52 protein-coding genes and 1 riboswitch (1 of these 53 running past the window's edge) are annotated in these 57,410 nt (G+C 60.4%); of the genes, 29 read left to right on the top strand and 23 right to left on the bottom strand.

Going from position 1 to position 57,410, the window contains the following annotated elements:
- From HX868_RS29125 to HX868_RS29085, 9 genes are all read left to right on the top strand, one after another.
- Window positions 1–366: the 3' end of an efflux RND transporter permease subunit gene (locus HX868_RS29125; RefSeq protein ID WP_177005238.1), read on the top strand. 2,733 nt of this gene lie to the left of the window's left edge; 366 of the gene's 3,099 nt are visible here — the last part of the coding sequence; its start codon lies off the left edge, out of view; the stop codon is at window positions 364–366.
- A gap of 138 nt (window positions 367–504) precedes the next feature.
- Window positions 505–1,146, top strand: coding sequence for a DUF1345 domain-containing protein (locus HX868_RS29120; RefSeq protein ID WP_177005237.1), 642 nt, complete (start codon window positions 505–507; stop codon window positions 1,144–1,146).
- 73 nt (window positions 1,147–1,219) lie between these two features.
- On the top strand, window positions 1,220–2,059 hold the full coding sequence (locus HX868_RS29115; RefSeq protein WP_177005236.1) for an AraC family transcriptional regulator: 840 nt from the start codon (window positions 1,220–1,222) through the stop codon (window positions 2,057–2,059).
- A 54-nt stretch (window positions 2,060–2,113) separates the two neighbouring features.
- Window positions 2,114–2,701: a LysE family translocator gene (locus HX868_RS29110; protein WP_177005235.1), complete on the top strand. Its 588-nt coding sequence runs from the start codon at window positions 2,114–2,116 to the stop codon at window positions 2,699–2,701.
- A 102-nt stretch (window positions 2,702–2,803) separates the two neighbouring features.
- Window positions 2,804–3,856 carry a LacI family DNA-binding transcriptional regulator gene (locus HX868_RS29105; RefSeq protein WP_177005234.1) on the top strand — a complete coding sequence of 351 codons (1,053 nt, stop codon included), beginning with the start codon at window positions 2,804–2,806 and terminating at the stop codon, window positions 3,854–3,856.
- Between the two features lie 112 nt (window positions 3,857–3,968).
- The gene (locus HX868_RS29100; RefSeq protein WP_177005233.1) at window positions 3,969–4,751 is read left to right on the top strand and encodes a sugar phosphate isomerase/epimerase family protein; all 783 of its coding nucleotides are present in this window, start codon (window positions 3,969–3,971) and stop codon (window positions 4,749–4,751) included.
- Window positions 4,744–5,685, top strand: coding sequence for a sugar kinase (locus HX868_RS29095; protein ID WP_177005232.1), 942 nt, complete (start codon window positions 4,744–4,746; stop codon window positions 5,683–5,685). The genes HX868_RS29100 and HX868_RS29095 overlap by 8 nt, the downstream gene beginning before the upstream one ends.
- 45 nt (window positions 5,686–5,730) lie before the next feature.
- A complete protein-coding gene (locus HX868_RS29090) occupies window positions 5,731–7,023 on the top strand; it encodes an MFS transporter (RefSeq protein WP_177005231.1) in 1,293 nt (430 codons plus the stop codon).
- On the top strand, window positions 7,020–7,997 hold the full coding sequence (locus HX868_RS29085) for a 2-hydroxyacid dehydrogenase (protein ID WP_177005230.1): 978 nt from the start codon (window positions 7,020–7,022) through the stop codon (window positions 7,995–7,997). Before HX868_RS29090 ends, HX868_RS29085 begins: the two co-directional genes overlap by 4 nt.
- A 102-nt stretch (window positions 7,998–8,099) precedes the next feature.
- On the opposite strand, the gene HX868_RS29080 is transcribed toward HX868_RS29085, so the two are convergent.
- A complete protein-coding gene (locus tag HX868_RS29080) occupies window positions 8,100–9,725 on the bottom strand; it encodes a methyl-accepting chemotaxis protein (protein ID WP_177005229.1) in 1,626 nt (541 codons plus the stop codon).
- Between the two features lie 237 nt (window positions 9,726–9,962).
- On the opposite strand from HX868_RS29080, the gene HX868_RS29075 reads away from it, so the two are divergent.
- The 3 genes from HX868_RS29075 to HX868_RS29065 are packed head-to-tail and all read left to right on the top strand — an operon-like array spanning window position 9,963 to window position 12,415.
- On the top strand, window positions 9,963–11,390 hold the full coding sequence (locus HX868_RS29075; RefSeq protein ID WP_028615910.1) for a nucleobase:cation symporter-2 family protein: 1,428 nt from the start codon (window positions 9,963–9,965) through the stop codon (window positions 11,388–11,390).
- 12 nt (window positions 11,391–11,402) lie between these two features.
- The gene (locus HX868_RS29070) at window positions 11,403–11,864 is read left to right on the top strand and encodes an LEA/WHy family protein (RefSeq protein ID WP_016979398.1); all 462 of its coding nucleotides are present in this window, start codon (window positions 11,403–11,405) and stop codon (window positions 11,862–11,864) included.
- A gap of 5 nt (window positions 11,865–11,869) precedes the next feature.
- Complete coding sequence (locus HX868_RS29065; protein WP_177005228.1) at window positions 11,870–12,415, top strand: GNAT family N-acetyltransferase; 546 nt, start codon at window positions 11,870–11,872, stop codon at window positions 12,413–12,415.
- Window positions 12,416–12,514: 99 nt separating this feature from the next.
- On the opposite strand, the gene HX868_RS29060 is transcribed toward HX868_RS29065, so the two are convergent.
- Window positions 12,515–13,441: a carbon-nitrogen hydrolase family protein gene (locus tag HX868_RS29060; RefSeq protein WP_177005227.1), complete on the bottom strand. Its 927-nt coding sequence runs from the start codon at window positions 13,439–13,441 to the stop codon at window positions 12,515–12,517.
- Between the two features lie 81 nt (window positions 13,442–13,522).
- On the opposite strand from HX868_RS29060, the gene HX868_RS29055 reads away from it, so the two are divergent.
- A complete protein-coding gene (locus tag HX868_RS29055) occupies window positions 13,523–14,416 on the top strand; it encodes a LysR family transcriptional regulator (RefSeq protein WP_177005226.1) in 894 nt (297 codons plus the stop codon).
- Here HX868_RS29055 and HX868_RS29050 read toward each other — a convergent pair.
- Entirely contained in the window at window positions 14,409–14,663 is a 255-nt protein-coding gene (locus HX868_RS29050) for a hypothetical protein (protein WP_003190904.1), read from the bottom strand. The genes HX868_RS29055 and HX868_RS29050 overlap by 8 nt on opposite strands.
- Window positions 14,664–14,826: 163 nt before the next feature.
- On the opposite strand from HX868_RS29050, the gene HX868_RS29045 reads away from it, so the two are divergent.
- Window positions 14,827–15,147, top strand: coding sequence for an ElaB/YgaM/YqjD family protein (locus tag HX868_RS29045; RefSeq protein WP_095015928.1), 321 nt, complete (start codon window positions 14,827–14,829; stop codon window positions 15,145–15,147).
- A gap of 34 nt (window positions 15,148–15,181) precedes the next feature.
- Here HX868_RS29045 and HX868_RS29040 read toward each other — a convergent pair whose 3' ends face one another.
- The gene (locus tag HX868_RS29040; RefSeq protein ID WP_177005225.1) at window positions 15,182–16,219 is read right to left on the bottom strand and encodes an Ldh family oxidoreductase; all 1,038 of its coding nucleotides are present in this window, start codon (window positions 16,217–16,219) and stop codon (window positions 15,182–15,184) included.
- 210 nt (window positions 16,220–16,429) lie between these two features.
- On the opposite strand from HX868_RS29040, the gene HX868_RS29035 reads away from it, so the two are divergent.
- Window positions 16,430–21,535 carry a dermonecrotic toxin domain-containing protein gene (locus tag HX868_RS29035; RefSeq protein WP_177005224.1) on the top strand — a complete coding sequence of 1,702 codons (5,106 nt, stop codon included), beginning with the start codon at window positions 16,430–16,432 and terminating at the stop codon, window positions 21,533–21,535.
- A gap of 51 nt (window positions 21,536–21,586) precedes the next feature.
- Here HX868_RS29035 and HX868_RS29030 read toward each other — a convergent pair whose 3' ends face one another.
- Window positions 21,587–21,856 (bottom strand): PepSY domain-containing protein, encoded by a 270-nt coding sequence (locus HX868_RS29030; RefSeq protein WP_177005223.1) that lies wholly within the window; start codon window positions 21,854–21,856, stop codon window positions 21,587–21,589.
- Window positions 21,857–21,998: 142 nt separating this feature from the next.
- Between HX868_RS29030 and HX868_RS29025 the strand changes: the two genes are divergently transcribed.
- The 7 genes from HX868_RS29025 to HX868_RS28995 all read left to right on the top strand — a co-directional run bounded on the left by HX868_RS29025 (window position 21,999) and on the right by HX868_RS28995 (window position 28,015).
- Entirely contained in the window at window positions 21,999–22,994 is a 996-nt protein-coding gene (locus tag HX868_RS29025) for a FecR family protein (RefSeq protein WP_177005222.1), read from the top strand.
- Window positions 22,995–23,323: 329 nt separating this feature from the next.
- On the top strand, window positions 23,324–23,779 hold the full coding sequence (locus HX868_RS29020) for a hypothetical protein (protein ID WP_177005221.1): 456 nt from the start codon (window positions 23,324–23,326) through the stop codon (window positions 23,777–23,779).
- Window positions 23,779–24,330: an adhesin gene (locus HX868_RS29015; RefSeq protein WP_177005220.1), complete on the top strand. Its 552-nt coding sequence runs from the start codon at window positions 23,779–23,781 to the stop codon at window positions 24,328–24,330. Before HX868_RS29020 ends, HX868_RS29015 begins: the two co-directional genes overlap by 1 nt.
- Before the next feature lie 67 nt (window positions 24,331–24,397).
- Window positions 24,398–25,138 (top strand): hypothetical protein, encoded by a 741-nt coding sequence (locus tag HX868_RS29010; protein WP_177005219.1) that lies wholly within the window; start codon window positions 24,398–24,400, stop codon window positions 25,136–25,138.
- 60 nt (window positions 25,139–25,198) lie between these two features.
- Complete coding sequence (locus HX868_RS29005) at window positions 25,199–25,879, top strand: C39 family peptidase (protein WP_177005218.1); 681 nt, start codon at window positions 25,199–25,201, stop codon at window positions 25,877–25,879.
- Window positions 25,880–25,917: 38 nt separating this feature from the next.
- Window positions 25,918–26,661, top strand: a complete 744-nt coding sequence (locus HX868_RS29000; RefSeq protein ID WP_016979410.1) for a hypothetical protein — start codon at window positions 25,918–25,920, stop codon at window positions 26,659–26,661.
- A gap of 49 nt (window positions 26,662–26,710) precedes the next feature.
- Complete coding sequence (locus tag HX868_RS28995) at window positions 26,711–28,015, top strand: hypothetical protein (RefSeq protein WP_016979411.1); 1,305 nt, start codon at window positions 26,711–26,713, stop codon at window positions 28,013–28,015.
- A 177-nt stretch (window positions 28,016–28,192) separates the two neighbouring features.
- Here HX868_RS28995 and HX868_RS28990 read toward each other — a convergent pair whose 3' ends face one another.
- A complete protein-coding gene (locus HX868_RS28990; RefSeq protein ID WP_016979412.1) occupies window positions 28,193–29,518 on the bottom strand; it encodes a sigma-54 dependent transcriptional regulator in 1,326 nt (441 codons plus the stop codon).
- Between the two features lie 343 nt (window positions 29,519–29,861).
- Between HX868_RS28990 and HX868_RS28985 the strand changes: the two genes are divergently transcribed.
- Complete coding sequence (locus tag HX868_RS28985; RefSeq protein WP_033897462.1) at window positions 29,862–30,122, top strand: hypothetical protein; 261 nt, start codon at window positions 29,862–29,864, stop codon at window positions 30,120–30,122.
- Window positions 30,123–30,188: 66 nt separating this feature from the next.
- Here the strand turns inward: HX868_RS28985 and HX868_RS28980 are convergent, their stop codons facing one another.
- Genes HX868_RS28980 through gnd form a run of 3 tightly spaced genes read right to left on the bottom strand, consistent with a single transcriptional unit; the run spans window position 30,189 to window position 33,513 of the window.
- Window positions 30,189–31,013 carry a Cof-type HAD-IIB family hydrolase gene (locus HX868_RS28980; protein ID WP_016979414.1) on the bottom strand — a complete coding sequence of 275 codons (825 nt, stop codon included), beginning with the start codon at window positions 31,011–31,013 and terminating at the stop codon, window positions 30,189–30,191.
- Window positions 31,010–32,533 carry a glucose-6-phosphate dehydrogenase gene (gene zwf, locus HX868_RS28975; protein ID WP_177005217.1) on the bottom strand — a complete coding sequence of 508 codons (1,524 nt, stop codon included), beginning with the start codon at window positions 32,531–32,533 and terminating at the stop codon, window positions 31,010–31,012. Before zwf ends, HX868_RS28980 begins: the two co-directional genes overlap by 4 nt.
- On the bottom strand, window positions 32,530–33,513 hold the full coding sequence (gnd, locus tag HX868_RS28970; RefSeq protein ID WP_177005216.1) for a phosphogluconate dehydrogenase (NAD(+)-dependent, decarboxylating): 984 nt from the start codon (window positions 33,511–33,513) through the stop codon (window positions 32,530–32,532). Before gnd ends, zwf begins: the two co-directional genes overlap by 4 nt.
- Window positions 33,514–33,782: 269 nt before the next feature.
- Between gnd and HX868_RS28965 the strand changes: the two genes are divergently transcribed.
- The 4 genes from HX868_RS28965 (at window position 33,783) to HX868_RS28950 (ending at window position 38,586) form a co-directional block, all read left to right on the top strand.
- The gene (locus HX868_RS28965) at window positions 33,783–33,962 is read left to right on the top strand and encodes a DUF6026 family protein (protein WP_157742049.1); all 180 of its coding nucleotides are present in this window, start codon (window positions 33,783–33,785) and stop codon (window positions 33,960–33,962) included.
- 160 nt (window positions 33,963–34,122) lie between these two features.
- A complete protein-coding gene (locus HX868_RS28960; protein WP_095015917.1) occupies window positions 34,123–35,880 on the top strand; it encodes a phosphoethanolamine transferase CptA in 1,758 nt (585 codons plus the stop codon).
- A 114-nt stretch (window positions 35,881–35,994) separates the two neighbouring features.
- Window positions 35,995–38,220 carry a TonB-dependent siderophore receptor gene (locus HX868_RS28955; RefSeq protein WP_177005214.1) on the top strand — a complete coding sequence of 742 codons (2,226 nt, stop codon included), beginning with the start codon at window positions 35,995–35,997 and terminating at the stop codon, window positions 38,218–38,220.
- A gap of 144 nt (window positions 38,221–38,364) precedes the next feature.
- The gene (locus HX868_RS28950; RefSeq protein WP_095015915.1) at window positions 38,365–38,586 is read left to right on the top strand and encodes a hypothetical protein; all 222 of its coding nucleotides are present in this window, start codon (window positions 38,365–38,367) and stop codon (window positions 38,584–38,586) included.
- Window positions 38,587–38,688: 102 nt separating this feature from the next.
- Here HX868_RS28950 and HX868_RS28945 read toward each other — a convergent pair whose 3' ends face one another.
- The 4 genes from HX868_RS28945 to HX868_RS28930 all read right to left on the bottom strand — a co-directional run bounded on the left by HX868_RS28945 (window position 38,689) and on the right by HX868_RS28930 (window position 41,578).
- Window positions 38,689–39,180 (bottom strand): GNAT family N-acetyltransferase, encoded by a 492-nt coding sequence (locus HX868_RS28945; RefSeq protein WP_016979421.1) that lies wholly within the window; start codon window positions 39,178–39,180, stop codon window positions 38,689–38,691.
- Window positions 39,181–39,354: 174 nt separating this feature from the next.
- Window positions 39,355–40,458 (bottom strand): cell division protein ZapE, encoded by a 1,104-nt coding sequence (gene zapE / locus HX868_RS28940; RefSeq protein ID WP_177005213.1) that lies wholly within the window; start codon window positions 40,456–40,458, stop codon window positions 39,355–39,357.
- Between the two features lie 15 nt (window positions 40,459–40,473).
- Entirely contained in the window at window positions 40,474–40,809 is a 336-nt protein-coding gene (locus HX868_RS28935) for a nuclear transport factor 2 family protein (protein ID WP_177005212.1), read from the bottom strand.
- 52 nt (window positions 40,810–40,861) lie between these two features.
- Window positions 40,862–41,578, bottom strand: coding sequence for an HTH domain-containing protein (locus HX868_RS28930; RefSeq protein ID WP_177005211.1), 717 nt, complete (start codon window positions 41,576–41,578; stop codon window positions 40,862–40,864).
- Window positions 41,579–41,738: 160 nt separating this feature from the next.
- Between HX868_RS28930 and HX868_RS28925 the strand changes: the two genes are divergently transcribed.
- Complete coding sequence (locus tag HX868_RS28925) at window positions 41,739–42,785, top strand: aldo/keto reductase (protein WP_177005210.1); 1,047 nt, start codon at window positions 41,739–41,741, stop codon at window positions 42,783–42,785.
- A gap of 51 nt (window positions 42,786–42,836) precedes the next feature.
- Here HX868_RS28925 and pepN read toward each other — a convergent pair whose 3' ends face one another.
- The 6 genes from pepN to HX868_RS28895 are packed head-to-tail and all read right to left on the bottom strand — an operon-like array spanning window position 42,837 to window position 49,337.
- Window positions 42,837–45,494 (bottom strand): aminopeptidase N, encoded by a 2,658-nt coding sequence (pepN, locus tag HX868_RS28920; RefSeq protein WP_177005209.1) that lies wholly within the window; start codon window positions 45,492–45,494, stop codon window positions 42,837–42,839.
- A 13-nt stretch (window positions 45,495–45,507) separates the two neighbouring features.
- Entirely contained in the window at window positions 45,508–46,338 is an 831-nt protein-coding gene (locus tag HX868_RS28915) for a DUF2797 domain-containing protein (RefSeq protein ID WP_177005208.1), read from the bottom strand.
- Window positions 46,335–46,595, bottom strand: a complete 261-nt coding sequence (locus tag HX868_RS28910) for a YeaC family protein (protein ID WP_177005207.1) — start codon at window positions 46,593–46,595, stop codon at window positions 46,335–46,337. Before HX868_RS28910 ends, HX868_RS28915 begins: the two co-directional genes overlap by 4 nt.
- 14 nt (window positions 46,596–46,609) lie before the next feature.
- Window positions 46,610–47,479 carry a rhomboid family intramembrane serine protease gene (locus HX868_RS28905; RefSeq protein ID WP_016979428.1) on the bottom strand — a complete coding sequence of 290 codons (870 nt, stop codon included), beginning with the start codon at window positions 47,477–47,479 and terminating at the stop codon, window positions 46,610–46,612.
- Window positions 47,476–48,450: a metallophosphoesterase gene (locus HX868_RS28900; protein WP_425504257.1), complete on the bottom strand. Its 975-nt coding sequence runs from the start codon at window positions 48,448–48,450 to the stop codon at window positions 47,476–47,478. The genes HX868_RS28905 and HX868_RS28900 overlap by 4 nt, the downstream gene beginning before the upstream one ends.
- Window positions 48,447–49,337 carry an NAD(+) kinase gene (locus HX868_RS28895; protein ID WP_038845279.1) on the bottom strand — a complete coding sequence of 297 codons (891 nt, stop codon included), beginning with the start codon at window positions 49,335–49,337 and terminating at the stop codon, window positions 48,447–48,449. The genes HX868_RS28900 and HX868_RS28895 overlap by 4 nt, the downstream gene beginning before the upstream one ends.
- A gap of 144 nt (window positions 49,338–49,481) precedes the next feature.
- Here HX868_RS28895 and HX868_RS28890 point away from each other — a divergent pair, with 144 nt between their 5' ends.
- A complete protein-coding gene (locus HX868_RS28890; protein ID WP_177005205.1) occupies window positions 49,482–50,429 on the top strand; it encodes a DUF1853 family protein in 948 nt (315 codons plus the stop codon).
- On the opposite strand, the gene HX868_RS28885 is transcribed toward HX868_RS28890, so the two are convergent.
- The 4 genes from HX868_RS28885 to cobW are packed head-to-tail and all read right to left on the bottom strand — an operon-like array spanning window position 50,426 to window position 56,903.
- Window positions 50,426–51,025 (bottom strand): vWA domain-containing protein, encoded by a 600-nt coding sequence (locus HX868_RS28885; RefSeq protein WP_177005285.1) that lies wholly within the window; start codon window positions 51,023–51,025, stop codon window positions 50,426–50,428. The two genes, HX868_RS28890 and HX868_RS28885, sit on opposite strands and share 4 nt — an antisense overlap.
- 53 nt (window positions 51,026–51,078) lie before the next feature.
- Entirely contained in the window at window positions 51,079–52,077 is a 999-nt protein-coding gene (locus HX868_RS28880) for a magnesium chelatase ATPase subunit I (protein WP_177005204.1), read from the bottom strand.
- Entirely contained in the window at window positions 52,077–55,838 is a 3,762-nt protein-coding gene (gene cobN / locus HX868_RS28875) for a cobaltochelatase subunit CobN (protein ID WP_177005203.1), read from the bottom strand. Before cobN ends, HX868_RS28880 begins: the two co-directional genes overlap by 1 nt.
- A 3-nt stretch (window positions 55,839–55,841) precedes the next feature.
- The gene (gene cobW, locus HX868_RS28870) at window positions 55,842–56,903 is read right to left on the bottom strand and encodes a cobalamin biosynthesis protein CobW (RefSeq protein ID WP_177005202.1); all 1,062 of its coding nucleotides are present in this window, start codon (window positions 56,901–56,903) and stop codon (window positions 55,842–55,844) included.
- A gap of 92 nt (window positions 56,904–56,995) precedes the next feature.
- A riboswitch (cobalamin riboswitch) is annotated at window positions 56,996–57,195 on the bottom strand.
- Between the last annotated feature and the right edge of the window lie 215 nt (window positions 57,196–57,410).

Here is a 57,410-nt window from a genome sequence, read left to right as displayed (position 1 = left end):
TTACGCGGCATGCCCAACGATGTGTTCTTCAAGGTCGGCCTGATCACCATCATCGGCCTGTCGGCGAAGAACGCGATCCTGATTATCGAGTTCGCCAAGGACCTGTATGACCAAGGTGAAGACCTGGTCACCGCCACCTTGAAAGCCGCGCGCTTGCGCCTGCGGCCGATCATCATGACGTCCCTGGCGTTCATCCTCGGCGTGGTGCCGCTGGCGATTGCCACCGGTGCCAGTTCGGCCAGCCAGCAGGCGATTGGTACGGGGGTGATCGGCGGCATGATCACGGCAACGCTGGCGGTGGTGTTTGTGCCGGTATTCTTCGTAGTGGTCATGAAGCTGGTGCGCAAGCGCCACAAAACAGACTGATCAACGCCCCCCTGTAGGAGCTGGCTTGCCAGCGATGCAGACACCTCGGTCTTTCAGACACACCGAGTCGATGCGATCGCTGGCAAGCCAGCTCCTACAAGGGTTATGGTGCTCACATACAACTGCCTGTGAGCCTCCATGCCCTTCCTCGCCCGCACCCACCCTCGCCTCTCCGCCGCCGCCGTGTTCGGGATTGCCGTGGGCATCCTGGTGCCGGCCGACACCTTCGTCAGCAAAATCCTCATCGGTTGGAACGCCGGCGTCTGGACCTATCTGGTGCTGATGCTGTGGCTGACCCGCCGCGCCAAGGCCGAGGACGTCAAACGCATCGCCGAGATCGAAGACGAAAACGCCGGCCTGGTGCTGTTCACGGTGTGCATCGCGGCCATTGCCAGTTTGGCGACCATCACCTTCGAACTGGTGGGCAGCAAAGACCTGGCCACCTCGGAACGCCTGCTGCACTACGGTTTCACCGGGCTGACAGTGATCGGATCGTGGTTGCTGATCGGAGTGATCTTCAGCGTGCATTACGCGCGCCTGTATTACACCTGGGACGGCAAGGAGCCGGCGTTGCGCTTTGCCGAGGGCCTGACCACCCCCAATTACTGGGACTTCCTGTACTTTTCCTTCACCATTGGCGTGGCGGTGCAGACCTCCGACGTGGGCGTGGCCACCCGTGGTATGCGCAAGGTGGTGCTGGGGCAATCGTTGATCGGGTTTCTGTTCAACACCGCGATTCTGGGGTTCTCGATCAATATCGCCGCCGGGCTGTTCGGCTGACGCTGCACAAACCTTCTAGACGCCCAACACACGCTGGGCGCTAATAGCCTCACTTATTCCGACTCGGTGTTTTATGGCCGCGCACAATTGGATCGACCTGTCCCAGGACGCCGATACCGGCATCGAGACCCTGCGCGCGCATTTTGAAGGCCACGCCTACGACCCTCACTGGCACGACAGCTACCTGATCGGCGTCACCGAACAAGGCGTGCAGCAATTCAACTGTCGCCGCACGCGCCACAACAGCGTGCCGGGCCAGGTGTTTCTGGTGGAGCCCGGCGAGCTGCACGACGGCGACGCGCCCACGGCAGACGGTTTTACCTACCACATGCTCTACCTCGACCCGCACTGGTTGGCGCGGGAAGTCAGCGCCGTGTTCGAAGAAGCGCCGCTGGACAGCCAGTTGAGTTTCGCCACCACCTTGACCAGCGATCCACGCCTGGCCCTGGCCACCAGCCAGGCCTTTCAGACCTTGCACAGCGGCGAATTGCGCATCGTGCGCCAACGCGCCATGGACCAATTGCTGGAGCGCCTCACCGGCCAACTCTATTGGCGCACTCGCTACCGCGACGACCCGCGATTGCCCTTGGTGGCGCACAAGGCACGGGAATACCTGCACGCTCATTTGCAGGTTGATGTGGGCATGGGCGAACTCGCGCAGGCCTGCGGCGTCGACCGCTTCCGACTGACCCGCGCGTTCAAGAGCGCGTTTGGCCTGCCCCCTCACGCCTATCTGGTACAACTGCGTCTGGCCCGCGCCCGGCACTTGCTGGCCAGGGGCGAACAACCAGCGGAGGTCGCGATTGCCCTGGGCTTCTGCGACCAGAGCCACTTGGGGCGTTGGTTCGTGCGCGCCTACGGCCTCACGCCCGCCGCGTACCGCAAGCGCTGCTCAAATCTTCCAGACAGGTAGCAAGCGGGCTTGTGAAGATCGACTCCATCGATTGGTTTATTGGAGTCTGCCGTCATGTTGCCGTTTATGTTGTTCGCCTTTGTGGCGTCGATCACCCCCGGCCCCACCAACATCCTGGTGCTGAGTAACAGCGCACGCCACGGCTTCAAGGCAGCCTTGCCGATCATTCTCGGTGCCTGCGCAGGTGCTGCGGGCCTGGTGTTGGTGGTGGGCAGCGGGTTTGGCCAGTCGTTGGTGCATGTGCCCAAGGTGCAAATGGCCATGCAATGGATCGGCATCGCCTGGTTGAGTTACCTGGCCTGGCAGATCTTCAGCGCACCCGCCCAAGCCATCGAAGTGCAGGCCAGTGAAAAACCTCTTGGCCTGATCGGCGCCGCCAGCTTGCAGCTGATCAACCCGAAAACCTGGATGATGGCCCTGGCGGTGGTCAGCGTATTTGCCGGCAACGGCGCTGAGCGCCAGAGCCACGTGGTACAACTGTCCCTGGTATTTTTCCTGATATCACTGCCCTGCCTGGGCACGTGGGCGCTGCTGGGCGCAGGGTCGGCACGGCTGCTTCGTTCGGCCAGGGCGATGCAGCGCTTCAACCGGGGCATGGCACTGTTGCTGCTGGTGGCGACCTGGCTGAGTGTGGTGATTTGACGCACCGGCCATCTGACTTTGTCCTACAACCGCTTGACGACTTTCCTCATTTGATGGTTTCCTGAAACCGGTTTCAGTCATTCCAATAAAAACAGAAGGTCGATGACCGTGAACAACTTTTCTGCCGCCCAGCGCAGCCGCGTGACCATGCTTGATGTGGCCGAGCGCGCCGGGGTGTCCAAGGCCAGCGTGTCGCGTTTTATCGGCGACGACCGCGCCCTGCTCTCCGATGCCATTGCCTTGCGCATCGAGCAAGCCATCGAACAACTCGGCTACCGCCCCAACCAGATGGCCCGTGGCCTCAAGCGTGGCCGCACGCGCCTGATCGGCATGCTGGTGGCCGATATCCGCAACCCCTATTCCATTGCCGTGATGCACGGCGTCGAAACCGCCTGTCGCCAGCACGGCTACAGCCTGGTGGTGTGCAACACCGACCGGGATGACGAGCAAGAGCGCCAGCACCTGGCGGCCCTGCGTTCGTACAACATCGAAGGGTTGATCGTGAACACCCTCGGCCATCACCTCGACCAACTGCTGGAACTGCAACGGGAAATGCCCCTGGTGCTGGTGGACCGCAAGGTCGAGCCGCTGCACAGCGACCTGGTGGGGTTGGATAACCCAGCAGCCGTGCGTATGGCGGTGGAGCACCTGGAGCAACAGGGTTATCGCGATGTGCTGATGGTGAGTGAAGCCACCGATGGCACCAGTTCGCGCTTGGAGCGCCTGAACAGTTTCAAGACTGAAATCGCTAGCCGCCCGGCATTGACCGGCGCTGTGTTGGAGTTGGATGGAACGCTGCAAAAACACTTGCAGACCTTTCTCGCAAAACCTGGCCCCAAGGCGCTGTTCTGCGCCAACGGTGTCGCGGCGTTGGCCTGCACCCGTGCGCTGAAAAATCTGGGCTGCAACCTGTTCGATGACGTGGGCCTGATCGCCCTGGATGACCTGGATTGGTATCCATTGGTGGGCAGCGGCATCACCGCCCTCGCCCAACCCACCGACGCCATTGGCGCCAGCGCATTCGACTGCCTGCTCAAGCGCCTGCGCGGCGATACAGAGCCGACACGCACCCTGGACTTCCTGCCCCAACTGATCATCCGAGGCTCCACAACCCCTTGTAGGAGCGAGCTTGCTCGCGAAAAACGCCAACGATAACGCAGCGATCCTGGTTTAACGCGGCGCTCTCAGGTTTTTCGCGAGCAAGCTCGCTCCTACAGGAAAGTGTTTTTTTCAAAAAAAATGAAACCGGTTTCAGAGGTAAACAACAATGCATAAATACCCCGTCTCCATCAGCCTTTCCAGCTACGGTGCCGACTTGGTACGCCAGCAGGGCCAATTGAGTTTTGTTGAGGTCCTCGCCGCCGCCGGTGCACAGCGCATCGAATGGCGCGAAGAACTTTTAACCGACGAACAGCCCACCGAACTGGCCCAGGCCGCGGCGCAACAGGACCTGGAGTCGGTGTTCTCATCGCCCCTGGAACTGTGGGTCGCCGGCCGCGCCCAAGCGAATGCCGAACTCGCCGCCACCCTGGATCGCGCGCAGGCGTTTGGCTCACGCTGGCTGAAAGTCTCCCTCGGTTACTTTACCGACACCAATGACCTGGAAAGCCTGCACGCCCTGCTCAGCCGTCACTCGGTTCAGTTGCTGGTAGAGAACGACCAGACCCTGCACGGTGGCCGCATCGAACCCCTGCAGCGCTTTTTCACCGAAGTGGAACGCCTGGGCCTGCCGGTAAAGATGACCTTCGACATCGGCAACTGGCAGTGGCAAGACCAATCCGCCCTCACCGCCGCGCGTCTGCTGGGCCGGCACGTCGCTTACCTGCACTGCAAGGCGGTGGCGCGGCGTGCCGACGGCAAGCTGGTCGCCCTGCCGCCTGGCGCCACCGACCTGCATCTGTGGGAACAACTGCTCAAGCACATGACTCCAGGTATTAGCCGAGCCGTGGAATTCCCGCTGCAAGGCGATGACCTGGTCGCGGTCACTGCGCAGCAGGTCGCCACCCTTACCCTGCTGGGCCAACCTCGTGCGGAGCATGCTCATGTCTGAGATCGATATCCTCTCGTTTGGTGAAACCATGGCGATGTTTGTCGCCGAGCAAACGGGTGATCTGGCCCAGGTGGCTCAGTTCCATAAACGGATCGCGGGTGCCGACAGCAATGTCGCCATCGGCCTGTCGCGCCTGGGTTTCAACGTCGCCTGGCTGAGCCGAGTGGGCAATGATTCGCTCGGGCGCTTTGTGGTCGACACCTTGACCCAGGAGGGCCTGGATTGCCGGCATGTGGCGATTGATCCGGCACATCCCACCGGTTTTCAATTCAAGTCTCGTGAAGAAGCGGGTGATGATCCCCAGGTGGAGTACTTCCGCAAGGGTTCGGCGGCCAGTCAGTTGTCTATCGCTGCCATCAGCCCTGCCCTGCTGCAAGCCCGCCATCTGCATGCCACCGGCATTCCGCCCGCACTGTCCGAGGCGACGCGCGAATTGTCCGTCGAGCTGATGACGCAGATGCGCAAGGCGGGGCGCAGCGTGTCGTTCGATCCCAACCTGCGCCCGTCGTTGTGGGCCAACCAACAAACGATGATCCGTGAAATCAACACGCTCGCGGGACTGGCTGACTGGGTCTTGCCGGGCCTGGGCGAAGGCCGCCTGCTCACCGGTTTCGATGACCCGGCCGACATCGCCGCGTTCTACCTCGACCAGGGCGCCGAAGCCGTGGCGATCAAGCTCGGCCCGGATGGCGCCTACTACCGCACCCAGATGGACCAGGGCTTTGTCGCCGCGGTGCGGGTGGAAAAAGTCGTGGATACGGTCGGTGCCGGCGACGGTTTTGCCGTGGGCATGATCAGCGCCCTGCTGGAAAACCTCAGCTTCCCCGAGGCGGTACAGCGCGGCAACTGGATCGGCAGTCGCGCCGTGCAAAGCCGTGGCGATATGGAAGGCCTGCCCGCCCGTTCAGAGTTACCGATCCGATCCGTTGCCTAACCCACTACCTGTTGCCACAACTACAACAAGCTCAGGAGCAACCCCATGGACACCGTGAAACTCGCCACCCGCCGTTGGTGGTACATCATGCCCATCGTTTTTATCACCTACAGCCTGGCCTACCTGGACCGCGCCAACTACGGCTTCGCCGCCGCCTCCGGGATGGCCGAAGACCTGATGATCACCCCTGGCATGTCGTCATTGCTGGGCGCACTGTTTTTCCTTGGCTACTTTTTCTTCCAGGTGCCGGGGGCGATTTACGCGCAAAAGCGCAGCGTCAAGAAGCTGATCTTCGTCAGCCTGATCCTGTGGGGCGGCCTGGCCACCCTCACTGGCGTGGTGTCCAACGCCTACATGCTGATCGTGATTCGCTTCATGCTCGGCGTGGTCGAAGCCGCCGTGATGCCGGCGATGCTGGTGTACCTGTGCCACTGGTTCACCCGTGCCGAACGCTCGCGCGCCAATACCTTCCTGATCCTCGGCAACCCGGTGACCATGCTGTGGATGTCCGTAGTGTCGGGCTATCTGGTGCAGCATTTCAGCTGGCGCTGGATGTTTATCATCGAAGGCCTGCCGGCCGTGCTGTGGGCGTTTATCTGGTGGAAGCTGGCCGATGAGCGTCCAAAGGACGCCAAGTGGCTGAGCGATACCGAGAAACAGGACCTCGAAACCGCGCTGGCCGCCGAGCAAGTCGGGATCAAGGCGGTAAAGAACTACGCCGAGGCCTTCCGCTCGCCCAAGGTAATCATCCTGGCCCTGCAATTCTTCTGCTGGAGCATCGGCGTGTACGGCTTTGTGCTGTGGCTGCCGTCGATCCTCAAGCAAGGCTTGCAGATGGACATGGTCGAGGCCGGCTGGTTGTCGGCGCTGCCTTACCTGGCGGCGGTGATTGGCATGCTGGTGGTGTCCTGGGGCTCGGACAAGCTGCAAAAGCGCAAGCGTTTCGTGTGGCCGCCGCTGCTGATTGCCTCGATTGCTTTCTACGCGTCCTACGTGCTCGGCGCCGAACACTTCTGGTGGTCCTACACCTTTCTGGTGATTGCCGGGGCCTGCATGTACGCGCCCTACGGCCCGTTTTTTGCGATTGTTCCGGAGATCCTGCCGGCCAACGTCGCCGGGGGCGCCATGGCGCTGATCAACAGCATGGGTGCCCTGGGTTCATTCGGCGGTTCGTACCTGGTGGGGTATCTCAATAGCAGCACCGGCTCGCCCGGCGCTTCATACCTGCTGATGAGCGGCGCATTGTTGCTGTCGGTGGTACTGACGATTTTTCTCAAGCCCGGCGCCAGTGACCGCACGCCGGTGCCCAACCTGGAATTGAAGGTAAAGACCGCATGAAAAAGTCTGTCGTGTTGTACAAAAAACTTTCTGCGCCGCTGATGGCCCGCCTGCATGAACAGGCCGATGTCACCTTGATTGAAGCACTCGACGACACCGGCCTGGCCAAGCTGCGCGACGCCCTGCCCGGCGCCCACGGCCTGTTGGGCGCCAGCCTGCGCCTTGACGCCAAGCTGCTCGACCTGGCGCCGCAGTTGGAGGCCGTGGCCAGCGTCTCGGTCGGCGTCGACAACTACGACATCGACTACCTGACTGGGCGCGGCATCCTGCTCAGCAACACCCCCGACGTGCTCACCGAAACCACCGCCGACACCGGTTTTGCGCTGATACTGGCCACCGCGCGACGTGTGGTCGAATTGGCCGACATGGTGCGCGCCGGCCAATGGAACAAAAACATCGGCCCGGCGCATTTCGGCAGTGATGTGCATGGCAAGACCCTGGGCATCATCGGCATGGGCCGCATCGGTGAAGCCTTGGCCCAGCGTGGGCATTTTGGTTTTGGTATGCCGGTGATCTATCACAGCCATTCGCCCAAGCCGGCGGTGGAGGCACGTTTCGACGCGCAATACCGCAGCCTGAACGACTTGCTGCAGCAGGCCGACTTTGTTTGCCTGACACTGCCGCTCACCGCTGAAACCGAGAAACTGATTGGCGCCGAACAGTTCGCGCTGATGGGCCCGGAGACGATCTTCATCAATATTTCGCGGGGCAAAGTGGTGGATGAAGCGGCGCTGGTGAAGGCGCTGCAACAGCGCACCATTCGGGCGGCGGGGTTGGATGTGTTTGAAAAGGAGCCGCTGGATCACGGCTCGCCGTTGTTGCGCTTGAACAATGTGGTGGCCACGCCGCATATCGGCTCGGCCACCCATGAAACGCGAGAGGCCATGGCCAAATGTGCGGTGGATAATCTGTTGCAGGCGTTGGCCGGTGAGCAGCCGAAGAACCTGGTCAACGCCAACGCCTGGAACCGCTGACCCTGTAGGAGCCGGCTTGCCGGCGATGGCGTCCTCAACCCGGTGCAGGATTCAAGGGCCTCATCGCCGGCAAGCCGGCTCCTACAGATCAGGGCAACAGGGTCAGATAATGAAACGCGCCACCATCCCATTCAAGTCAACCGCCAGGCGCGACAGTTCGTGGCTGGCCGCACTGGTCTGGTTGGCACCCGCCGCCGACTGGGTCGCCAGGTCGCGGATGTTGACCAGGTTGCGGTCGACTTCGCGGGACACCTGAGCCTGCTCTTCCGACGCGCTGGCGATCACCAGGTTGCGTTCGTTGATCAGGCTGATGGATTGGGTGATCTGCTCCAGCGCCACACCGGCGGCGCGGGCCATTTCCAGGGTGTCCTGGGTACGCTGGTTGCTTTGCTGCATCGATTGCACGGCTTCACCGGTGCCGTTCTGGATGCCGGCGACCATTTTCTCGATTTCCTGGGTCGACTGCGCGGTGCGATGGGCCAGCGCACGCACTTCGTCTGCCACCACGGCAAAGCCACGCCCGGCTTCACCGGCACGGGCCGCTTCAATGGCGGCGTTGAGCGCCAGCAGGTTGGTCTGCTCGGCAATCGCGCGGATCACGTCCAGCACTTTGCCGATGTCGCGGCCTTGGGTGGCCAGGCCTTCAATCATCGCAGCGGTGTTTTGTACGTCTTGGGTCATGGTCTGGATTGCGCCGACGGTTTCCACCACACGGTCGCGCCCTTCACGGGCAGCCTGGTTGGACTGGCTGGACGCTTCGGAGGTGGACACCGCGTTGCGCGCCACTTCTTCCACCGCCGCCGTCATCTCGTTGACCGCCGTGGCGGCCTGATCGATTTCATTGTTCTGTTGCTGCAAGCCTTTGGAGGCTTCTTCAGTGACCGCGCTCAACTCTTCCGCTGCCGAGGCAAGCTGAGTGGCCGAACCGGCGATGTGCTGGATGGTCTGGCGCAGGTTGGCCTGCATGGCCGCCAAGGCGCCGAGCAAGCGCGCCGGTTCGTCCTTGCCGTCGTCTTCGATGGCTTTACTCAGGTTGCCACCGGCGATGGTTTCGGCAACCTCCACGGCTTTGCGCAGCGGCGTGACAATGCTGCGGGTCAACAGCCACGCCAGCAGCACGGTGAGCAATGCGGCAGCGATGGAAACTGCAATGACGCCGGTGATCGCGCCGTCGTAACTCTGCCCGGCTTCAGCGTCAGCGGTCTTGGCATCGGCCGCGTTGATGGCGATGAGCTTGTTCAGTTGCTCGCCCATCTGGTCGGTGCCGTCCTTGATGCGGCTGTTGATCAGCGCGCGCATCTCATCCACTTTGCCCTGCCTGGACAGCGCGAGCATGTCGGCCTGGGCCTTGAAGTAGTTGTCCAGCGTGACCACGAAGGTTTTGTACAGCGCGGCTTCTTCCGGGCCGGCAGGCAGTGCAGCGTAGCTGGCCTGGGCCGTCTTGACCTTGTCGGCGAGCACGCCCATGCGGGTTTCAGCCTCTTGCAGGCTGGCAGGTTCGCGGTTGACCAGCACACGGAACGACAAGATGCGCAGGCGTAGCACGTTCTCGGTGATGATGCCCAACGAGGTCACGCTGGGCAGTTGGATCGCGGTCATGTCCACGGAGGACTGCCGAATCTGTGCCATGCGGTTGACCGCAAACACCCCCAGTAAAACCACTAACAACGCAATGAATGCAAAACCGAGAAACGCTCGAGGGGCAATATTCAACTGGCGCAGGGACATAGGGGGGGTGCTCTCAGAAGTAGTGTTTGCGAGCGTCCCTGCTGCGAAACGATCAGTCGGCGTCAACGCGCCGCTCTGACCTGTGGTCACCACTGTTGTCGTTGGTATGTGGGCCTATCCTCGATATCGGCAGGGCCTGGGGTTTCCCGCAGGTCATTCATAAATATTTTTTTACACTTCTGACGACCGGCGCTTTCTGGCATCCTGCGCCTCCATTTTCTGACCCGAGCCCGTATTTTGTCTGACGCTCAAGCCCCCCGCCCGCGCTATAAATCCGACCTGATCTACGGCCTGGAAGACCGCCCGCACTTCACCGCGGCGATTTTTGCCGCGTTGCAGCACGTGCTGGCAAGTTTCGTCGGGATCATCACGCCCACGCTGATCGTCGGTGGCGTGCTGGGCCTGGAAAGCGAAGTGCCGTACCTGGTGAGCATGGCGCTGTTTGTGTCGGGGCTCGGTACCTTTGTGCAGGCGCGCAAGTTCGGCCCGATCGGTTCCGGGCTGCTGTGCCTGCAGGGCACCAGCTTTTCCTTTATCAGCGTGATTCTCAGCGCGGGTTTCATGGTCAAGGCCCGAGGCGGCGGCACCGATGAGATTCTCTCGACGATCTTTGGCATCTGCTTCTTCGCCGCGTTTATCGAGGTAGTGCTGAGCCAGTTCATTGGTAAGTTGCGCAAGCTGATCACCCCGGTGGTCACTGGCACCATCATTACCTTGATGGGTTTGTCGCTGATCAAAGTGGCAGTCACCGACATGGCCGGCGGTTTCGGCGCCAGCGACCTCGGCGCCGCCAGCAATATGGGCCTGGCGGCGCTGGTATTGCTGACTATCGTGGTGCTCAACCGCTTCAATAACCCGTTCCTGCGCCTGGGCTCCATCGTGATCGGCCTGACTCTGGGCTTTGTCGTGGCCTGGCTGATGGGGCGTGTGGATATGGCCGCATTGCCCCAGGTGCCCCTGATCAGCGTGCCGGTGCCGTTCAAATACGGTTTCTCGTTCGACTGGGTGGCGTTTATCCCGGTGGCGGTGATCTTCCTGATTTCGCCCCTGGAAGCGGCCGGTGACCTGACCGCCAACTCGATGATTTCCCAGCAGCCGGTCAAGGGTCCGCTGTACATCAAACGCATCAAGTCGGGCCTGCTGGCCGACGGCCTCAACTCGGCGATGGCAGCCACCTTCAACAGCCTGCCGATGGTAACTTTCGCCCAGAACAACGGGGTGATCCAGTTGACCGGCGTGGCCAGCCGCTATGTGGCGTACTTCATCGCCGGCCTGCTGGTGTTGCTGGGGCTGTTCCCAATGATCGGCGCGGTGTTGCAACTGATGCCCAAGCCGGTGCTGGGCGGCGCGACCCTGATCATGTTCGGCACCGTGGCCGTGGCGGGCATCAAGATCCTCGCCGAAGCCGGGCTGCATCGCCGCAATGTGCTGATCGTGGCGATTTCCCTGGGCATGGGTCTGGGCGTGGCCGCCGTGCCGGAAGTGTTGCGCGACCTGCCCAAGGCGCTGCACAACATCTTCGAGTCGCCGATCACCGTGGGGGCTTTCTGTGCAATCCTGCTGAACATTTTCCTGCCGGAAGAGTTCATAGAGCTGGAAGAAGATGAATTTGATCCAGAGTCCTCGACCCTCAAAGTGATGCAGGATCCGGACGTCACCAAATAGGAGCACTTATCGATGCGCAAGCTCATGGTTCTATCGCTGTTGCTGCTGACCCTGAGCGCTTGCGCGCTGTTCCCCAACCGTGACCCGGTGAACATCAACGTGGTGGGCATCGAGCCCCTGCAGAGCCAGGACCTGGAAGTGCGCTTCGCCGTGAAGCTGCGGGTGCAGAACCCCAATGAAACCGCGATCGACTACAACGGCGTGGCCCTGGACCTGGAGGTCAATGGCCGGCCGCTGGCGTCAGGGGTGAGTGATCAACGCGGCTCCATCCCACGCTTTTCCGAGACCGTGCTGATGGTGCCGGTCAGTGTTTCGGCGTTTTCGGTGTTGCGCCAAACCCTGGGCCTGAGCCAAACGCAGAGTTTGAACAACCTGCCTTATGTGCTGCGGGGCAAACTGGCGGGCGGTCTGTTTGGCACGATGCGCTTTGTTGACCGTGGCACACTGGACCTGCCGAATACTGCCACCTGGTAAACGCCATGCAACCGACGCTGTACACCGAACGCTTGATATTGCGCCCGCTGACCCTGGACGATGCCGAGGTCATCCAGCAGCTTTTTCCCCACTGGGAAGTGGTGCGCTATCTCACCGCCGAGGTGCCCTGGCCCTACCCCGCCAACGGTGCACGCAGCTTCCTGGAACACGTGGCCTTGCCGGCCATGGTACGGGGCGAGGAATGGCACTGGTCGATCCGTTTGAAAAGCGCGCCTGACGCGCTGATCGGCAACATCTGCCTGACGGATACCGAGGACGACAACCGTGGGTTCTGGCTGGGCCGGCAATGGCAAGGCCAGGGACTGATGACCGAAGCCAGTGCCGCAGTCACCGATTACTGGTTCGGCGTGCTCGAGCGGCCATTGATGCGTGTGCCCAAGGCTGCGCCCAACTTGGGGTCGCGGCGGATTTCTGAACGCACGGGGATGCGCTTGATCCGGACGGATGAAGGCGCGTTTGTAGCAGGCACATTCCCACGGGACATCTGGGAAATGACCCGTGAGGAATGGCTGGCATCACACCCTCTGTAGGAGCCGGCTTGCCGGCGATGGCGGAGTATCAGTCACTGCATTGGTTGGCTGAACGGACACTATCGCCGGCAAGCCGGCTCCTACAGGGGTTACTGTGTTTTAGTCGGTGATGTAGCGCACGCCTGGCTTTGCGCGCTCATCCACCACCAACTCGAATACGTCCGGCCGGGCATAATGCCCCACCACGTCATAGTCATACCGTGCGCGCACCAATTCATCGGTATTGATTTGTGCCGTCAACAGTCCGGCCTCTCCCAGCAACGGTCCCGCCAGAATGTCGCCCATGGGCCCGATAATCACGCTGCCACCCGCGATCAACGGGCGTTCGGCTGGCCAATTGGCGACCTCCATCCCCAGCGCTGCCGGGGAGGCCTGCACCTGGCAAGCACTCACCACAAAGCAACGCCCTTCATGGGCCACATGGCGCATGCTCACCTGCCACATCTCGCGCTCGTCCACCGTCGGCGCGCACCATATCTCCACGCCCTTGGCGTACATCGCCGTGCGCAGCAACGGCATCATGTTTTCCCAGCACACTGCACCGCCGACACGTCCCACCGCCGTATCAATCACCGGTAGGGTGGAGCCGTCGCCCTTGCCCCAGATCAGCCTTTCTGTACCAGTGGGCATGAGCTTGCGGTGCTTGGCCACCAGCCCACCCGCCGGCTCGAAATAAAGCACGGTGCAATACAGCGTGCTACCACTGCGCTCGATCACGCCGAGTACCAAGCTGGCGCCGGAGCGCGCCGAGAGTCCGGCCAGCGCCTCCGTTTCAGGGCCCGGCACATCGATGGCATTGGCAAAATAGCGAGCAAAGGCTTCACGCCCTTCCGGCAGGCGGTAACCCAGTTGCGTACCAAACCCTTCGCCCTTGGGATAGCCACCGAGCAACGCCTCCGGCATCACCACCAGTTGCGCACCGCTACGAACGATTTCGTCTTCATAGCCGAGAATTTGCGCCAGGGTTTCAGCCTTGCCGCCGGGCAAGGAACCGATTTGCAACGCGGCCACAGTAGAAACAGGCATCACGATCACTCCAAAGTCAGGGGTTGCCCATTCTCCCGTCAGCCTCGATCATGAATAAAGCCCACTTCAGTGCTGAATGATATGAGCCAGATCAATATCGCCCAGATCGATCTCAACCTGCTGAAAACCTTCGAAGCCTTGCATGACGAATCCAGCGCCAGCCGCGCCGCCTTGCGCCTGGGCGTGACGCAGTCGGCCATCAGTGCAGGCTTGCGGCGTTTGCGCGAGGTGTATGGCGATCAATTGTTTGTGCGCACCGGGCGTGGCCTGGCGCCGACCCTGAGGGCCAACCAGTTGAAACCGCTGATCAGTGAAGCACTGGATCGCTGCCGACAGAGCCTGGCCATGGTCGATCCGGCCAACCAGCAGTATCAGGGGCGCTCCGTAGTGCTGGGGCTGTCGGATGATTTCGAGATTGCCTATGGGCGCCGCCTCATGGAGGAAATCGCACGACGGGCGCCGAAACTACGGGTGATTTTCCGCCAGACCCATAGCCAGATCGTCGCAGGCGCCCTGCTAGATCGCACCTTGGACCTCGCGATCACAGCCGGTGGCTTTGCTCAGGGCCGACTGAGCCGCCAAGTACTGGGAGAAGGCGATTACCGCTGCCTGGTGGACTCGGACCAGGCCAGCATCAGCCTGGAGGAGTTCGTCACTCGCGAGCACGTACTGGTGTCGTCAGGCGGATTCATAGGGATTACCGATGAGGGTTTAGCGGCGCAAGGGCTGAGCCGACAAGTGTGTGCGTCCACCAGCCACTTCGCCGCGCTGCCTTTTCTGCTCAAGGGCAGCCAGGCGGTGGCGACCATTCCCGGTCACGCCGCCGAGGCCATTGGCGCGATGACCGGGCTGCGGGTACTGGCTTGCCCTGTGGCTCTGCCGCGCTACCCAGTGGAACTGGGTTGGCGCACACAGGCGCAGCTCGATCCGTTGTTGCTGAAAGTGCGTGAAGCGATTGTGGCGAGCTTTACTTAGCCGCCGCCATCAACTTGTTGACCTCACTGCGCACCATGTTCGAAAACTCCGGCGGCGACATGCCGTCGAGTTCGGCGCGCACCCACTCGGCCCACTTGCCCTTGCGCTTGGCGCGCTCACCGAACAAGCGGGCCGCTTCGCCCTTGGCCTTGCCCAGGTTGGTTTGCCACAGGTCGTAGAGGCGGGACTTTTCATCTTCCAGCTCGGCGCGTTCGGCGAGGGTCTTGTTGGCCAGATTGAAGCTCATGTTGAATTACCTGCTGCACAAATAGGCGACATCTTACACTGTAGGTCGAATTTTCCTGATCCGGATTTTGCTCGAAACGGCCGGTCGGCAAAAAAACTGCAACTTTTGCCAACGCCCGACACTCCATTGTTCACTGTCACATTCACTCGCAAGGAGTCACACAATGGCCCGCAAAACTGCTGCCCAAGCCGTCGAAGACCAAATCAAGGACCAAGCCTTCAGCGAACTCACCGCGCTGATCGAAGAATCGGACAAATTGCTCAAAAGCAGCGCCTCCCTGGTCGGCGAGGAAGGTGAAACCCTGCGCGAACAGGTCGCCATCAAACTCAAGCAAGCGTTGGATTCGGTGTCCAGCGTGCGCGAACGTAGCAAGCCGGTAGTCGACGCCACCGAAACCTACATCGGTGGCCACCCATGGCAGACCGTGGCGATTTCCGCCGGATTTGGCCTAGTCGTAGGCCTGCTGCTCGGCCGTCGCAACTGAAACAATCGGGGTTGCGCAACTGGCGCAGCCCCGTTCAATCTTCGGCCAGTGCCTGCAACTGCCTAAGATCTTTCGTGTCCATTTCAATACCTGCCTGCTGGGACTTCGCGCGCGTACGATGACGTCGATCCCCCGGCAACCGCCGCAACCCCGCTGCATGCATCTGCCGCACCAGTTCCTGGCTGCGCTCGGCGAAGCTTTGCCCGGTGGTTTTGCTCGGGTCGATCACAATCACCAACTGGCCGGTCCAGGGCGTACGTGCCCCCGGATGCTCCGACCAATTGAACTCGAACGAAAAGTTGCCGCCCGTCAACGCCGCCGCCAGCAACTCGACCATCATCGACAGCGCCGAGCCCTTGTGCCCGCCAAACGGCAATAGCGCCCCGCCTTCAAGAATGGCCTTGGGGTCCTGGGTCGGCTGACCGAGGCTGTCGACGCCCATGCCCGGTGGCAGGCGCTCGCCTTTGCGTGCGGCAATCTGCACGTCGCCGTGGGCGATGGCGCTGGTGGCGAGGTCAAACACAATGGGAGGGCCGTCCGCCCGTGGTGCAGCGAACGCGATCGGGTTGGTGCCGAACAACGGCCGGTCGGCGCCATGGGGCACCACACAGGTCATGCTATTGACCACGCTCAGCGCCACCAGGCCTTCTTCGGCAAAGGGCTCGACGTCTGGCCACAACGCGGCAAAGTGATGGGAGTTGTGAATGGCCAACAGCGCAATACCAGCACTGCGGGCCTTGTCTACCAACAGTGACCGGGCGGCTGCGAGTGCCGGCTGGGCAAAACCATTCGCCGCATCCACCCGCACATAGCCACTGGCGACGTCTTCAACGATGGGCACTGCCTTGCCGTTGACCCAACCACTGTTCAACGTCGACACATAGCCAGGCACGCGAAACACCCCGTGGCTATGGGCCCCGTCACGCTCGGCGCTGGCGCAGTTCTCGGCCAGTACCTGAGCCACCGATTCAGACGTGCCGTGCCGGAGAAAGATGCGCTGTAACAGCAGCGTCAATGTCTCGTAGCTGAGGTGCGTGGTTGAAGCGTCGTGATCCAAAGGCGATGCAGACATCGGTAGCTCCCGTTTAATTATTGGAAGGGGCACTGCGTACGAACAATCGGCAGTGACGATTAAACAGTGTTTCGCGCGTGGCTGTCGACCACGACAAGCGGCCCGGCGTGTCAGACATATCTACTGCCGCTCCATGGGACGACGACTCTAGGCTCACGACTTCTCGGGCGGGCCATGTGCACCGCCTCAACGCCTTTGAGGGTCCACCCAATGAGTCAGGTACAACCACCCTATTTTTTTCCTGAGGTCCTGCGTTCAGCCTGGAAGGAGCGCGATCGCGAACGACACTTCGGAATCAACGCCAGCGACAGGGAGTTTCTGCGCAGCTTGCCTTTGAGCAGCAATGAGGAGCGACGCAAGCAAGTTCCCCCCATGATCGCCCAGACGCTTTGGCTGAATAAAAACAGCCCCGCGGAGTTGGAACTGGTGGGCAGTTTCATGATGAGTTCAACAGGCACCTACACCAGCGCCTTTCTCTACACACCGTATGGCGGGCTGGAAAAATTTGAAAGTCGAGCGCTATTACTCAGTGAGCTGACTGAGCGCTTCAACACGCCGGCCAAGGCCGATGAACTCTTGCAGTTCATTGCTCTGGGCACGCGTTCAGGATTGAGGCTGCCCCGCACCCTGCTGCTGACGCCTGTGGATATTGAGGGCGATGTATTTGACGAGCAGAAAGCCGCCATCGACCACCAGCAAACGCTCAACCTGCAAGCCGTGCTCGCCGAGCTGGTGAAGTTACCCAGCCTCGACACGATGCTCCAGGCGCTCCTCACAGCCGTGTTTCACTCACTCTTCCCCAGGCTTGACCCCAACCGGACCCGAGTCAATTTCTTCAAATTACCACCCACGGAAGGGGAACCGCGGCAATGGGTCAGTTCGCTGTCGATCAGCGAGGTGCTCTTGATGATTTACCGTCAGCAAACCTGGCCGGTGGGCCAAACCCGCGAGTTCTTTCATCCCCAATCCATCACCGCCTCCAACAACGCAACCCGCTGGGAAGGCGGCCTGAAACAGGCATCAGAACAATTATCATCGTTCTTGCAAAATGCCCTTGAGACGTTCTGGAACACAGAGTCGCCAAACGGCACCTCACGTCGCGAACTCCTGGCGCACACCATGGAGCACAAGGCCCGAATCGATCTATTGCTCAAACGCCAGAGTGAGATCATCACACCTGAACAAGCCGATGAACTGGCCGCCCTCTACCACGCCAACGGAGCGCCGCGCACGCAAGCCAGTGACGGATTACGCTTTGAGACGGTGCGATTCTGGGAGCACGCCTCTCATTTCGTCGAGCTGAGCAGTTCGGTGATGATCGCGAATGCGCATACCTGGTTTTACTCGCCGCCCAAGGGATTGCAGGTACTGGCCGATCACGACGACCTGATTCAGTTCTTAAAGGCAATGGTCAAGGCGCCCGCCTACGAAGACGATGCCTACAACTTCCTGTCCCTGGAGGAACGCCTGTTGTTTATCGGTTTTACCCAACCGTCAGTCAGCGGCAACCTGATTGTCGGCAACGTGTTCGAACACCTGATGGAGGGCATCATCGACAAACAACGACAGAACCTGATCTACGTTCTCGGACAGTTCCGACGTGAACGCGGCGACATCAACCTTTCGGCACTGCTGGATCACGCCATGGACGTGCGCTTCATGGTCGATGACAAGCTCTTGACGCTGGACACTGCACACCGCTGGACCACCCACTCTGTGTTGGCTGATCCTCTTCGACCCATTTCGGTCGCTGCTAAACGAGCGGAGCAGTTGCATAAACAGCTGATTGATATCCCGGGCGCACTGGAGGCCCAGATCAACCCACTGCCGTCCATCACAGCCCCACTGGCCGATGAGTTATCTCGCAAGGAAGAGAGATCACTCAACCTTGCAAACCTGTACATCCATCTCTACGCCGAAGATGCCATCCCCTCCCCGCTGGAATGGCCGCTGGGGAGTGAGAGCGTGTCGGAGCAATTCGCCAAGCGCCTAGCGGAAGGTTTTCGCCCAATTCCTGAGTTCGCTCGATACGGCATTTACGAGCGAGGTAATATGGGTTACGGGAAGAAACTGTCCAGGGTAGACGTCAAAACATTCAATCAGATTGTCGATAACGTCGTGAACTTCTATAAAGAAAACAAGATCGAAGACGTTCCCCGTCAGCACCTGGAGAAACTGCTACCGGTGTTGAGCTACACGATGTCCAACGCGATACTGAACCAGGCCCAACTGCGACGCCTTAACAAAACCCTGAACCCCAGGGACGAAGCCATCGTTCAGGCCGTGTTTGACCTGGACAACCCCGACCGTCGTCGGCGGGAGGACCTTGAAGGTTTTATCCCGGATGTCTATCGCATCACCGTCCAACGTGACAACGAGACACTGCGCCACAGCCTGGCCAATTGCCTGATGATCACCGAACGCGGCGGCCTGGACCACCACCATTCGGGTCACGCGATTCTCTGGACCCCCGCCTGGGGCCTGGAAGCCTTCGCCTCTGCGCTCTTGGCAAAAGAGGAGCTCGAGAGGCGCCTTAAGGATCCTGCCGCGAGTCTGGCACTCTTGGAAAACCTTGACCCTCACCAGCGCCTGCCCCACGCCGTCCATACCTTGGGGGCGTTCTGGCTGATCACCGGGTCGGTCAGCGAAAACCGCCAGCAGTCCTGGATCGACCACTACATCGCCCAACGGGCCCATTGGCTGGCACAGAAACCCACCGGCAAAGCACTATTGAAGCTTATGGCGGTGTTGCCTACCCCAGTCCTTGGAGGGGCTGCACAGCTCGCCCATCATTTTGTCGCACAACGCTCACTACCCGCCTGGCTGGGCATGGCGGGCCCTGCTGAACAGCAGCACCATGCTGAGCTGCTTGAGCAATATCGGCTCAATACCCAGGATGAAAAAGACTATCTGTACGAGCTTTTCTCATTGCGCCAGCAGGTTCACGACAAACTGAACGATATGCTGGTGGACTATTCCGTTTACCCGGAAGACGTCTTTATCACGCCACGGCTCGCCTTGGGCGGTCAACAACGGAACCTTACCGACTACGCCCTGGCTCACATCAACGAGCAGGCGAGTTCCTTTACCGTGGAGTCAAGCGCAACGCAACTGACTGAATCGACGATCCGGCAACTCCTGCTCAAATTGAACATCGCCCAGGTCGCTCACGATTACCTGAAAGAGAAACTGGCCCCCGACCGACCAGGCGCACTGGAGCGTGAGCTGCGTTTTATCCGGCAATTGCCGTGGCAACTGTTGCAACACGCCCATGCGCTAAAACTGCAAGAACGGCTATCGGAAACTGGCTACAACCTGATTCAGCAGGTCGTCGACATGCCGGACGCCATCGCCCGGGCCACGATCGCAGGTGCCACCGCGACCATTCGTCCCCTTGAGATGATTGCCACACCAGGCGCCAGCATCGCAAAGGCACTTGGGCTTTACGTGATCAGCGCAGGTACCACTGGGCCGCTGATTCTCTACGCGCCTTACTATCCCGGCCAGTGCTTCATGGAGTTCGAAAACACTGTGCAGTTTCTCAGCCATCTGAATGTACCTGGCAAACTGCAAGACTGGATCACTGCCCACCTGGAGGGCGCTGACAAAACGAAATATAAAAATCTACTGGCCAGCACCGCGGGTGCCACCTCCGAAATCACCTTGGCCAATCAACCGATCAAAGGCCACGCCATCAAGCAGCTTTATCAGGACAACCAGGTGGTGATGGGGCGAATGCTTAACGCTCAGCAAGACCCCGATGGGCAGAGCCGTTGGGACACCATCAAAAGTCTCTTGAGCAGCGGCGTGCAGATCTCCGTGCGACTCTTGCCGGGAAAACTACAGATACCCGCTTTACTCTGGCAGAGCTATGAACTATTCAAAGACTCCGCCGAGGCCCTGCAACAGCATCATTGGCGGCATGCATTGCGTTCGTTCATTCTCGGTATGGCCACGATGGCAGGGGTGGGATGGTTGATTCGCACGCCAGCGCCCGAAGCCCTTCCTCCTGCCTACGAGGAAGTTAACGCGAGCGACCTTAGGACCGACAATACCGTCGTTGCACCTACCGTCAAGGACATCGACGTGACCGACCCCAGGCGCACACGTCTGCAATCCTTCGAAATCAGCCAGGTGGCGTTGCAAGACTTGCAAAAGCAAGCAGGAACAGGCCTCTACGCGACCGCAGACGGCAAGACGCTTTACGGTGCCGTGGAGGGTAAGGTCTACCCGATCAAGAAAACCCCACAACTGCGGATAACCGACCTGCCCGCCAGCAGCGAAGGCCCGCGGCTCTCCAGTACACCTCAGCACCAACTGGTGCTTGATCCGGATCATCACCCACTGCGATACGGCCAAGTCATCACACGGCTAGGTAATGATTTCGTGAGCCGCTTGAGCGCCGGGCTGGACATGAATATCGAAGCCAGTGGCATGGAAGAGGTTCGCCGGCTCTACCCGACCAAGGCCTGGCAAATTATCGAGGCACTGGATATCGCAAGAACTTATGCATTACGTGCAATGCATAACATGGCCCAACTCCAAAAGCGGGCTAAAGGCACACGCCTAGAGGGGATCCTGAAGAGAGTTTTTGATGTCGGACATATTGACACTGGCATCCGAAAAAAAGTGTACGACGCCATCACCCCCCTGTGCATAGCGTTGCAAGACCCCGACCTTGACGGATGGGACATGTCACGTTTCGTGGTTGGGGCCAGAAGACATACGGCGCAACAGGTGGTCGCATTCGTCGTCGATGGCGACAAAAAGGAACGGGTTTTTTTTACCGATCTGTTCTTTGATCAACGAATACTGCAACACAAGTACGCAAATCTATTGACCGCCCCCTTCAACATTGCAGGCCATGCGCGAGCGTCCACATTGATCCACGAGTTTTCCCACCTCTACTCGCGTACCGAGGATATCTGCTACACCGAAGCCCGCCGGCCGTTCCTGGACCTGATCGATACCAGGACTCAAAGAGGGAGGGACGAACACGCATTGTTGAGGGACTTTCAGAGCAACATTCTGTCGCTGCGCACACCGTTTCGTCAGCTGTTCTCGCGATGGTTCCCTAGCTCCGGCAGCTCCAGTGGCTCCAGTGGCTCCGGTAATTGGGTGACTATGGACTCTGCCAACTCGGACGACCTGGCCGCCAAGGCCATCATGGAAACCACAGCCACCACAAGCATCAATGACGCCCGTAAGGCATTTTTGAATACTGCATCAGCAGAAAAACGCATTGACACAATCCTGCGCAACGCCGACTCCGTTGCCCAGCTTATTTGTGAAATGGGGCGTGAGCTCGACCCTTGATAAGTCGACCCATTGGATCCAGGAGCCCTGGAGGGCTCCTGGCAGGCAGCGTCAGTCTTTCTGATCTCGCAGGATATTGCCCGATGCGCCATCAATGCGCGCTTCATAGACCGTGCCATCGGACTTGCGCCCTTTGACTTCCCAATAGCCATTGTCGTCGGCTTCGGCCGCGTAGACCTCTACATAACCGGCCTTGGTCTTGGCGACTTCGATGGCTTTTTCAATGGTGATCCAGCCCGCCCCCGGTTTATCCGCCAGGGCGGCGCCAGCACTGAGCAGTGCGGCGGTTGCACACAACGCGACTAAGGTTTTCTTCAGCATTTTCGTTCTCCATGGTGGGAATGTCCTGAATTTTTTAGGTGCTCTCAAACGAGAATAAGTTCCAATTGATGTGCAATCGCCATGACGGCTGTTCTCGCCGCCCGCGTGCGGAGGTTAGAATGTGGGAAATCAGGATGAGTCAATGAGCGAAAAGTCACTTTCAGAAGCCGAATACGACGCCATCACCGACGCTGCCGCGCATTGGTGCATGCGCCTGCACGCGGGTGATTGCACCACGGGTGAACGTCAGGCTTTTGAACAGTGGCACGATTCCCATCCGCTGCATGCCTTTGAATACGCGGCGATGCTGGAGATCTGGGACGTTGCCGACCACCTCCCCCGCCACGAACCCACGCCGGTCGTAGTGCCGTTCAAACCCCGCAGCCGCTTACGCACCTACGCCGTGGCGGCGGCGATCTGCCTGGCCGCCCTGCCCCTGGCAGCCTTCACCGGTTGGGAAGCCGGCTGGCTGCCCAGTTCCTATGAACGCTACGATGCCGCCAATGGTCTGCGCCAGATCACCTTGGGTGACGGCAGCCAGGTGGAGCTAAACCTGGGCACCGAACTGGTCTACAGCAACTACAAGGACCAGCGCCGTATCACGCTGAAAAAAGGTGAAGCGTTCTTCAACGTCAGCCATGACAGCGCCCATCCCTTTATCGTGCACGCCGGCGAAGGCCAGGTGCGGGTCACGGGCACTCAGTTCAACGTGTGGAAGTATGAAGACCAGGTGCGCGTGATGCTGCTCGAAGGTTCGGTGCAGATCTCCAGCGACAAAGTGCATGGCAGCGTGCCGCTCACGCCCGGCATGCAGGCCAACTACCAACAAGGCGATGCCACGCCGCGCGTAAGGACGATCAACCCCAATGACACCGCCCTGGCCTGGCGCCAGGGCAAGCTGATCCTCGACAACCTGGCCCTGGCCGACGCGTTGCCGCTGATCAACCGCTACCTGAGCAAACCGGTGATGCTGGCCGACGCCAACACCGGCACGATTCGCATCGGCGGCATCTACAACATCAACGAGGTCAACAACCTCGTGCCCTCCCTGCCCAAGGTTTTGCCGGTCTACCTGACCCAGAACCAGGACGGCAACCCCGTACTCAACGCCATCCCGCGTAAAACGCCGAAAAGCTGAGCCTCTGCACACAGCGGTGGGCTTCGCCACGCCTGAAGTGTCCGTTTTTTTAACACCCCCCTGCCCTGAAGCGCCCGTGCGTAGCGGATTCATCGTTTCGTCATCGGTGGTGTTACAGCGCTGATACAACCGAGTGAAGCGTTTGCGCAGTGGCTGGCGAGGTGCGAATGGCTGGGGTGCTGTTTCATGCCTGAAACAGCGTTGCCATCACTTTGCCCATCAATATCTTCAACGCCTTGAATAACAACACAAAATAAAAAGCGGCACGGCTTCTGCTCTATCCCTTACAGCGCTGTTTAGGGTCAGCGCGAAGAATAAGGAACGCCGCCGTGATCACACTCACTCAAGGTTCGATGCAGGTACTGCTGATCAGCTGTGTACTCAGCGCCAGCATCAGTGTTCCAGCCCTGGCGGGTGACGGCGTGATCGTGACAGGCCGCGACGTACAAGGCCACATGTATGGCCGAGCCTCCTTTGGCCCCGATCCTTATCCCCAGACCGCCAACGTCAATCCAAGCCGAGAAATCAACAGCGCCCTCTCGGGCGAACTGACCGACCGTGATTTCGGGAACATCAATAGCGGCTTGGGTATCACTCGCGCCATGCAGCCCAACGGCAACCTCACCGGCTTGAGTGCCACACAAAACAGTATGTCTACCCTGGGGGCTGGCGCAGCCGCCAGCCGCTCGGGTGGCAGCGGCAGCATGGGTGGGCAGATCAGCGACTCGATCCAGCGTGGCCTGGCGCCCCTCAACAACATCGGCAGCATGATGGGGGGCAAATAATGAACCGCTCCCTGCTCATTCTGGCCCTGCTGGGCAGCACCGCAGTAATGGCGGACAACACCGCGGTGATCAACAACAGCGGTAAAGACTACCGCGGCAACCTGATGGTCAACCAGGCCGCGGGCAATCAACAGCAAACCGCCAACAACCGCGCCGTCGCGCTCGGCGGCCAGGCGACCACCAGCAATATCCAGAGGATGGACGGCAACGTCGACCCGTCCCTGAACGCCAAGGCGGCGATCGAGGGCACTTCTTTCAGCAATGGCAACGGCATGTTGGGCGTCAACCAGTCCGCCGGGGCCAACAACCAATTAGTCAATGCCGTGCGGATCAGCGTCAACCCTGGCCCGCAAAGCATCGACGACAGCGTCCTGTTGCAACAGAACACGACGACGCTGGCAACCGACTCAGGGCTCACCCCCACCACTGGCAGCCGCCAGGTCGTGACAAGCGACCAGGCCTTCACCGGCAGCCGAGGAGTGATTCAGGTGAACCAGAGTGCTGGGGTGGGGAACCGAGTGGCTAACACCCTGGGCATCACTATCAAGTAACTGCTTGGTAGCACTAGTTAGACCGTACCAACACTTAACCAACTAATTAGAAGCAAGGAGAAACACCATGAAACCTCAAATGGCCCTGAAACCAATGGTTTTCGCTCTCGCCGCACTCATGGCTGCTGCTGCTCAAGCAGGTGGCTGGCACCCTGCGCCTCAACCAACCGGTGTGGTTGCCTCCGTGGTTACGGATGTACAAAACAGCGTCGGTAACAAGTTTGATGATACAAAAACCGAAAACAACGCCTCTGCCGATGGTTCGGTCACCTACAACAGCGGTAACACCGGCGTCAACATTCAGGCCGGCAGTGGCAACCAGGCCGATAACTCTGGCGCCATCTCCAGCGCCAAAGGCGACTTTGCAACCGTGTTCGCTGTAGTCGATGTGAATCAAAACAGCGCGCTGAACAACTTCGTAAACAAAGGGACCCAAAACAACGCTTCCCTGGATAGATCCGTTAACCATAACTCCGGCAACGTGGGTTACAACGGCCAGGCAGGTCAAGGCAACCAAGGCAAAAACAACCTGGCAATCACCACGGCTGATGGCAAAAACATCGCAGCGGCTGCCAACACCGAACAAAACTCGCTCGCCAACAACTACCTCAACACCGCTGCCACCGGGTACGGCCATCATGGCGGCAAACCTCAATACGTTTCGAACAACGCCAGTGCTGACAACTCGATCAACAACAACTCCGGCAACATCGGTGTGAACCTGCAATCCGGTGCCGGCAACCAAGCCAGCAACAGCCTATCTGTAGGCCAAGGTTGCAGCGTCTGCTCCAGCGGCGTGCGCTTCTGATCCAACGGGGCCTTGGCAACAAGGCCCTTTTTATTTCAGTGTCCATCAGGTCAGACGATCATGCGCCTCGCGACCCTCATCCTCTTGATGCTGCTCACCGGCCCGATCTGGGCAGGCACCATGGCGATCTCCGCCATGCCTGGCGGTGCAGTCATCTACAAGAAGGTCGAGAGCATCCGTGAACGCCGGTTCGCCAACCTGGTGGAACAGAAAACCGATTTCAGCTGCGGTGCTGCGGCACTCGCCACCATCCTGCGCCAGGGTTATTGGCTGGACGTCGACGAAGCTCACGTGATCAAAGGCATGCTGGTCAATGCAGACCAGGACCTGGTACGCACCCAGGGCTTTTCCATGCTGGACATGAAGCGCTACCTCGAAAGCATCGGCATGCGTGCCCGGGGCTACAAGATCGGGCCAGACACCCTGGTGACCGTGAAAATCCCTGTGGTGGTGCTGTTGGAGATTCGTGGCTACAAGCACTTCGTGGTACTTCAGCGCGCGGACAAGGATTGGGTCTATATCGGCGACCCAGTATTGGGCCACAAGCGCTATTCACATGACGACTTCATCAAAGGTTGGAATGGCATCGTCTTCGCCGTGCTGGGTGAAGGTTACGACAAGGCCAACGCCCTGCTCGACCCACCCATGCCGCTGACCGCCAAGAACCAGCTGAATGAGTTCAGGCCCGTAGGCGATGCCGAGCTGATGGACTTCGGTTTCATCCAGAGCGACTTCTTCTAAGAAGCGCAATAAGGGGCAGGACGCTCCAGGAGCAGAAGATGAACACTTCCCGTTGGCTGACGGTCTTGTGTCTGGCAGCCTCAATGCCCGCTTATGCTTCATCGGCGTTCAAGCCGATCGAACTCAAGGACTCGGAAATGGCCGAGCTGCGCGGCCGTTATGTGATGCCGGGGCGGATTATCAGCTTCGGTATTGTCATGAGCAGCACCTGGACCAACGCCGTGGGTGACACCATCACTGGCAAGGCCAGCATGCAAGTCGACTCTTCCACCATCACCCCTCAATTTTACGTGCAGACCACCGGTTCGACAGGCACGGGCACCAATCCCAACACTGGCACCGGTAATGTCAGCGGAGGCGCCGGCCTGAGCTCAGGCACAGGCGTGACCCAAAGCGTGCGCACCGCCGGCGACGGCAACACCGCCTACAACAATGTCGGCATTAACGTCACCGAGAACGGCTTCGCGCCCTCCAACGCGGTGCAATCCGGAAAAGTACTGGTCGCCGGCGGCACCGTCACCGGTGACAGCGCCGCAGGCCGTGTGAGCGTATCGGCCAACAATGGCGGCTTGCAGATGGCGATCCAGGGCAACCACAACCAAGGCAATAGCCTTCAGCAGATTGGCGGCGGCCAGGTGCTGCAAGGCACCGTCTTGACGGGTGACAGAAACTTCGTCAGCAACATGACCCAACTCAATGTGGTGATGAATAACGGGCTGAACAACCCGGCATTGAATTGCAATCTGGATCAACTCAAAGGCCTACGCACTCTCGGTTATTGAACTACGCTGACCCTCGACACTTACGCATTAGAAAAGGACGGCTTATTTCATGCATCGATCGTTATCGCTACGTGCGGTGGTCTGTTTAAGTACGCTCTTGCCCGCATCCGTTCTGTATGCCGCGCCGGACGCCGATATCGAGACCCTCAAACAGGAGCTTCTGGAACTCAAGCAGCGGTACGAAGTGCAGCAAAAAGCCTTGGCAGTGTTGGAGCAACGGGTGCGTCAGGTGGAGGATCAACCGGCGGCCCCGCCACCGAAACGCTTGGCCAAATCCCCGGCGGACTTCCAGAAAGCCAGCGGTGCCACCGTCGCCGGTACTGGCGCGGCAGCGGCATCCGGTGGTGCGGGCGGCGGCGGTAGTTCCTACGGCCAGTCGCTCAAGGATGATTCGGCGCCGGCGCAGAGCGTGAGCAACCTCTACAACGAAGCCAGCGGTTTCTTTGGCAACGGCAAGTTCAGCTTTGAAACCGGTATTACCTACGCGCGCTACGATGCACGTCAGCTCACCCTCAACGGTTTCCTGGCGCTGGACTCGATCTTCCTCGGTAATATCAACCTGGATCGAATCAAGGCGGATAACTGGACGCTTGACCTGACCGGTCGCTATAACGTCGACAACCGCTGGCAGTTCGACGTGAACGTGCCGGTGGTGTACCGCGAGTCGACCTACCAGTCCGGCGGTGCGGGTAACAACGCCAACGCCACCTCGGAAGAGTCGGTGAGCCGCGACCCGACCATCGGCGACGTCAACTTCGGTGTGGCGTACAAGTTCCTGGATGAAACCCCCACCCTGCCCGATGCCGTGGTGTCGGTACGCGTCAAGGCGCCGACGGGTAAAGAACCGTTCGGCATCAAGCTGGTGCGCTCAACCGCCAACGACAACCTGTATGTACCGGAAAACCTGCCGACGGGTAATGGTGTGTGGTCGATCACCCCAGGGATCTCGCTGGTCAAGACCTTCGACCCGGCGGTGCTGTTCGGCTCGTTCTCCTACACCCACAACTTCGAAGAGTCGTTTGATGACATCAGCAGTGACGTCAACCAGAAAGTCGGCGGCAAAGTCAGCCTGGGCGACAGCTTCCAACTGGGCGTCGGCGTTGCCTTTGCACTCAACGAGAAGATGAGTATGTCGTTCTCGGTGTCCGACCTGATCCAGCGCAAAAGCAAGCTCAAGCCGAATGGCGGGGACTGGCAATCGGTGGTGTCCAGCGATGCCAACGCCGGTTACTTCAACGTGGGCATGACGATTGCGGCGTCGGAAAACCTGACGATTGTGCCGAACCTGGCGATCGGCATGACGGATGATGCGCCGGACTTCACGTTTAGTCTGAAATTTCCGTACTACTTCTAACCACAAACGCTGTAGGAGCGGGCTTGCCCGCGAAGGTCCCCCACCATGACGCGTGGTGCCAGGATAAACGCGGTGCCATTGCGTTTTTCGCGAGCAAGCTCGCTCCTACAGGTCTTCGGAGCAAGGAAAAGCCCCGCAACGATAAGGGTCGTTGCGGGGCTTTTCGGTTTACCCGCCCTAGCGGATCTGGTGTTTGTGCAGCAACCGGTAGAACGTGGGCCGGGAAACTCCCAGTACACGGGCTGCGACACTCAGGTTGTCGCTGTGCCGATTGAGCACGTCGCACAGCGCCTGGCGTTCGGCGCGGTGTTTATAGTCTTCCAGTGTAGCCATCGGCGGCGAAATTGCCTGTTGACCATGCAATCCCAGATCAACGGCTTCTATCTGGCGCCCTTCGGCCAGTACCAGGCCGCGACGGACGCGGTTGGCCAGTTCGCGGACGTTACCCGGCCAGGCGTGTTCACCCATTGCCACCAGCGCATCGTCACTGAAGCTGCGCGGGCGGCGGCCGGTCTCCTGGCTGTAGAAACGTGAGAAATGATTGGCCAGCATCGCCACGTCGCCATGCCGATCGCGCAAAGGCGCCGTGACCACTTGCAGGACATTGAGGCGGTAATACAGATCTTCGCGAAAGGTGCCCTTCTCTACCGCTGCTTCCAGGTCGACGTGAGTGGCCGCCAATACCCGCACATCCACGGGAATCGGTTGGCTGCCGCCGACGCGTTCAATTTGTTTCTCCTGCAGAAACCGCAGCAGATTGGCCTGCAACTCCATCGGTAAATCGCCGATTTCATCGAGGAACAACGTGCCACCGTTGGCGGCTTCGATACGCCCGACCTTGCGCTGATGGGCGCCGGTAAAGGCGCCCTTCTCATGGCCGAACAATTCGGATTGGATCAAGTGTTCAGGAATCGCCCCGCAGTTAATCGCCACAAACGGCTTGGCGTGACGTTGGGATTGGCGATGCAGGGTCTTGGCCACCAGTTCTTTGCCGGTGCCGCTGTCGCCGCGAATCAATACCGGAGATTCAGTGGGTGCGAGCTTGGACAATAACTTGCGCAGTTCGCGGATCGGTCGACTGTCCCCCAGCAACTCGTGCTCGGGCTCATCCACCGGCATATGGCCCTTGCCGCGCAGGCGTGCCATGCCGAACGCGCGGCCCAGGGTGACCTGCACACGGGCCACATCGAAGGGCAAGGTATGGAAATCGAAAAACCATTCGCAGACGAAGTCACCCACGTTCTGCAGGCGGAGCACGTCCTGGCTGAGTACGGCGATCCATTCAGTGCCGCTGCGGCCGATCAGTTCCTTGACCGCTTCCGGACGCTCCAGGTGGTAGGGCTGCAGGCGCAGCAGCCCGACATCGCAGGATCGGTCGCCCACGGCCTCCAGCGTACAGCTGTCCACCTCCCACCCGGCGGTGCGCAAACCAGGCAATAGCCCATGGCAGTCGTCACAGGGGTCGACCACGAGCAAGCGACGCTGCACAGGTGTAACAACCATGACTATTCCTTGGCGTCAAAATTGTTAAAGTTATTTAGAAACAACGGTTTGTGACGCCTGGCGCTAACACTAGCAAGGTCTTGACGCTGTCCTTGTACCGTTTCGCTATAAGTCTGGGCAAAAAGCCATCTCGCTACGCTTAGCGCAAAAAAGTTCAGGGTTGCCCAAACTTTCATTCAGCTTTCAAAACAGCCGCTTACATGACATTAATCACTAAACATCGAAAATAGTTGCTCTAACATGTGACCCGTACCCCGCCATCGTGCATCAGTACAAGTAACCCGCCGCACGGTCAGCCCAACCGCCGGCACTCACTTGAATGGGCAATGAGAGAGAACCCCACATGAACGCCCCGCTCCGCATCAACGAAGCTCTTTTGATCGCAGACCGTGCCTTCCAGCCCTTTCAGTGCGTGGCCTGGCATGATGGCAATGGCGCCCTCAGCCTGAGCGTCATCGACCGTACCAACAACCGTATCGGCAGCAAACAACTGTCTTCGAGCGCTTATACCGACCCGGCACAACTGGAAGACCTGCTGTTGCAGGCCCGCGCCGAACTCGATAAAAGTGGCTACCAGTTGCAATCCTGGGCAATGCCGAAGTAATCCAACACCGCAACTTGCGCTTATCGGTTTAGAGAGGCGCAAGTTCAGTGTTAGAACGCGCAACGCTTATTGAGCGGCCAGAATAAACCGCTCGATTGCTTCTGCCGCGCCGTCATCGACATTACTGCCGGTGACTACGTTGGCCTGGCGCTTGACGGTTTCCTCCGCCTGCCCCATGGCAATTGACAACCCGGCCACGTGAAACATGGCCGGATCATTGCCGCCATCACCGATAGCCGCCGTCTGCTCCACGGGGACACCCAGGTACGCCGCCAAGGTTTTCAAGGCTTCGCCCTTGTTCGCCAGCATCGCCGTCACGTCCAGATACACCGGCTGCGAACGGGATACTTGAGCCAGCCCCTGCACCTTGGGCTGTAACTGCGCCTCCAGCTCCACCAGTAATTGCGTGTTGTTGCTGGCAGCGACGATTTTGTCCACACGGTCCAGGTAGGGCTCGAAACTCTCCACCACAATCGGCCCGTAGCCCAGGCCATCAGCCTCGCGCTGCACCATCGGCCCTGGCGGGTCGCGGCGCAGCCAGTCACCGTCGGCAAACACCCAGACTTCCACATCCGGCTCTGCCGAGAACAGCGCCAGGGTGACCAGCGCCGCTTCGGCCGGCAGATGGTGGGCAACCAGGATGCTGCCGTCCGGGTTGATCAAGGTGCCGCCATTGAAGCCAGCCACCGGCACATCGATACCGAAGGTTTCGATCAGGTGCAGCATGGCCTTGGGCGGGCGCCCGCTGGCCAGGCTGAAAAACACGCCGCTGTCACGCAAGGCCCGCACCGCGTCGGCGGTACGTTGGCTGAGGCTGTGGTCGGGATGCAGCAAGGTGCCGTCCACGTCACTGAGGATAAAACGGATGGGATGGATCGCGGCATCACTCATCCGAGGCTATGCCAGGTGCGACCATCACGGGCCAGCAAGGCGTCGGCCGCAGCCGGGCCATCTTCACCGGCCTTGTAGGCCTGGATCCCGTCGTCTTCCTTCCACGCATCGAGGAATGGCTGTACCGCACGCCAGCCGTTTTCGATGTTGTCTGCGCGCTGGAACAAGGTCTGGTCGCCGGTCATGCAGTCGTAGATCAGGGTTTCGTACCCGGTCGACGGCTGCATTTCGAAGAAGTCCTTGTAGGCAAAACCCAGCTGGATATTCGCCATGTCCAGGGTCGGCCCAGGCTTTTTCGCCAACAGGTCGAACCACATGCCTTCGTTGGGTTGGATCTGGATCTTCAGGTAGGTAGGTTTGAGCTCATCCACCTCGGTATCACGGAATTGCGCGTAGGGTGCAGGCTTGAAGCAGATAACGATTTCGGTGTCGCGCACGCTCATGCGCTTGCCGGTGCGCAGGTAGAAAGGCACGCCGACCCAACGCCAGTTATCAATCATCACTTTGAGGGCGACGAAGGTTTCAGTGCTGCTGTCCGGGGCGACATTGGCCTCTTCGCGATAACCCGGCAGTGCCTTGCCGCCGATTTCACCGGCGGTGTACTGCCCGCGCACTGAGTTGGCCCGCGCATCTTCGAGGGACCAAGGGCGTACCGCACCGATCACCTTGGCCTTTTCACCGCGTACGGCATCGGCGCCAAAGGCAGCAGGCGGTTCCATCGCGACCATCGCCAGCAACTGGAACAGGTGGTTGGGCACCATGTCGCGCAGGGTGCCGGTCTTCTCGAAGAAGTTGCCACGGGTTTCAACGCCAACGGTTTCGGCCGCAGTGATTTGCACGTGATCAATGTAATGGTTGTTCCAGAACGCTTCGAACAGCACGTTGGAGAAACGGCTGATCAGGATGTTCTGCACCGTTTCCTTGCCCAGGTAATGGTCGATGCGATAGATCTGCTTCTCGCTCATCACCTTGAGCAGACTGGCGTTCAGCGCTTCGGCGGTGGCCAGGTCGGAGCCGAAGGGCTTCTCGATGACCACACGACGGAAGCTGTCGTCAGTTTCCGTCAGCAGCCCGGCGCTGCCAAGGCGCTGCACCACGTCACTGAAGAAACGCGGTGCAGTGGCCAGGTAAAACACGGCGTTACCGGTGCCGCTGTCGGCGATCTTCTTGCCGATGTCGGCGTAAGTGCTGTCGTCGAGGAAGTCACCCTCGACGTAGCTGATGCCTTTGGCCAACTGCGCCCACAGCTCAGGGTCCAGGGCGTTTTCACCTTTGCCCTTGACCTTGCTCGCCGCTTCGGTGCGAATGAAATCTTCGAGTTTCTTGGCGAAGTCAGCGTCGCTGATGGCGTTGTGGTCAACGCCGACAATGCGCAGGCCGTCGCCCAACAGGCCATCCCGGCTGAGGTTGTACAGCGCCGGCATGAGCAGGCGCTTGACAAGATCACCATGGGCACCAAACAGAAACAGCGTGGTGGGCGGAGCAGGTTCGGCCTTGGGTTTCTTGCCGTTGGCGGTCATTTTTTGGAAGTCTCCACGTGGCCGCCAAAGCCGAAGCGCATGGCAGACAGCATTTTGTCACCGTAGGTGCTTTGCTGGCGCGAGCGGAAGCGTGCGAACAGCGAGGTGGACAGTACCGGTACGGGCACGGCTTGTTCCATGGCGGCTTCGATGGTCCAGCGGCCTTCACCACTGTCGGCCACGGAGCCGGAGTAACCGTCGAGTTTCGGGTCGGTGGCCAGCGCATCGGCGGTCAGGTCCAGCAGCCAGGACGAGACCACACTGCCACGGCGCCAGACTTCAGCGATATCGGCCACATTCAGGTCGAAGCGCTGGTCTTCCGGCAGGTTTTCCGAGTTTTTGGTCTTGAGAATGTCAAACCCTTCGGCAAACGCCTGCATCATCCCGTATTCGATGCCGTTGTGGATCATCTTGACGAAGTGCCCGGAACCCGCAGGACCGGCATGGATATAGCCCTGTTCGGCGCGCGGGTCAGCGCTGTCTGAACGGTCCTTGGTACGCGGGATATTACCCAGGCCCGGGGCCAGACTCTTGAAGATCGGGTCGAGTCGCTGCACGGTCTCGGCGTCGCCACCGATCATCATGCAGTAACCACGTTCCAGGCCCCAGACACCGCCGGAGGTGCCGACGTCAACATAGTGCAGGCCTTTTTCCGCCAGGGCCTTGGCCCGGCGAACGTCGTCCTTGTAGTTGGTGTTGCCGCCGTCGATGATTGCGTCACCGTCTTCCAGCAGCGCGCTCAGTTCGTTGATGGTGTCTTCGGTCGGTGCGCCGGCTGGCAACATCACCCAAACGGTGCGCGGTTTCTGCAGCCCGGCCACCAATGCCTTGAGGTCGGCAACGCCCGTGGCGCCCTCTTCACTCAAGCCTTTTACAAAAGCTTCGTTACGGTCGTAAACAACGGTGGTATGCCCATTGAGCATCAGGCGCCGTGCAATATTCCCGCCCATGCGGCCTAGTCCGATAATCCCCAGTTGCATGTGCTGATGCTCCTAACTACTAAAAAAATGTGTGCATAGTTTATAGCGCAATGAGGCCAATGAGGGTTAGTCAGGCGGATATCGATGTAGTTTCATGGAAAAAAGCTGCCAGCATTTCACCATCACGGCACAAAAAGTCACACGACCATCAAAAATAAAAAAGTTCCATTGCTCGCAAAAAGAATTCAGAATTGTCCTGACTGCTGCCGAGAACCTCGACTCAAGCGTTCTGGCACACCGCGACACACCGGCTATTTGCGAGGTAAGCAATGAGCACTGCACAGATGACCCGTCCTCCACAGACCCTCTACGTCACCATTCGACGCGATGAGCTGCGCCAGTTGAAAGACGAACGCGAACAGCTGCAGCAGGAAGTCTTGCGCTTGCGCTCGCACATCATCCAAGCCCAGCTGGATCAGCCTTCTGGCGCCCAGCCAGCGCTCTGCTAAGCCCTGTCATCGCTTTGTAAGATAACGTCTACACAAATCTCACAAAGTTTTCACATACCCCTCCCGATACTCCCGCCCGAAGGGCCACCCCATGCAAGGGTGGCCTCTGTTGCGCGCAGCCCTGCGTGTCGACTGAAAAATTACCGGGTTGGAGCGCTGGATGGCGATGTTCGAACGCAGCACCAAGTCTGCGAAAGGCTTTGATTGGGCCGGCCTTGGCTGGCTGTTCCTGTTTTTCTGGTATTTCTCGGGTATTACCCAACTGCTGATTCAACTCAGCGGCACTGCCGGCTTCAGTGGTTTTCGCCAAGCGTTCTTCATGAGTGCGATCTGGCTGGCGCCGCTGCTGATATTCCCTCGTCGTACGCGTTTGCTTGCCGCCTTGATCGGCGTCGTGCTGTGGGCCTGTTCCATGGCCAGCCTGGGATATTTTTTCATCTACCAGCAGGAGTTTTCCCAGAGCGTCATCTTCATCATGTTCGAGTCGAACATCTCTGAAGCCGGCGAATACGCGACCCAATACTTCGCCTGGTGGATCGTGCTGGCGTTCATGGCCCACACCGCCGTGGCTATTTTCCTCTGGACTCGCGTACGACCGGTGTACCTGCCACGTGGCCAGGCACTGATCGCGGCGACCGCGATCCTGGTGGGCATCATTGGTTACCCGCTGGTCAAACAGATCGCCCGCAGCGACACCCTCGACGATGCCATCGACCGCTTTGAATCGCGCATCGAACCCGCCGTGCCGTGGCAGATGATCGTCGCCTACCGCCGCTATACCGAGCAACTGGACAACATGCAAGGCATGCTCGACAGCGCCAGCCAGATTCCGCCTTTGACGAACCTGAAAGACACCATGGCCGGCCAGCCGTCCACCCTGGTGCTGGTCATCGGTGAGTCGACCAACCGCCAGCGCATGAGCCTCTACGGCTACCCGCGCAACACCACGCCTGAGTTGGACAAACTGCGCGATCAATTAGCCGTGTTCGACAACGTCATCACCCCGCGCCCCTACACCATCGAAGCGCTGCAACAGGTGCTGACCTTCGCCGACGAAGAAAACCCTGACCTGTACCTCAAGACGCCATCCATTGTCAGCGTGATGAAACAGGCAGGCTACAAGACCTACTGGATCACCAACCAGCAGACCATGACCAAACGCAACACCATGCTCACGACCTTCTCCGAACAGGCCGACGAACAGGTGTACCTGAACAACAACCGCAACCAGAACGCCCGCCAATACGACGGCGATGTGCTGGCACCGTTTTCCAAGGCGTTGGCTGATCCTGCGGAACGTAAATTCATTGTGGTCCACTTGCTGGGCACCCACATGAGCTACCAGTACCGCTACCCGCCGACCTTCGACAAGTTCACTGACCGCCAGGGCGTACCGGCCGGCGTGACCGACGATCAACTGCCGACCTACAACAGCTACGACAACGCCGTGCTGTACAACGACTTCGTGGTGTCTAGCCTGATCAAGGACTACGCCAAGACCGATCCCAACGGCTTCCTGTTGTACCTGTCGGACCATGGCGAAGACGTATTCGACTCAGCGGGCCACGCCACTCTGGGGCGCAACGAAGCCAAGCCGACCGCGCCGATGTACACCATTCCGTTCATGGCCTACGCCTCACCAAAATGGCGGGAAACCCACGACTGGAGCTTTGCTGGCGATTTACAGCGGCCCTACAGCAGCTCGCAGTTGATTCACACCTGGGCGGACCTTGCCGGGCTAAGCTTCAAAGAGCTGGACCGTACGAAAAGTCTGGTGAGCGACAGCTTCACGGCCCGCCCACAAATGATCGGCAACCCCTACCTGCGTCAGCAGAAACCACTGATCGACTTCAGCCTGATCAAGCCGAAAAAAGTCAATCCAACCGACGTTGTGCTCCAGGAAAAACCAGCGCTGTAACAGAAAGATAATAATCATTCTCGTTTAAGCCTAAAGTTCCTCCCGTCCTTTCGTCTTTGAACCATGGCCTTTCCCGACCGGAAAGGCCGCAAAGACGACAAGGAGTCTTCCGCGATGTTCGCGCCTTTCACCCGTTCCATGACCCTCACCCTCGGCCTCTTCAGTGTGGCCACCAGCCCCACTCTGCTGGCTGAAACCGACCCCGAAAACAAAGCCCTGGAGCTGGGCGCCACCAGCATCACTGCCGAAGGCCTGGGCGCCACCACCGAACACACCGGGGCCTACACCACCGGCTCCATGAGTACCGCCACCCGCCTCAACCTGTCCGTCAAGGAAACCCCGCAATCGATCTCGGTGATCACGCGCCAGCAGATGGATGATTTCAATCTCAATACCTTGACCGAGGTGTTGCGCCAGACCACGGGGGTCAACGTCCAGCACAACGACTCCGACCGTGTGTCGTACTCGTCACGTGGCTATGGCATCAGCAACTTCCAGATTGACGGGATGCTCAATACGTTTGGCTACATGAAGTCCGATTCCGACACCATCATCTATGACCATATCGAAGTGGTGCGGGGCGCCACGGGCTTGACCACCGGCGCCGGCGATCCCTCCGCCACGGTCAATATGGTGCGCAAACGCCCGACGGCCCAATGGCAGGCGCAAACCGGGGTCAAGGCCGGCAGCTATGACAACTACTACAGCTACGTAGACGTGGGCGGTCCGTTGGCATTTGACGGCAAGCTGCGCGGGCGGACGGTACTGGCCTACCGGGACAGCCAATCCTTTCGCGACAATTACGGGCTGCAACGGGCGGTGGGATACGGCATCCTTGAAGGCGACCTATCAGACGATACGGTCTTGGCCGTAGGCTTTGATTACCAGAACAAGCAGGTCCAAGGCACCTCCTGGGGCACCGTGCCGTACTGGAACAGCCAGGGAGGCAAGGCCGGGCTGTCCCGCTCCACCAATATGGCGGCGCACTGGAGCTCCTGGCCGCTGACTGACAAGACCACCTTCGCCACCCTCGATCATCGGCTCGGCGGTGACTGGCATTTGAAAGCCGCCTATACCCATCGCCAAAGCGACACCGATGGCAAGGTGTACTACGGCGGCGCGGGCTTCCCCAATGACGACCGCAGCGGCATGACCGCCTGGGCCAGCCACATGCGCGGCACCTCGAGAATGGAAGCGGTCGACCTCAACCTCGCCGGCAGCTACGCCTTGTTGGGCCGCGAACATGCACTGATGATGGGGTATGGCGAGGCGACACAACGCGACGTGTCTCCGGTGATGCGCAGCAACATTCCTGACGGCTACTACACGATCGAAGACTGGAAATACATGGGCGGGATTGGCAAGTTCGGCGACACGGTCACCGGCCTCAAAGGCGAGCACAGCAGCAAGCAACAGAAAGCTGGCTACCTGGCTACGCGCCTGAACCTGACTGACCGCTTGCATGCGGTACTCGGAAGCCGCTATGGCAGCTGGGAGCTGGAAAGCGCGACGCCCGAATACGATGGCAATGATCAGCTACTCAGAGCCAACAAAACCCGCCAGACCCACAACGATATGTGGACGCCCTACGCCGGCCTGCTTTACGACATCACGCCGGAGTACACCGTTTACGCGAGCTACACCGACATTTTCAAGCCGCAGAGCCTCAAGGACGTTAGCAACAAATACCTGGAACCGGTGGTGGGCAGCAACTATGAGGTCGGGCTCAAGGGGAGTCTGTTGAATGAGCGCCTGAACGTCGCGGCCGCGTATTTCTGGAGCAAACAGGACAACGTCGCCGAACGGGATTATTCGGTACCGCCAAACCCGACCACTGGCGAGGAGTACTACAAATCCGGCGGCAAGGGGAATAAGGTCAATGGCTTTGAACTGGAGGTTGCCGGCGAAGTGATGCCGGACTGGAACCTGACGGCAGGCTACACGTATACCCACTCGGTGAATGGCACGGACAAGCGCAACAACACCGGGCAGCCTCTCAACCTGGTGAAGGTCTCCAGTGCCTACCGATTACCGGGGGCATGGCGCAACCTGACGGTGGGCGGCGCGGTCAACTGGCAGAGCGATATCTACGAATTCAGCAACCGGCCTACAGGGCAACGCATCGGTAACAGGCTGGTGACCGAGCGCGCGAAAATCACGCAACAGGCCTACACCGTGGTCAACCTGATGTCGCGCTACCAGTTCGACGAACATGTTTCGGCATCACTTAACGTCAACAATCTATTTGATAAAAAATATTACGAACGCGTCGGGTTCTATAATGGCGTGTATTGGGGTGACCCGCGCTCGATCACTCTGGCATTGGACTGGAAGCTGTAAGGCTTCTTAACCCGAAGTTAACGAAATTGTTAACTTCGGAGTTTTTTCGCGTTAATTCCTACTTAATAAACTCACGCCAAACTCGCCCCATGAATCTGATCAAGGACAGAGCGGATACCGATCACTCTTAATGGGAATACTGCCATGAAACTCTCCACCCTGGTGCTTGCCAGCCTGATGACCCTGACCTCCGCCGCAGCCTTTGCCGAAGGCGGTTCCGAGCGTTCGAAGGAGTTCTACAACAACTTCACGTTCATGCAGCAAAAGACTCACGGCACGGCTGAACAAACCGCGCAGGCTGATGGGAAGAACGTGAAGAAAGAGGCGGCCGGTCAATCCACCGCCGAGCAACAACCGAACACTTGATTCAACGGGTTTAACCGCACGGCCCTTTACCATCCTGCTCCTATGGCTAAGGTGAACTTGGCGCCATTTAATTAATGGCGCCCTTTTTTTGCCTGCTATTTATTAAAGCGGTTTGCTCCAGAACAACATGCGCCCGTGCGCTGGATCAAATATCGAATCATCAAAACCGAACTTGCGATAGGCCGACTGAGCCACCGCATTGCCTTCCAGCACCTCCAGGGTGATTTTGCAGCAGCCGCGCTGACGAGCGATTTCCTCGACCTTCTGCAACATTTTCTGGCTCAGCCCCAGCCCCCGAAACGCATCCATCACCACCACGTCGTGGACGTTGACCAGCGGACGGCAGGCAAATGTGGAAAACCCTTCAAAACAATTCACCAGCCCGGCCGGCACTCCGTTCACAAACGCCAATACGCTGAACGCGTGCGCACGCTTGGCCAATTCTGCCGGCAACTGCGCCAGCAAATCCGGGTCCAGGCTGTGCCCGCCCCCCATAGGGTCTTCGGCGTAGTGGTTGAGTACCAAAGCGATGGCTTCGGCATGCACGGTATTGGTGTAGCTGGCTTGCAGCACCAGGATGTCAGGGGTGTCCATTTCCTTCCTCGATAACGGCAACAAGGGACTCGGTTCCCTTGGAGGGCATGATTGTAAACGTGGGAACACCGCCAACTGAAGGAGATTAACTACAAATAGGCGTTTGAAAACGCGTAGGTTGTGGCCCCTAAAAAGGGCGAGATTGCTCGTTTCAGGGGTTTGTTCGCACACGCTTCAGGAAAAACGCTGCAATTGCATTTCTTGCAGGCGGCTCAAAGTGCGACGGAAGGGAAACTCCAGGTAACCCTCGGTATAGAGGCGCTCAAGCGGCACCTGAGCCTCGATGAACAACGGCACTTTACGGTCGTAGCACTCGTCCACCAAGGCGATAAACCGTCGCACACTGTCATCGTGCACCGACAATTCGGGCAACTCGCGATCACCCGCCTCCACCCGTTGCGCACCGTCTTCGGTGCCACGGGCAATCCGCCCTGGACGTTTTTGCGCACTGAGGTTGGGCACCTCGCCCAGCAGGATCGCCTTGAACCGATCGCAGAGCAGCATGAAGTCCATCGCTGCCAGGGGTTGCTCACACAGATCAGCATAACGACACCACAGTACGGTATCGCTGGATTGCACCGCGACGATGGACCGATGCCCCACTGCGACAGGCCCACTGCGCACTGGCTGGCCTTCGGCCAATTGCTTGAACACACCGGCCAACGCGGAGGGCTGATTGACCCAATAGCGTTGGATACCGATACCCGGATGCAAACGGTGGTCCTCTCCCCCATCCACCGCAATCACTTGCAGATGCTGTTGTATCGCCGCAATCCCCGGTAGGAACCGCTCGCGGTTGAAACCCTCGGCATACAGCTGGTCTGGCGGTTGGTTGGAGGTGCAGACCATCACCACACCTTCCTCGAACATCACCTGAAACAAACGCCCCAGGATGATTGCGTCACCTATGTCATTGACGAATAGTTCGTCAAAGCACAGCACCCGCACCTCCCGGCTCAATTCCCGAGCAAGCGCCTGCAAAGGATCCTGCGTGCCGGTCAGTTGAAACAGGCGTTGATGCACCCAGCCCATGAAGTGATGAAAATGCTGGCGGCGTGCGGGCACTTTCAAGCTTTGGTAGAACTGATCCATCAGCCAGGTTTTGCCACGGCCCACCGGGCCCCACAGATAAACGCCCATGATGGGCGCACGACCTTGGTGCAAGGCTTCATGGCAGGCTTGCAACGCGTCCACCGCACGGCGCTGGGCGTCGTCGGGCACGAAGCCTTGTTGAGCGATGGCATGTTGGTAGGCAGCGATGGGCGAGTCGAAAGTCATGCTCGCCAGTATGACCTACAGGGAAATATCCAGCCGCGAAATCTTGCCCTGCTCGTTCAAGCGAAAGGTGTAGCGCAGCTCCAAGGGGCTGCCGGGAAAATTGCCAGACACCACATTGCTGACCAACACCTTGCCCGTACGGTGTTGCACATTAAGCACTTCGACCCTTGGCTGGTAACGGCGCGCGGTGTCTTCCATCCAGCGCGCGATGGCAGCAGTACCGACCTGATGCTGCCCCTCATCGAACACATTGGCGTCGTCGGCAAAACAGTGGGCGACAGCCGAAGTGTCACGGGCATTGGCGGCTTCGAGATAGGCCACGATGGCCGGTGCCAACTCAGTATTAGACATGGCACAGCTCCTTTCTTGGTGATTTGTGGTGCCATGCTAAGCCAGGGTTGTGTCAGTTTTTGTCAGGAGTGAATGGCCCGGATTCATTCTGCTCCATCAGCTTGCGCCAGCCGCGCAGCCAATCACTGCGCCGCCCCGGATAACGCTCGCCATGGGCCTCGGCACTCGCCACGCGGTCGGTACGAAAGGTGCGATACGCGCCGCGCAGCTCACACCAGGCGACGATCACCCGCACTTCATTCAGGAACCCCAGGGCCAGGGGCCAGATCAGGCGCTGGCTCTGGGTCTGGCTGGCGTCCGCGTAATCGATATGCAACTTGGCCTGGTTACGGATGGCGTCGCGAAACACATTCAGCGGCACGCGGTTCTCCGGGTAACCGAATCCTGGCGGCCCCGGCAACACCGTCGGGTTGCGCAGGGCCTCCTGAGCGGCCGGGTCGAGCACGTCGGCGATTTTTGCCAGGGCGTTGGCGGCGGCGCGGCTGAGCACGTCATCACCGCGCTGATCCACGTAGCGCAAGCCAAGCACGATGGCCTCGGTTTCCTCGGCGTTCAGCATCAACGGCGGCAAAAACAAGCCGCTGCGCAACACATAACCCACCCCCGCCTCGCCGAAAATCGGCGCTCCCAGCGCCGTTAATTCCGCGATATCACGGTAAAGCGTGCGCTCCGACACCTCCAGCTGCGCCGCCAGCACGGCAGCCGTCACCGGGCGTTTCTTACCACGTAAAGCCTGGAGCAAAGTCAGTAGACGAGTGGTACGCGACACGGAAAGCCCCGCCAAAAAACAAAAGTCCCGCAGCTTAGCAGAGCCCCCTGTCAGAAAACGTCAGCAGTGAAAAAGCCTCTTGACCGAATAAATTATAGCGATCATATTAAATAAATGTTGCCAAACATGTAAGAAAAATCACTGCCTCAGGAGTCCTTGTATGCGCAATAAAGTCTTTGGCCGCCGCAGCGGTCTGCAGGTATCTGAACTGGCGTTGGGCACTGCCAATTTCGGCACGGGCTGGGGCCATGGTGCCGAGCGTGATGAGTCCAAGCAGATTTTTGATGGTTACCTTGAAGCCGGTGGCAATTTCCTGGATACCGCCAACGGCTACCAGTTCGGCCAGTCGGAAAAGCTGCTGGGGGAGTTCATCGCCTCCGAGCGCGACAACCTGGTGGTCGCCAGCAAATACACGCTACGCAGCCAACCTTCCGATGAAGGCACGATCAGACTCGGCAACAACCGCAAGAACCTGGTTCGCTCGGTGGAAGAAAGCCTCAAGCGCCTGAACACCGACCGCATCGACCTGCTCTGGGCGCACATGAGCGACAACGTCACGCCCATGGAAGAGATCCTGCGCGGCTTCGATGACCTGGTTCGCGCTGGCAAGATCCACTACGCCGGTCTTTCCAACTTCCCCGCCTGGCGCATTGCCCGCGCCGACCTGCTGGCCGAAGTGCGCAACTTCGCACCGATCATCGGCATCCAGGTGGAATACAGCCTGGTCGAGCGCACCGCCGACCGCGAACTGCTGCCGATGGCCGAAGCCCTGGGCCTGGCTGCCACACTGTGGTCGCCCCTCGGCGGTGGCTTCCTGACCGGCAAGTACCGCAACACCCAGGACGACAACCGCGCCAACAAGCTCGGTATCCTGGTGCACGCCGAGCACAGCGCCCGCGAAACCGCCGTGCTGGACACCCTGCTGGCGGTCGCCGCCGAAGTGGAAGCCTCCCCAACCCACGTTGCCATCGCCTGGCTACGGGAAAAGGCGCGCCGCTCCACCACCGCCCTGATCCCGATCCTGGGTTCGCGCACACGCGCCCAACTGGACAGCACCTTAGGCGCATTGAATGTGCAGTTGTCAGCCGAGCAAGTCACCCGTCTCGACAACGCCAGCGCTATCCCACTGGGTGTTCCGCACGGCATCATCGCCGAGCGTTTCCCCATCGATATTGGCCTGGACACCCCCCGCCCGCCGGTTATCTGAGGCGAAAAAAAACGGCCTGTCGAACAGGCCGTTTTTTATTCAGTGTCCCGCTTAAGCCAGGCTTTTGCTGACCACCTCGAACACATCGCTCGACAGCTCACCCGACGCCCGAATGCGCTCCAGCTCCGCCTTCATCAGCGCCTGGCGCGCGCTGTCGTATTTGCGCCAGCGGGTCAACGGCGCCAATTGGCGCGAAGCGATCTGTGGGTTGAAGCCATTCAGCTCGATCACCAGATCCGCCAGGAAGCGATAGCCCGAACCGTCCGCCGCGTGGAAGTTGATCAAGTTCTGCCCGGCGAAGGCGCCAATCAATGCACGCACCTTGTTCGGGTTCTTCATCGTGAACGCCGGGTGCTCCATCAACGCCTTCACGCGCTCCAGCCCGCCCGGCAAAGTGCTGCCAGCCTGTACGCTGAACCACTGGTCCATGACCAGCGGGTTGTCCTTGAAGTTCTCGGCAAACACCGCCAGGGCCTTGGCCTTCTCGGCGTCGAACGGCGAATTCACCAGCACCGCCAGTGCGGTCAGGCGCTCGGTCATGTTGTCGGCGCTGTCGAACTGTTCGAGGGTCGCCGCCAGCACTTCCGGTTTGCCACTGAGCATCAGGTACGACAGCGCAATGTTCTGCAACGCACGACGGGCAAAGTGCTCGGCCGCCGCCACATAAGGCGTCTGCTTGGACAGCTCGCGATTGGCCTGGTAGCGCAACCACAGTGCTTCGTGCAGGTTCTCCGACAGTTGTTTGCGAGCAAACTCACGGGCAGCGTGGATGGCATCCACATCCGCAACCTCGCTGATTTCCGTAAGATAGGCTTCACCCGGCAACGACAGCATCTCTGCAACCATGGCCTGATCCAGGCTTTCGTCGCTCAACACGCTGCGCAGCGCGGTGATCAAACGTTGATCCATGTGCAAGGCCTGGCCCTGCTGATGCTGGGCGATGAGTTCCTGCAACACCTGCACCGACAACTGCTGGCCGGCATCCCGGCGGTTGAAGCCGTCGCTGTCGTGCTGCATCAGGAACATCAGTTGATCGCGGTTGTACGGGAAGCTCAATTTAACCGGCGCCGAGAAACCGCGCAGCAGCGAAGGCAATGGCTGCTCGGGGATATCCACGAAGGTGAAGGTCTGCTCGGCCTCGGTCACAGAAATAACGCGCGACGTGCCGCCAGCGGCCGCTTCACCGGCCAGGCGCAAGGCGATAGCGGCGCCCTTCCCGTCCAGCAAGCCCAGTTCCACCGGGATCACGAACGGCAGTTTTTCCACCTTATCCGGCGTTTCCGGGCAGCTCTGGCGGAAGGTCAGGCTGTAGGTTTTGGCCGCAGCGTCATAGGACTCGCTCACCGCCAAGCGTGGCGTGCCGGCCTGGCTGTACCAGCGCTTGAACTGGGTCAGATCAGCGCCGTTGGCGTCTTCCATGGCCTTGATGAAATCATCACAGGTCACGGCCTGGCCGTCATGGCGTTCGAAGTATAGGTCGCTGCCTTTGCGGAAGCCTTCGGCACCGAGCAAGGTGTGGATCATGCCCACAACTTCCGAGCCCTTTTCGTACACAGTCAGGGTGTAGAAGTTGGAGATTTCGATAAAGCTGTCCGGACGCACCGCGTGGGCCATCGGGCCGGCATCTTCGGCAAACTGGTGGGTACGCAGGTACGCCACGTCCTGGATGCGTTTGACCGTGGCCGAGTTCATGTCGGCGGAGAATTGCGAGTCACGGTAGACGGTGAAGCCTTCCTTGAGCGACAGCTGGAACCAGTCGCGGCAGGTCACGCGGTTGCCCGACCAGTTGTGGAAGTATTCGTGGGCGACGATCGCCTCGACCCGCTGGTGCGCGGCGTCGGTAGCGGTTTCGGCGCGGGCCAGCACGGCGCTGGAGTTGAAGATGTTGAGGCCCTTGTTTTCCATGGCGCCCATGTTGAAGTCGTTCACCGCCACGATCATGAAGATGTCGAGGTCGTACTCGCGACCGTAGGTTTCTTCGTCCCAGCGCATGGATTTTTTCAGGCTGGTCATGGCGTGCTGGCACTTGTCGATGTTTTCCGGCTCGACGTAGATGCGCAGCGCGACCTCGCGGTTGGTCATGGTGGTGAAGGTGTCTTCGACACACCACAAATCACCCGCCACCAGCGCAAACAGGTACGCCGGCTTCTTGAACGGGTCTTCCCAGGTCGCCCAGTGGCGACCGTCTTCACCGGGGCCGCTGGCAATCGGGTTGCCGTTGGACAGCAGGATCGGGTAGCGATGCTGCTCGGCGATCACCGTGGTGGTGAAGGTGCTCATCACGTCCGGGCGGTCGAGGTAATAGGTGATCTTGCGGAAACCTTCAGCTTCGCACTGGGTGCAGAACATGCTGCCGGACTTGTACAGGCCTTCCAGGGCGGTGTTGGTTTCCGGGTGGATTTTTACCGTGGTGTCCAGGGTAAAGGTCGCGCTCTTTGGCTGTACCGTCAGGTGGCTGTCGGTCAGTTGGTAGTCATCTGCCGTCAACTCCTGATCGGCAAGGTTCACGCTCAGCAGCTCCAGTTGCTGGCCGTCCAGCACCAATGGCGGCAAGCCGGCGCCGCGCTCAGGGTTGCGGCGCATCACCAGTTGCGCGTGGACCAGGCTGTGGTCCTCGAACAACTCGAAGGTCAGGTGCGTCTCTTCGATCAGGTAGTCCGGCGCCTGATAGTCCTTCAGGTAGATCATCTTCGGTTGTTCGGTGCGCATGGGTGGCATCCTTCTACTGATGCACGGCGAGCTGGTAGGCCGTGTACTTACGAATGTTGATAACGCCGGTGTCGAAGATCAGGTATTGGCCTTTGATCCCCAGCAGCGTGCCTTCGGCAATCGGGTTCTTGTCCAGGTTGAAGCTGACGATCTTGGCCGGATACTGCTCGACCGGGTAGCGGATTTCGATCGGTTCGATGTCGGTTATCGGTTGGATGGCCTGCAGGCCAAAGCGTTCCTGCAAACCGAGCAAGCCTTCGGCGCAGGAGGCGAACAGCTCATCGCGCACCTGCTTGAGGTCGACGGCTTGGGCGTCGCCTTTGAGCAGCGCGCGCCAGTTGGTTTTATCGGCTACCTGACTGCGGAACAGGTCTTCGACGAAACCAGACTGCTGGCGGGTCGCCACGCGCATGATCGGCAGCGCCTGACTCGCGCCCTGGTCCAGCCAGCGCGTCGGCAACTGGGTGGCGCGGGTGATGCCGACCTTGATCCCCGACGAATTCGCCAGGTACACCACGTGGTCGGTCATGCAGAATTTTTCACCCCAGCCCGGATCGCGGCAGGTGCCGGCGTCGTAATGGCAACGCTCGGGGCTCATGATGCACAGGTCACACTGGGCCAGCTTGGTCATGCACGGGTAGCAGTAACCCTGGCTGAAGCTAGTCTTGGTCTTGCGGCCGCAATGGCTGCAATGGATGGCACCGAGGTATTCCAGGCGTACGTGTGTACCAATCAACGGGTTGACCGGCACCTCGACATCGCCCAGTCGAAACGCGTATTGAACGGTCGGCTCACCGAGTTGCGCCGACATCTTGCTGACTGCACCGCGACCAATTTCAATCAATGGATCGCATCCGACTTGAACAGGATATTCGGTACGGGCGCGGACTTGGAGGCGCATTCCTGCGGGCCCATGTAGCCGGTGCGCTGCTCTTCCGGCAGGTTCTGGATTTCCCAGGCGATCACCGCTTGCAGGGACAGCTCGCGCTGTTCGGCAGTGAGCTTGCGGCCGTCGAACCACTTGCCGATTTCCACGGCGAGCTTGAGGCTCTCGTAGATGTCCGGGGTGATGTTTTCGATCATTTCAGCAAAAGAGGACATAAGGCTCTTCCTTATCAAAGAGAGGCTTTGCGGCGGCTGTACAGCCCACCCAGCAAACCCGTCAGGCAACCGATAACCAGGCCGCCGACATGGGCAGCGTTGGCGATTTCGCCGAAACCGATCATCGAGACCAGCCCCGACAGGCAAAGCAGCAACCACACCAGCATCATCACCAGCACCCCACGGGGCAGGCGATAGGCCGGGTTGGGCGACAGTAATTGAAAAATCCAGCAATGCCCGAGCAGGCCGTACAGCACACCGGACAACCCACCGAACAGGCCAGGCCCGCCAAAAACGTATTGAGCGTAGTTCGACACCAGGCTGAACAACAGCGTCAGGCCGAGCAGATTGATGCTGCCCTGGCGCGCTTCGATGCGCCGGCCCAGTTCCCAGTACCACATGCCGTTCATGGCCAGGTGCAGGATGCCGAAGTGGATCAGCATCGGCGTGACCAGGCGCCACCACTGACCCGCCGCCAGGCTGTCGGCCAGGGGCGTGAACTGGATGTACTCGCCGACGATGCGAAACTGCAGGAACGTCAGCCAGCTCATGGCTTGCAGGTTTTCACCGAGCAAGGTCAGCGCGCCTACGATGATGCTTGCCAGCAACACCAGCGCAGTCACCGGGCTTTGGCGCAGTTGCTGCACAAACCCGGGGCGCTTGACCGGCGCCTGCTCGGGAATATCCAGTTGCTGGTCCGGGTCACCGGCGGGAAAGCGTTGATACAGCACACGCACGTCGTCGCTGATGGTTTCCGGCACCCACAACACCTGCTCGCCCGCCTCTTCGCTGACGCGATGGGGCACTTGCATGCGTTGCAGCAACTGGACAAAGCCGCCCAGGTCGACACTCAGGGGCAGGCGCAATACAGCCACGGTACTCATTTGATGACCTCGGGGCGCTCAACGTCGACCCATACGAATTTACTCGGATCCAGGCGCGTTTCCTGATCCAGACGATAAGCCACCAGCTTGCCGTACAGCACGGCGCTGTAGTCCAGGCACGCCAGGTTCTCGCGGATCGGCGCCGGTTTGCCGCTGCGCCAGTAATGCCCGACAAACAACAAGGGTTCGTCGACGCCGTAACGCAGCAGGGAATTCTTTTCGGTGGAGGACAAGGGCGTACGCGCTACTGGCTCCGGCAAGGCGTCGGGCTGGAACACGATGTCGCCGTAGGTCTTGGGGTCGTCCTCCCAGAACTTGGTGCGAAAGAACGAGCGCGTCAGGCCATCGCCACCGGTCAGCGTGAGGCCATCCGGCAGGCGCATGTCGGTGCCGCGCAACAGTCGGTCGAAAGCGTTGCAGGCAAAACTACCCGGCACGGCGGCGGCCTGCAGGAAATGCTGGTCGATGCAGCCGTCCGGGAACGTGGCGCGCAGCGGATCGATAAAGCCGTCATCCCAGCAGGCATGCACCACACGAAAGCGCCCGGCATCGACAAACAGCGGCATGTCATAGAACCAGCCGAGGAAGTCGTGCCAGTCGGCCGGGTGGTGCTCGAACTGGGTCAGGGTTTCGTGGATCAACCGCGCGTGCCGTGGGTTGTGTTCGCGCACGAACTGCCTGCCACTGCCCGGCGGTGCCGGCGTGGTCCAGCCCAGCGCATTGAACTCATGGTTGCCCATGATGCACAGCGCCTGGCCGGCTTCGGTCATGTCGTGGACGATGTGCAACGCCTCACGGATGCGTGGGCCACGGTCGATGATATCGCCGAGGAACACCGCCATACGCGACGGATGCCGCCAGACACCGCCGACCTTGTGATAGCCCAACTGGTCGAGCAAGTGCTCAAGGGTATGAGCGCAACCGTGCACGTCACCAATCAGGTCGTAGCTACGCGCGGGATCGAGCATCAGTCGCCTCCACCCCCCAAGCGGCTGCCCCAGCCCAGCTTGGTGCGGCACACTTCGTAGTAGTTGTGGTCCAGCGGGTGGATCAACCGCAACTTCTGTGCCTTTTTGCTCACGGTGATGGTGTCACCGGGGGCGCAGGTGAAATGGTTCTGCCCGTCACACGACACCTGCGGGTAGATTTGCATGTCTTTGGACACCACGATTTTCAGCTCACTGTTGCCGTCGACCACAATCGGCCTGCTCGACAACATATGGGGGTACATCGGCACGATCACAATGGCATCCAGCTTGGGATGCATGATCGGGCCACCCGCCGACAATGCGTAGGCGGTGGAGCCGGTGGGCGTGGCTACGATCAGGCCGTCAGCCTTCTGGCTGCAGACGAACTGGCCGTCTATGTAGAGTTCGAACTCGATCATCCGCGTGGACTTGCCAGGGTGCAGCACCACGTCATTCAGGGCGTCGCCCTGGCCGATGGCTTCGCCGTGGCGGCGCACTTCGGCTTGCAGCAGGAAGCGGTTCTCCACCAGGTAATGGCCGTCGAGCACCTTGGCCACTTCGACTTCCAGCTCATCCGGGCGGATATCGGTGAGAAAACCCAGGCTGCCGCGGTTGATCCCCAGCACCGGCACGTTATGCCGTGCCAAGGCACGGGCTGCGCCCAGCAGGCTGCCGTCGCCGCCGACCACAATCACCATGTCACAGACTTCGCCGAGCATCTTGCGTGAAGAGGTCTGCAGGCCGTGGCCGGGGAGGATTTCGGCGATGGTGTCTTCAAGGATCACATGCAGGTGGCGGTCCAGCAGGAATTTTTTCAGCCGGCGGACGGTGTCCAACACCTGGGTACTGCCCAGGCGACCGATAATGCCGATATTGCGAAATTGCTCCATGGGGCTCCTGCGGGATGTGGGGTGTGGCAAAAAGAAGGATTATGGGCGAAAGGCCGCCCCAGGCAAAATCCTTTGTCGCCGTGAAGCCTTGATGACAATGGTTCTCAGCCACCTGCCCGGCACTTAAAAGGCTATGCTCGGACCATGACTGTGTTCCCGGATCTGCACAACCTGCCCCGCCAGCTGCGCCACCCCGAAGTGCGCGACCTGGCGTGGGTAATGCTCGCCCCGCCGATGTTGGCGCAAACGCCTTGGCCACAGCGCCATCCGTTGGCCGGCAGCGATTGGGTGCAAGCGCCTCATCTGCTGGAGCACTGGCTGCGCCAGCTCGATCGGGACAGCAGCGCCTTGCAGCACTGGCTGAACCTGTCGCGCACCCGTCGCCTGGGCCTGTATTACGAGCGCCTGTGGCAGTTCGCCGTACAACATGCACCGGGCGTGGAACTGTTGGCGGCCAATCTGCCAATCCGCCGCGCCGGGCATACCCTCGGCGAGCTGGACATGCTGCTACGCGACCGTGACGGCGTGCATCACCTGGAACTGGCGATCAAACTCTATCTCGGTCCGCAGGACGGCAATGGCCAGGACACGGCGCAATGGCTGGGGCCGGGTTGCCATGACCGGCTGGACCGCAAACTGGCGCATCTGGCCCAGCATCAACTGCCGATTTCAGCGCGGCTGGAAAGCCGAGAGGCACTGGCGGCGCTGGATATCCAACAATTCGATGCGCATTTGTGGCTGGGCGGCTATCTGTTGTACCCCTGGCCTGGCGAGGCCGTTGAGCCCGTTGGCGCTCATCCACAACACCTGCGCGGACGCTGGTTGCATCAGCGTGATTGGCAAGCGTTTGTCGCCCGCAGCCAGCCCGGCCGCTGGCAACCCCTGCCCCGACATGCGTGGTTGGCGCCGGCGCATTACACGGCGGATGAAGTCTGGAGTGAAGAACAGATGAGGGGCTGGCTGGCGGAGCTGGATCCGATGGCGCCGGCGCAGTTGTTGGTACGGATGGTTCAAGTAAAGGAGGATTGGGAAGAAGCCGAGCGATTGTTCCTGGTGGCAGACCTTTGGCCGAATGTGCCCGGCAATACCTAATCGTCAATATGCCGGTAATCCAGTTGCAACCCCACCGCCAACTCCCGAGCCCGACCCAACCTGATCGGCCCACGCTCGATATCCACCAAAAGCCCCGGACACTCCAGCAACGGCAACCCGGCGATGTCCTTGAGTCGCCCGTCAGTGATCACCAGCAGCCGCTGTTGTTCAGCCGGATACCGCTTGCGCCGCTGCGCCAGCCACGCCCCGGCTTCGGTCAACGCCGCGAGCAACGGCGTACCACCGCCCGCGCCCAATTGATCCAACCAATCCGCCAAGCCCTTCGCCGCCTTCAACCCCTGGACCTGCCATTTGGGCGAGTGCCCGCTGGCCGTCAACAACGCCATCCGCGCTCGCTGGCGGTAGGCGTCATCAAACAATTGCGCCAACAAACCCTTGGCATCGGTGAGCGCACGGTGCCGCCGGGTGGAGGCCGACGCGTCGACAATCACCAGCCACAGCTCATGGGCCGAACGGCTGCGCAGGTGATAGAGCAAATCTTCACGGGTTTGCGGGCGGCCACCGAGCAAGGTACCCGGCCAATTGATCGAGCCTTGTTTCGCGCTGCGCGCCTTACCGTACCTGCCGCTGTCCAGTCGCCCGGCCTTGGGGCGGGCATCCGCCCCCGTGTCAGGTCGGGGGCGAATGCCTAGGGCTTTTTTGGCCAGGTGGGGACTTCCCGGCGCGCCCCCGTGGGCAGGGCCGGAGCGGGCATGTCGCCCCACTGGCCTTGGCCTGGCGAAGCGTCGGAGGATTTGGGCGACTGCCCTTCACTTGGCGGGTTGGACGATGGGGTTTGTTCCTGGCGACGATGGCGCAGGGCAAACTCGGCCACCGCTTCGATATCTTCCTCGGCGATCGCATTGGCGCCACGCCAGGCGGCATGGGCCCGAGCGCCGCGCAACCACACCAGGTCCGCACGCAAACCGTCGACACCTGCTGCAAAACACCGCTCGGTGATCTGTGCCAGCGCCTCGTCATCCAGCGCGATAGTGCCCAGCTGTGCCCGCGCCTGAGTGCAGCGTTCGCGCAAGGTCGCCTGCGACGCTTCCCATTGCGCGCAGAACGCCGCCGGGTCGCTGTCGAAATCCAGGCGCCGACGAATAATCTGCCCACGCTCGGCCGGCAAGGTCTGCCCGCTCAACGCCACGTTGAAACCGAAACGGTCGAGCAGTTGCGGACGCAACTCGCCCTCCTCCGGGTTCATGGTGCCAATCAACACGAACCGCGCCGAATGGCGATGGGAAATGCCGTCGCGCTCGATCAGATTGGTGCCGCTGGCGGCCACGTCCAGCAGCACATCCACCAGGTGATCGGGCAGCAGGTTGACTTCATCGACGTACAACACGCCGCCATCCGCCTTGGCCAATACGCCGGGCGAAAACTGCGCCCGGCCCTCGCCCAATGCAGCATCCAGGTCCAGCGTGCCGACAAGGCGCTCTTCAGTCGCGCCCAAGGGCAAGGTCACGAACTGACCGCTGGCGAGCAGGTCCGCCAGACCACGCGCCAAGGTCGACTTGGCCATCCCGCGCGGGCCTTCGATCAGCACACCGCCGATCTTCGGATCGATAGCGGTCAGGCACAGTGCCAGTTTCAAGTCATCGGCGCCGACCACGGCGGACAGCGGGAAATGGGGAATATCGGTCATCAGCTGTCTTCTTCTATATCCAGCAACAGGTTTTCCAACGCCTCGCGGTACGCCCCCGGCTCCTGCCACATGCCACGCTGCTGCGCTTCGAGCATGCGCTCGGTCATGTCCCGCAGCGCATCGGGGTTGTGCTGCTGCACAAAAGCGCGGGTGTCGGGGTCGAGCAAATATGCGTCGGCCAACAGGGCGTATTGGTGATCGTCAATCAGCGCCGTGGTGGCGTCGAAGGCGAACAGATTGTCCACGGTCGCCGCCATCTCGAAGGCACCTTTATAGCCATGGCGCTTCACGCCTTCGATCCACTTGGGGTTGGCGGCGCGGGAACGGATCACCCGGTTCAGCTCTTCCTTCAAGGTGCGGATCTTCGGCAGGTCGGGCTGGCTGTGGTCACCATGATAGCTGGCCGCCTTGTCGCCGCTCAGGGTCTCCACCGCGGCGAGCATGCCGCCTTGGAATTGGTAGTAATCGTTGGAGTCGAGCAGGTCGTGCTCGCGGTTGTCCTGGTTTTGCAAAACGGCCTGCACCTGGCTCAAGCGCTGGGCAAACTGCGCGCGGGCGGCGGTGCCTTCGTCGGAACCGCCATAGGCGTAGCCGCCCCAGTTCAAGTAAACCTCGGCGAGGTCTTCACGACTTTGCCACAGGCGACCATCGACCGCGCCTTGCACACCCGCACCATAGGCGCCGGGCTTGGCGCCGAAGATACGCCAACCGGCCTGCTTGGCCGCAGCCTCTTCATCCAGGCCGGACTGGCGCAACGCCTCACGCTCACTGCGCACCTTGGCCGCCAGCGGGTTCATGTCGTCCGGCTCATCCAGCGCCGCCACGGCCTGCACCGCGGCGTCGAACAGGCGGATCAGGTTGGCGAAGGCATCGCGGAAAAAGCCTGACACGCGCAAGGTCACGTCGACACGCGGGCGGTCCAACAGGCTGATCGGCAGGATCTCGAAATCATCCACCCGTTGGCTGCCCGTCGCCCATACCGGGCGTACGCCCATCAGCGCCATGGCCTGGGCGATATCATCCCCGCCAGTGCGCATGGTAGCGGTGCCCCACACCGACAGGCCGAGCTGGCGCAGGTGGTCGCCGTGGTCCTGCAAATGTCGCTCTAGAATCAGGTTGGCGGATTGAAATCCGATGCGCCACGCCGTGGTGGTCGGCAGGTTGCGCACATCGACGGTGAAGAAGTTGCGCCCGGTTGGCAGCACATCCAAACGCCCGCGACTCGGTGCGCCACTCGGGCCTGCCGGCACAAAACGGCCGCTGAGGGCATCCAGCAATCCGCGCATTTCCGCGGGACCACAGGCGTCAAGGCGCGGCGCCACCACGATGCGCAGGCTTTCGATAACCGCCTTCACCTCTTCCCAACCGGGCTCTTCCAACTGTTCAAGCGGGCCTTCGAGCGCCTGCTCGATCAGCCGTGCGGCATACAGCTCCAGGCGTTCGCGGGTATCGCCAGCGGTGCGCCACAATTGCGCGTCGATCTTCTGCAATACCTGAGGTCGGCGCCCCGTCCAAGGTTCGGCCAGGGCACAGTCCAACGGATCAAAGCCCAAGTCGAAAGCCTTGGCCAACACACGCAGCAGGCTCGATTGCGGGCCACGCCCATCGCCACGCGGGATACGCAACAAGGCCAGCAACGTGTCGATGCGCAAGCGGCCTGCGGGCGACTCACCAAAGATGTGCAGGCCATCGCGGATCTGCGACTCCTTCAAGTCGCACAGGTAAGTATCAAGGCGCGGCAACCACACGGCAGCGTCGGCGTCGCTCTCCAGCTCAAGCTCCTGGTCGATGCGCGTTTCGCGCACCAGTTTGAGGATGTCTTTCTGCAACTCCAGGGCGCGGCGCGGATCGAGCAGTTGCGCTTCGTAATACTCGTCCGCCAGCAACTCAAGGTTACGCAGCGGGCCGTAGGTTTCAGCGCGGGTCAGCGGCGGCATCAGGTGATCGATGATCACCGCCTGGGTACGTCGCTTGGCCTGGGCGCCCTCGCCCGGATCGTTGACGATAAACGGGTAGATGTTTGGCAGCGGCCCCAACAGCGCATCGGGCCAGCAGTTTTCCGACAGGCCCACGCCCTTGCCCGGCAACCATTCAAGATTGCCGTGCTTGCCCACATGAATCACGCCATGGGCGCCATAGGTGTGGCGCAGCCAAAAATAGAACGCCAGGTAGCCGTGGGGCGGCACCAGGTCCGGGTCGTGGTAAACCGCGCTGGCGTCCACCTGATAACCCCGCGCCGGTTGGATACCGACAAAGGTCAGGCCCAGGCGCAGGCCGGCGATCATCATGCGACCATCGCGGAACATCGGATCGTTATGGGCCGTGCCCCAGCGCTCCAATACCGCCTGCCGATTGACCTCGGGCAAGCGGCTGAACATCGCCTCGTAGTCATCCAGGCCCAGGCTTTGATGACAGGGGCGCAGGTCGAGGCTGTCCAGGTCGTTAGTGACGCCGCCGAGCAAATCGTGGATCAGTGCCATGCCGCTTTCCGGCAGTGCATCCGGCACCGGATAGCCTTCGACGTGCAACGCACGCAGGATATTCAGCGCCGCCGCCGGCGTATCCAGGCCGACACCGTTGCCGATACGCCCATCGCGGGTCGGATAGTTGGCGAGGATCAGCGCGATGCGTTTGTCGGCATTCGGCACCCGCGCCAACTCGACCCAGCGTCGCGCCAATTCTGCGACAAAATCCATGCGTTCGGGCGCAGCTCGATAGCACACCACATCCGACTGGCTGCGCTCGCTGCGCCAGGCCAGGTCCTTGAAACTGATCGGACGGCTGATGATGCGTCCGTCCAACTCCGGCAAGGCAATGTGCATCGCCAGGTCGCGGGGGCCCAGGCCTTGCTCACTGGCTTCCCAGCCGGGCTGGTTGTCCTGGGCGCAGATCGCCTGAATCACCGGGATATTGCGGCGAAACGGGCGCAAATGTGGCGCTTCCGGGCTGGATTGGGCGAAACCGGTGGTGTTGAGGATCACCGCCGCGCCCACCTCGTCCAGCAGATCCTCGACCACCGCCAGACAGCCGGGCTCTTTCAGACTGGCCACCGCCATCGGCAACGGGTTGAGACCCGCCGCTTGCAAGCGCTGGCAGAACACATCGATAAAACCGGTATTGGCCGCCTGCAAATGGGAGCGGTAGAACAGCACCGCCGCCACTGGCCACTCGGCATTCCAGTCGGCCTGCCAATCATTCAGGCGGGCGTTAGCGTGGCGCGGATGATAAATCGCCGTGCGCGGCAGGGTTTGCGGCTCGGCCCAGGCGTAGTCACGGCCCAGGTAGGCACTGGCCAGACAGCGATAAAAATCCAGCGCATTGCCCAGGCCGCCCTGGCGCAGGAAGTGCCAGAGGCGATCACGCGCTTCGGCGCCGACGGTGCTCAACCCGCTGAGTTCAGGGTCCGGGCGATCATCCCCCGGCACCAGGATCAGCTGCACGCCCCTTTCGGCCAACTCCACCAGACGCTCGATGCCGTAACGCCAATAACCGATACCGCCATGCAGCGAGATCAGGATGACCTTGGCGTGGCGCAGCACTTCATCGACGTACAGGTCGACCGAGGCGTGGTTCTGCACCTGCATCGGGTTGGCTAGGCGAAAGCTGGGGTAATCGTCGGGTAACTGCTGCGCCGCTTCGGCCAGCAGCGCCAGGCTGGAATCGCCGCTGCACAGGATCACCAGGTCAGCGGGGGTTTGGCCAAGGTCGGCAATATTGTCGTCCGAGACGAAACCACCGGGCTGGGTCCTGAGCAGGTGCATGGGTTAAACGCTGAGGGCGGCGCGCAGTTGCGCTTCAAGGCCCGCCGCGTCGAGGTCCTGACCGATCAGCACCAAGCGCGTGATGCGCGCTTCGTCAGCGCCCCAGGCACGGTCGAAGTGCTTGTCGAAACGCGTGCCCACGCCCTGGATCAACAGGCGCATTGGCTTGTTCGGGATTGCGGCGAAACCTTTGACGCGCAGGATGCCGTGTTGCACCACCAACTGGGTCAGGGCGTCGAGCAGCAGCGCTTCGTCGGCTTGCGGCAGGTCGATGGAGATGGAATCGAAGGCGTCGTGATCGTGATCGTCTTCACCTTCGTGATGATGATCGTGATGGCTGTGGCGACCGTCGATGTGTTCTTCGGAGCCGGCACCCAGGCCGATCAGCACGTCCAGCGGCAGGCGACCGCTGCTGGCCTCGATGATCTTCACCGCGGGTGGCAGTTCTTCCGCGACTTCCAGGCGCACGCGGGCCAGGTCTTCAGGGCTGATCAGGTCGGTTTTGTTCAGGATAACGAGGTCGGCGCTGGCCAGTTGGTCGGCGAACAGCTCGTGCAGGGGTGATTCATGGTCCAGGTTCGGGTCGAGCTTGCGCTGCGCATCCACTTGGTCCGGGAAGGCGGCGAAGGTGCCGGCGGCCACAGCCGGGCTGTCGACGACGGTGATCACTGCGTCAACGGTGCAGGCGCTGCGGATTTCCGGCCATTGGAAGGCTTGGACCAGCGGTTTTGGCAGGGCCAGGCCGGAGGTTTCGATGAGAATGTGGTCGAGGTCGCCGCGGCGGGCCACCAATTCGCGCATCACCGGGAAGAACTCTTCCTGCACGGTGCAGCACAGGCAGCCGTTGGCCAGCTCGTAGACGCGGCCGTTGGCTTCTTCTTCGGTGCAGCCAATGGAGCACTGCTTGAGGATTTCACCGTCGATACCCAGCTCGCCGAATTCATTGACGATCACGGCAATGCGACGGCCCTGGGCGTTGTCGAGCATGTGGCGCAGCAAGGTGGTCTTGCCCGAGCCGAGGAAGCCGGTGACGATGGTGACGGGGAGTTTGGCCAGTGTTTTCATCGGATGCCCTTAGGGGCGGGCATACGGGACGATAGGCCCTGCGACGGTGCGCAGCAGCGGATTTCGTCACCGGATCACCCCGCCCGGTTGAATTGAAAATCGGTTGCGAGGCAGGTCTCCTGGCTTGGGGCTTGCGGGTCTTGCGACCGGCGCTGGCTGCGCCTTCCCGCCTTTCGGCAGTGGCGTGGCAGTCAGCTGAACCCTTTACAGTTGCGGGGGCAGCCGCGGCTTGGACCGCGTTCCCTTCTTAGCTTCGGCCTGGGGCTGAAGAACCTCGAGGGTGCAAGGCTACGCAGTGCTTGGGGGATGGTCAATGATGGGGTTTGGGTTGGGGTACATATCCGTTGCCGCGGTAATGGCTGAAATTGGTTCCGCCCTTACGGCGGGTCACTTTTGGAAAAGAGCCCGGAATGCCGGCCCAGCCAAAAGTAACCAAAAGGGCTCTTGCCCCAACACTCGGCACCTCGCCTAGGCTCGGTGTGCCCGTAATCCGACAGGGATTTGGGG

Source organism: Pseudomonas reactans (assembly GCF_013385825.1).
Taxonomy (GTDB): Bacteria; Pseudomonadota; Gammaproteobacteria; order Pseudomonadales; family Pseudomonadaceae; genus Aquipseudomonas; species Aquipseudomonas reactans.
The sequence above is the reverse complement of the archived record's forward strand: the minus strand, read 5'-3'. Positions and strand labels throughout refer to the sequence as shown.

Excerpts from the sequence above, each read along its gene's own strand:
- HX868_RS29095 (WP_177005232.1), top strand. The coding sequence starts at position 4,744 with ATGTCTGAGATCGATATCCTCTCGTTTGGTGAAACCATGGCGATGTTT.
- HX868_RS29115 (WP_177005236.1), top strand. The coding sequence starts at position 1,220 with ATGGCCGCGCACAATTGGATCGACCTGTCCCAGGACGCCGATACCGGC.
- HX868_RS29015 (WP_177005220.1), top strand. The coding sequence starts at position 23,779 with ATGAACCGCTCCCTGCTCATTCTGGCCCTGCTGGGCAGCACCGCAGTA.
- HX868_RS28905 (WP_016979428.1), bottom strand. The coding sequence starts at position 47,479 with ATGAGTACCGTGGCTGTATTGCGCCTGCCCCTGAGTGTCGACCTGGGC.
- HX868_RS29045 (WP_095015928.1), top strand. The coding sequence starts at position 14,827 with ATGGCCCGCAAAACTGCTGCCCAAGCCGTCGAAGACCAAATCAAGGAC.
- HX868_RS28895 (WP_038845279.1), bottom strand. The coding sequence starts at position 49,337 with ATGGAGCAATTTCGCAATATCGGCATTATCGGTCGCCTGGGCAGTACC.
- HX868_RS29055 (WP_177005226.1), top strand. The coding sequence starts at position 13,523 with ATGAGCCAGATCAATATCGCCCAGATCGATCTCAACCTGCTGAAAACC.
- HX868_RS29120 (WP_177005237.1), top strand. The coding sequence starts at position 505 with ATGCCCTTCCTCGCCCGCACCCACCCTCGCCTCTCCGCCGCCGCCGTG.
- pepN (WP_177005209.1), bottom strand. The coding sequence starts at position 45,494 with ATGCGCACCGAACAACCGAAGATGATCTACCTGAAGGACTATCAGGCG.
- HX868_RS28955 (WP_177005214.1), top strand. The coding sequence starts at position 35,995 with ATGTTCGCGCCTTTCACCCGTTCCATGACCCTCACCCTCGGCCTCTTC.
- HX868_RS29010 (WP_177005219.1), top strand. The coding sequence starts at position 24,398 with ATGAAACCTCAAATGGCCCTGAAACCAATGGTTTTCGCTCTCGCCGCA.
- HX868_RS28910 (WP_177005207.1), bottom strand. The coding sequence starts at position 46,595 with ATGTCCTCTTTTGCTGAAATGATCGAAAACATCACCCCGGACATCTAC.
- HX868_RS29105 (WP_177005234.1), top strand. The coding sequence starts at position 2,804 with ATGACCGTGAACAACTTTTCTGCCGCCCAGCGCAGCCGCGTGACCATG.
- HX868_RS28960 (WP_095015917.1), top strand. The coding sequence starts at position 34,123 with ATGGCGATGTTCGAACGCAGCACCAAGTCTGCGAAAGGCTTTGATTGG.
- HX868_RS29070 (WP_016979398.1), top strand. The coding sequence starts at position 11,403 with ATGCGCAAGCTCATGGTTCTATCGCTGTTGCTGCTGACCCTGAGCGCT.
- HX868_RS28995 (WP_016979411.1), top strand. The coding sequence starts at position 26,711 with ATGCATCGATCGTTATCGCTACGTGCGGTGGTCTGTTTAAGTACGCTC.
- HX868_RS29005 (WP_177005218.1), top strand. The coding sequence starts at position 25,199 with ATGCGCCTCGCGACCCTCATCCTCTTGATGCTGCTCACCGGCCCGATC.
- HX868_RS28890 (WP_177005205.1), top strand. The coding sequence starts at position 49,482 with ATGACTGTGTTCCCGGATCTGCACAACCTGCCCCGCCAGCTGCGCCAC.
- HX868_RS28950 (WP_095015915.1), top strand. The coding sequence starts at position 38,365 with ATGAAACTCTCCACCCTGGTGCTTGCCAGCCTGATGACCCTGACCTCC.
- HX868_RS29060 (WP_177005227.1), bottom strand. The coding sequence starts at position 13,441 with ATGCCTGTTTCTACTGTGGCCGCGTTGCAAATCGGTTCCTTGCCCGGC.
- HX868_RS28990 (WP_016979412.1), bottom strand. The coding sequence starts at position 29,518 with ATGGTTGTTACACCTGTGCAGCGTCGCTTGCTCGTGGTCGACCCCTGT.
- HX868_RS29085 (WP_177005230.1), top strand. The coding sequence starts at position 7,020 with ATGAAAAAGTCTGTCGTGTTGTACAAAAAACTTTCTGCGCCGCTGATG.
- zapE (WP_177005213.1), bottom strand. The coding sequence starts at position 40,458 with ATGACTTTCGACTCGCCCATCGCTGCCTACCAACATGCCATCGCTCAA.
- HX868_RS28935 (WP_177005212.1), bottom strand. The coding sequence starts at position 40,809 with ATGTCTAATACTGAGTTGGCACCGGCCATCGTGGCCTATCTCGAAGCC.
- HX868_RS29030 (WP_177005223.1), bottom strand. The coding sequence starts at position 21,856 with ATGCTGAAGAAAACCTTAGTCGCGTTGTGTGCAACCGCCGCACTGCTC.
- HX868_RS29090 (WP_177005231.1), top strand. The coding sequence starts at position 5,731 with ATGGACACCGTGAAACTCGCCACCCGCCGTTGGTGGTACATCATGCCC.
- HX868_RS29025 (WP_177005222.1), top strand. The coding sequence starts at position 21,999 with ATGAGCGAAAAGTCACTTTCAGAAGCCGAATACGACGCCATCACCGAC.
- HX868_RS29110 (WP_177005235.1), top strand. The coding sequence starts at position 2,114 with ATGTTGCCGTTTATGTTGTTCGCCTTTGTGGCGTCGATCACCCCCGGC.
- HX868_RS28985 (WP_033897462.1), top strand. The coding sequence starts at position 29,862 with ATGAACGCCCCGCTCCGCATCAACGAAGCTCTTTTGATCGCAGACCGT.
- cobW (WP_177005202.1), bottom strand. The coding sequence starts at position 56,903 with ATGAAAACACTGGCCAAACTCCCCGTCACCATCGTCACCGGCTTCCTC.
- HX868_RS29050 (WP_003190904.1), bottom strand. The coding sequence starts at position 14,663 with ATGAGCTTCAATCTGGCCAACAAGACCCTCGCCGAACGCGCCGAGCTG.
- HX868_RS29040 (WP_177005225.1), bottom strand. The coding sequence starts at position 16,219 with ATGTCTGCATCGCCTTTGGATCACGACGCTTCAACCACGCACCTCAGC.
- HX868_RS29080 (WP_177005229.1), bottom strand. The coding sequence starts at position 9,725 with ATGTCCCTGCGCCAGTTGAATATTGCCCCTCGAGCGTTTCTCGGTTTT.
- zwf (WP_177005217.1), bottom strand. The coding sequence starts at position 32,533 with ATGACCGCCAACGGCAAGAAACCCAAGGCCGAACCTGCTCCGCCCACC.
- HX868_RS29000 (WP_016979410.1), top strand. The coding sequence starts at position 25,918 with ATGAACACTTCCCGTTGGCTGACGGTCTTGTGTCTGGCAGCCTCAATG.
- HX868_RS29100 (WP_177005233.1), top strand. The coding sequence starts at position 3,969 with ATGCATAAATACCCCGTCTCCATCAGCCTTTCCAGCTACGGTGCCGAC.
- gnd (WP_177005216.1), bottom strand. The coding sequence starts at position 33,513 with ATGCAACTGGGGATTATCGGACTAGGCCGCATGGGCGGGAATATTGCA.
- HX868_RS29065 (WP_177005228.1), top strand. The coding sequence starts at position 11,870 with ATGCAACCGACGCTGTACACCGAACGCTTGATATTGCGCCCGCTGACC.
- HX868_RS29035 (WP_177005224.1), top strand. The coding sequence starts at position 16,430 with ATGAGTCAGGTACAACCACCCTATTTTTTTCCTGAGGTCCTGCGTTCA.
- cobN (WP_177005203.1), bottom strand. The coding sequence starts at position 55,838 with ATGCACCTGCTCAGGACCCAGCCCGGTGGTTTCGTCTCGGACGACAAT.
- HX868_RS28925 (WP_177005210.1), top strand. The coding sequence starts at position 41,739 with ATGCGCAATAAAGTCTTTGGCCGCCGCAGCGGTCTGCAGGTATCTGAA.
- HX868_RS28965 (WP_157742049.1), top strand. The coding sequence starts at position 33,783 with ATGAGCACTGCACAGATGACCCGTCCTCCACAGACCCTCTACGTCACC.
- HX868_RS28980 (WP_016979414.1), bottom strand. The coding sequence starts at position 31,013 with ATGAGTGATGCCGCGATCCATCCCATCCGTTTTATCCTCAGTGACGTG.
- HX868_RS28880 (WP_177005204.1), bottom strand. The coding sequence starts at position 52,077 with ATGACCGATATTCCCCATTTCCCGCTGTCCGCCGTGGTCGGCGCCGAT.
- HX868_RS28945 (WP_016979421.1), bottom strand. The coding sequence starts at position 39,180 with ATGGACACCCCTGACATCCTGGTGCTGCAAGCCAGCTACACCAATACC.